Genomic DNA, 57,671 nt, shown 5'->3' with positions numbered 1-57,671 from the left:
GTGCCGTTTGTATAAGCGCGAACTGTGGGACGGATTGAGGTTCCCGGAAGGCATGTATGCGCAGGATACTGCGATTGCCGGTAAACTATATGTTCGCATGAACAAGGTCGCAGATATCGATGTTAGCCTCTATAACTGGCTGCAGCGCTCGGAATCAGTAACGCATCAGAAGCGCGATTTCTCTTTCCACCACGATCACGTTACCGCAGCCCTTGATAACTTCCAGCTTTGTCTCGACCAGAATGTGCTACCAATGCGCAGCTACTATACACTGGTCAGCGAGTTGCAGGCGGAACGCACGTCTCCCGACTTTGGCTCACCAGAAAACAAGCAACAGCACAGGGATGACCAGAAAAACACGCATAAAACACTTGCCAATCTGAGTCCTATAGCACGTGCTCACTGTGCCCTTATTAGGCATCTCCGCCTATCAGAAAAAGTAATCTATGACGCCAAAATCAAGAATATGCGGTAGTGCGGTTAAGAATAGCTGAATATTCCACATTCATCCACGCGAGCAGTATTACGACCTCTCGCCTAAACTACAAAGTATCGCGACTTTCGCGCGGCACCCTTATGCTGGATCAAACCATCACCTTGCATACGCTTCAATATACGTGAAGCCGTTGCGTAGCTAACCCCGAGATGCGCCGCTACTTCCGCTACCGAACTTGGACCATGTTCACGAATATACGTCAATACATTCTCGACATTATCTGATTTCTGCGCGCCAGGCACGCTATCCACATCGCTTACACAGCTACCATGATTTGCTATTTCGTACCACTCTTTTTTCAGGATAATTGCATTCAAAGCATGCAAATCTTCTATCGCAAAAGCAACGCGTTCTCGGTTAAGCGAAGTTTTTATCTCGATATCATGAGCCTGCAACCGACCATACTGATGCAATGCTGCTAAAACAATTAGATCTTCCACAGGCAACCGAGAACCGCGTTCATTGGTGATTAGGTCAATGTTTCGCACAAATGACTCATCGACTTCCGCTTTACGGAAAAACAATACGACTTCTTCCGCCGTGGATTGCGAATAATCCGGCAACGGCCGACCAGATGAAACAGTTCTTGCAAAAATACGGTCAATACCACGACCCGTACGTTCAACATACCCACAGCGCTTGAGCACATCAGCTAATTGACGATTTCTTGGCGTGGGAGAAACTGTAAGAAGGTTATCAAAAGTCACACCTCGCATGAATCCGCCCGGATTTGCAATTGTCAGACCAGTCTCATCAAGCTGGAAACGCACTGGTCCTAAAACCGTATAGTCTCGATGACAAAATGCATTGACCATGGCCTCACGAAAAGCACTTTTATCGACATCAAAAAAGTTGGCGTGTCTGGATCCCAGCATGATTTCCGTCTGCACGTTCCAAGGAATCATCAAATCTTCAATCCGCTTGAACATGCTCACCAACGGCAGTCTTAGCATCTCATCAACGACCGGGGAGCCATTCCGCATAACCTGAAATGTTGCCGTTGCCGTAGGCATTGTTCGTTTGAGCGCTTCCTGCGTACCAATCATCAGGATTCCGGCTACAGTCGGCGTGCTCAAGCCATTAACGACATCATGCACAGTTAACCCCATGGCACCATCAAATTCCGCATCACTAAGCGAAAGCAATTGATCATCAGCATGAGTCTGTGCGATGCCTTCACGAAGAAGGTCGCGAGCGTTGGAATCAAGATCATTCAATGATGCATCCGGTGCAGGCTGACTGCTGTAGTCGTACTGACCAACACTGGAAAGCCGAGAAACAAATTCATACGGATACATGGTAATTATTTCAGGCTCGCCATCAGCCTTCAAAACGCGACGAATTACTCGACCACTTTTTGAGCAAACCAATTGACTAGACTCGTCCACTGTTATAGAGACCACTGCATGATTATCCGCATTAATAATCATTGGCCTCACCTGAAGTGGAGGAACAGTATTGTTAAATACATAGGCTGCTAACTGATTAATATTGCGATGACGATTGCTCACACCTGTTACACTGCCGTCATCTTCTACTCCCAAATACAGTGTTCCACCTTGAGTGTTAGCGAAAGCCACCACATTATTAATAATTACTGAATCATCGACAGGCCCCGATTGCTCACTCTTAAACTCCACCCGGATGGATTCTTTATGAGGTATAGGCATTACGCGCCTTTCTTTCACGTCAATCTTTTCAAGAATCTTATCACATGAAAAGATTTATTCTTGCAATGATAAGATATATGAATAGATGTGCAGCATACCTGCCAAGCCACCTCTGTCTCACTCTTTATGCACCACATTCAGATGACTTTTAGGTGAACTCGTCCTGAACGTGCGATTACAATGTCTCCGGTACATTGCAGTAGTAGGGCAGGTGAAGTCAATGACTGGACCGCATCACAAGGACGAAGACGCAAATCGCAGCATGCCTATGCTCGCCTTTGTCGATTTCCGGCATCGTAGTCACACCGCCAAAAACGAAGATCAAAAGGCGTCCGGCGATGCAGCCAACAACGACACCACTAAGCAAAACGCATTTGTATCGTGTGCGCAAAACGTCAGGCAAACCATCTCTCGCGTCATAACCTGGTGGACAACACATACTGCAGCAATCCTTGCTTCCAAGCAGATGCAGCTTCTACTCTCAACACTTGCATCAATTCATGCTCTGTGGAAAAAACGCCCGAAACTCCCATACACGCTCTATGCCGTGGTGATGGTGCTCGTGGATGCAGCAGCAGTGTTATTCATTCAGTGGAGCATGTATTGGGAACCCACATATGACGACCCAAACGCTGTAGATGCCACTACGAAACTTATGAACAGTGTTCCCGGTCAGCTCACAAAATTTGTGGCCCAGATGTGGATGGAACAAAAATATATCTGGCTGCTCAATTTCTTAGCGCTAGGCATGATCTACCTCGCACTGACTTTTATATTGAACCGTTTCTGGGTGACAACTGCCATATTTTCCATCGTCATGTCATCATTCGCTGTGGCGAATAGCATTAAGGTGAAACTCCGTAATGAACCGATTATCCCGTCCGACTTGAGCTTCCTCTCCAGCGGCAATGGCGGTGAAATTACATCGTTTATCCCCGCAGGTAGTCAAGCTTTAGTCAAAGGCACGGTCACCATGCTTATTTGGCTGACTATCATCTGCCTAATACTCCAATTCACCGACGGCCGCCGGTGCGTCATCCCATTCCATTGGTGGCGTCCGTTCCGCAATGTAAAGACTATTATTGGCAATTGCACGCGCATCATTGCCGTCGTACTTAGCGTCACTCTGTTCTGGTCGTTTACTTGGAATTTGGGCACTAACGGTTCATGGTCCTACAACTGGGCGAAGAGCCTGGGAGATAATCCTATACCATGGAGCACGATAGCTGATGCAACTGGCAACGGACCGACTATCAACTTCTTGCGTCTTGCTCATGCGAAGACTATGGAGAAACCGGAAGGCTATAGCGAGGAAACGATGGCTGACCTCGCTACACGCTATACCAAAAAAGCTCAGGCCACCAACCAGTCTCGTAGCAACGAACTCACTGACAGCACGGTAATCATGATTCTTTCAGAATCATTCTCTGATCCGACGCGCGTACCTGGCATCGCGCTTCTTGAAGATCCGATGCCGAACATCCGAACCATCAAGGATTCCACCACTTCTGGTCTTATGCTGTCCTCTGCCATCGGGGGGGACCGCCAATATCGAGCACCAAGCACTGACAGGTTTGAATCTCGCCCTGTTCGATGACTCCATGCAGTCGCCGTATCAGGAACTGGTACCGCACCAGAAGAACCCCTATACGTTCAACCAAATCTGGAATGCAAAGTACGGCCAAAATGGGTCTGTGGCATTCCATCCATATTACAAAAATATGTACCTCCGGGATGCCAACTACAAGAAGTTTGGTTTCAATCATTTCTATGCATTAGACAGCAACCCAGCGATCACGTACCAAGACCATATTGATGATTCACAATATGTAAGCGACGCAGCATCCTATCAAAATGTTCTCGACGCACTCAATAACAGCAATCATGCACAATTCATCCAACTGGTTACTATGCAGAATCACACGCCATATGGCGACTTCTACATGAATAACCAGTTCAGGGACGCGGACATCTCAGAACTTTCTGATGACGAGAAATGGGGCATCGACAACTATGCGAAAGGCGTCAATCTCACTGATCAAGCAACTGCTGATTTTCTTAACCAATTGAACACCATTGACAAGCCCGTCACAGTAATCTTCTACGGAGACCATCTACCTGGCGTGTATTCAACTGCAGCGGGCGATGAGAATAACGCTATTCCGCTGCATGAAACCGACTATTTCATTTGGTCGAATCAGGCATCTGCTTCTGCCGGAATGAAGCTAGACACTAATAACACTAGTTTCGTTTCTTCCAATTACTTTATGGCTTTGGCCACGGAGCATATGAATGCCAAGATTTCTCCTTACCTAGAAATGCTCGCAGAACTGCATTCGGCGATTCCTGCATTCAGCCGACTGGTTGGATCCAATTCCTCATGGAGCGACAATACCAGTACTATCTATCTGGACGCCTCCGGTAACCGTATCAAGCGCAAGGACCTTTCAGAGGACGCCCGTACACTATTGAGGGATTACCGTTTAGTGCAGTATGACATGACCAAAGGCAAAGGCTATCTGAGAGACAGTTTTTTTAGAGTCCCATAATTGACTTTGTTTTCAAAGTATTGTCTCAGCGCGTGGTTTACCGTTCGATAGCCTACAGTATTGCTCGTCACTCGTAATGACAAGCGTCTGGCCACGCGGATTCTCTAGTACCGGCGTCGGACGACACTGCTGACGCGATACGACGCGGGAAATGCCCCCTGTCCGACGGCAAATCCCGCGATCAATCCTGTCCTCCCGCTTCATACGTCTACTTTGGGAGCGATGATACCCCTGTTAAGCAGGACATAATACGAATCTTCCCGACATTGCCGCTGTGATGTCACAGTTAGTCCTATAACAACACATCCATACATACAATCAAAAGACAACGTCTGTAGACCCATGCATAGAACACGTATCAACTATCCGCCAAGACTAAACGTCTCTTTTTGTTTTCATCGGAAGACGCCGAAAACAGAAGAACAATATATAGCAGAATACCCAAAAAAGTTATTGAAGCATTTTTGTAGGCAAAAAACTCCATATGAATTGCAGAATGATTTGATAAAGCCGCATACCATACCACTGGAGCAATAGAAATCAGTAAAATCGGGGAACCACTAATTAAACGTGTTACAACTTCATTTATCGAAGAAATACGCAAGAACTTGTATGCAAGAATAATAATTACCAAAACAACAAATAAAAGCATGAATCGTTTTGGCATATTTGCCAATAAGCAGCGATAGTTATTTTGAATGACCTCGATCTTGTTAAAAGACTCACCTTGAGCCTCATTAACACCACCTGTATCACTTCGGATCATAATACTGTGAATAGCATCCGAAATTACATTCTGATGAATCACAATGCTAGAAAAAACCCATTTCATAAACCATGTAGATGCATAACCAATGAGCCACATAAGTCCAGAATATATAACTATCCAAAAACGTTTTAGCAAACTCATATTCTTCTCATACACAGCATCATACATTACACAGAAAATTAAAGGAAAACACAAAGTCAACAGTGGGAATGTGAGAAAATCCGTATAATTAGTAAAAGCACCAATTACCGTAAAAGCAAGTACTCTGTTTGTGTGTGAATCAAAAACTTTTAAAGCACAAATACTGAGCAATGTAATATATGTTACCGGGCTAAAAACCAAAGACATCGGAACAACAAAAAAATTAATTGAAACTAAAGAAGTCGTAAAGCATAACGCCGCAATTAATCCAAATCTATCTTTGACTACGCTGAATGCTGCACATAACAAAAATGTCAGTACAACAAAAGAAATAATACGTATAGAACTATAATTAAATACAACCAACAATGGTTTCAGGAAAAGAGTATATCCGTGCCAATATCTCGGATATCCCTGATTCGCAAACGCAGCATATATCGGATTATGCACTGCACCGCTTTCAAGCGTGGACCATTGGCTACTATCCGCAAAATAAGCGGTAACAGAATTCCATCCACTTGTTCTTTGTGATTGTTGAATCATTATGGCATCAGTGAAGTTATCCAACTGACTTTGGGGAGTGAAAAAGACCCAAGGGTGGTCGCCTTCATTTTTTATCTGCGCCAAACCCGAGGCAATAGAGCCTTTTACTAATCGATCTGGAATACAATTAGTAAGAATATTTAACAGTGCAAAAAGCAACCATAATACTGGCAAAACAATTATAGGATAGCGTTTAATAACAGTTAGGCTACGCTTCATGTTCTTTTCCATAATTGGCATCTTCTATTAATTCTGAATAATACTATGCTTCGTGTTTCTGCTGCTCAGAACTTTCCAGCGATTGTGCTGCAATTTTCTTTTCGTCGTTGAGATCCACTGCAATCGCTGCACGCACACCTTTCCACTTCTCAATGACGAAAAGCGGGTTAAGCACCAACCAGTACATCTTTCGTTTCCACGTATATTGATGGTCACGCAGAATAAACAGGCTTCCTAAGGTCAGTGCTCGAATAACCTGCTTAATAACAAATGGGATAGAGATAGGATCCATAGTTTTGCCCACACGACGGACCCCCACAATTTCATCGAACATACGCTTCTTGTAGTCGCGAAGCTTAATCTCATTAGTGTGCCATACGTTTGCACGTGGAGCGTATGCCTTCATATAGCCGTGGCGAATGAGGTCTTCACCAAACTTCTGGTCCTCGGCGTAAGGAATATCCTGATAAGGCACATCACTAAGCAGCACAGATTTACGTGCGGCCGAATTGACATCAGAATAGAAGGTCACGAGATCAAATAACTGTTGAGAGTTAATGAAATCATCCTCGTAGAACAGTGTGGTGCCAAAGTCGGGGCCAAACTGTTTGAACGTACGTATTATTTCTTCCTTTAGCAGAGGAAGCGCAGTAGCACGTGGGTCTTGCTTGCCCATAACCCCAACAACCTGCGGGAACCGTTCCAGGGGCTGAACAATCTCGTACAGCCAGCGATCATGAGCAGGAGTTGCATCCTGTGTTAGATACACTACATACTCACCACGTGCCTTCTCCGCTGCCTGTTGGCGTACACGACCATGCGAAAATTCTGGCTTTGTGATGGTCTCATAGCGGAAATGTTTAAACTTTGGAGCCCACGCCTGAATGATTTCAGGAGTTCGGTCTTTTGAGCTGGTATCAATTACAAGAATTTCATATTCGAAGTCAACTTTCTGCTTATGCAGCGCCTCGAATAATTCTTCTAGATTGTCTTCACCGTAATATGTTGGAATAAAAACAGTGGCCTTGATATCAGTCATGATTCTGATTAGTTGCCTCTCTCAGGATAATACGCTCAAACTTGTCATAGGATGCATCCCAGGAAGAGCTTTCCGCCCGCTTGGAAATACGCTGACAACGAGCCTCGATGTCAGGATCATTAACAACCTTATCGAGACCGTGAGCAAGTTCAATTGGCGAATCAAGCGTGTATACGATATCCGGGTTTTCCCCAATAACCATGCGATTGTTATCACCGTCGTTCATTACTGGAACACAACCCGCAGCCAGTAACTCAAGTGGCAGCAGCGAAGCATTAGTAAGGGAAAGAACGAGGCAAGCTTCAGATTCATGATAAATCTGTGCAAGCTGCGCGGGATTGACAATACCGCGATTCTCATAGGGGAAAGGAATATCGTAATCAGAGACGTCCCAACCAAAGAACACAATATTGTAGTCGGGATGCATCTGATGGAATTTAGCTAACGCGAGCACGCCAATCTCGAAAGCTCTCCGTTCAGTAACAGGTCGTCCATAGAAACAGATCTGCTTCTTTTTTGGTTTGGTGGTTTTCGGTTTATAAATATCGAGGTCAGCACCAAAATCGAAATAGTCAGCTGGCATGCCGAACTCACCGACCTTCTTGGTCAGCCAACGGCCAGCAGTGACGCCGTAGAAACCAAAGCGATAGGTATTTTCAGCAAGAACTGACTTCGATCCCATGCCATAGAAAAGCGGCTCATAGTCCTGCACAAAATACATCTTGTGCGCATTGGTCTTCATGTTGAACACCGGGTATGCAGTCTCCCAACCGGTGGCGAACAGCACATCCAAGTCGATCTTGTCGATATCCTTCACCGGTACACACTTCACATCGATGTCGAAATGCTCTTTAAGCAGCTGATGGGAGTATGAAGCCGGCTGCTTGGCAATGCTCTCGTAGATGAAAAATGTGACGTTATGCCCGCGCTCTTGTAAGGACTTAGCGAAACGGGCGATAGTATGCTGGCCACCGCTACCAATGCTAATAGGGGAAAGAACCCATCCAATATTGAGCTTGTCCTTAGCGACCTTAGCTGGCAGCCGATATGGATGAGCCACAAAATCAGCAGCAACGACGTCCTCCGCAGAAGTCATTACGTCGATGGGACGCTTGGCAACGACGTTCCCAGATGCTGCACGCTGTTGCAGTTTGCGATTCACATAGTCCAATGACCTCAGCAGCGTGACTTTGATACCGCTCCTTCTGAGGTATTGAACGAATGCATTAACCTTGGACATTTACTTCGCTCTTCCTAGCAGACGACGTACATAACGAACTGGTGCGAGAATAACACCACCTATCCTCCATTGATGAGAAGCATACACAGACTTCTTGAACACCTGCGCATCATGGACTATTTGTTCCTTTTCCTCTAGGGAACGAATAGTATTCAGTAATAAATCAATCTCAGCACTAAAATACCTAAATTCATTAGGATATTGAGCATTATATTTCTGCCAAATGTGGTGACGGACAAGCAGTAATTTTAGCAAACTTGCTTCCTGAAGATCATTACGAGATGCAACATCCAAATGTTTACGATAAAAAAATAACGGTTCATCGACCAATCCTGCTCTCGCTCCAGCAAGACATAGTCCAAGAGGAAAATCCCAATCCTCATACCCATAACTGTCAAGATAAGAATCGTAACGAGCTCTATGCTGATTAATAAAAGAAAGAGAATACAAAGCACACGGTACAATATAATTCTCATGTTTAAGCTTTTCTATATCATACTCAGGATACATTGTATCAAAGGTAACTTTACCAAAATAATGAGCTTGGCAATATACAATTTGAAGATTACTTTCAGAAGCCTTAGATACCATTTTCTCAATAAAGTCAGCAGCTAAATAATCATCCGCATCAAGTTGCACAAGATAATCACCATCTACAAAATCAAGGATTTTATTTCTAGTAGCAACAATACCCATGTTCTTTTGCTCGATGATTTCAATAGAATCACCATAAGTATCGTGAATAAGTTCTACAGAATTATCAGTAGACCCATCATCAATTACAAAAAGTTTAATATTAGAATATGTCTGTTGCAGTACACTGTCAATTGCATCACAAACAAATTGAGAGTAGTTATGATTTATAACAACGACTGAAACCAATGGACATTCATGTAGAGTTAGTTTATTGCCATTAGGGTGAGCCAACGATTCATACGAGCACATAGATTGTATGTTATCAGAAGCCCATGCAAAGAAGCAAAAGTGTTTCACATAGTATTTCTCTGCTGTCATTTACAGTATCCAAACGAAAACGCAATGGCACCTGACTCCAAACACAAGAATATCATCGAACGAACTACAAAGAACAAGCAAGTAAATAAAGATTAACTCTCTTTACTTAAAATAATCAAATGGAAATGCAGAAATAAGTTTCATTTGAATATCTTTCAAATTTGAAATAACTTGATAATTATTAATCACTTCTCTCTGAACGATGTTAATATCAGTAACTTCATCAATATTATAAATTAGCGGCTTTCGATCAAAAATAGAATTATAATCATCAAATTTAAAATCGCCTCCCGTAAGCCTATTGCTAATAATTAACCGAGCATTTGGAATACGGAAACTGTCAGCAACGATTAAGCCATGAAGCGATGAAGATAAAACACAACTAGCACGCGAAATTTCTCTAACAACCACATCGGGTTCATTTAAAGGACTAACAATTCTAACATTAGGAATAGTGGATATTTTCTGAAAAATAGGTAAATTAATTTCAGAATGATGTGGAATAACAACTATATAATTAGATCGAATCAAATATTTATGGTAAACAAGACTCGTAAGCAATCCAGGATCGCCTAATGGAATATTAGAATCTATATTAAGAATCTTTTTTGTCAATAAGCCTCGAAGAGCATAGAAGCGCAGATTATGGAAATAAACACTGTTAGGAGGTTGAATGAAACCACTACCCCAAACATTAATAGGCATATCAATATTCTGAATGTTCTCAATATCATTAATGATATTGAGAACAGAACCAATAGTCACTAAATTACATTCTTCAATGTCAGCATAATGATATTTTAAACCAAAAAGTTTTTTTACAATTTCAGGACCCAGCTTATCACCAAAATTTTGTACTCCATCCAGACCAAACGGGTTCCACCAATAAATCAAAGGATTATCATAAGATGCACTACGAATATGGTAAGACAAGCGCTTAAACAAATTACTAACAACCATGCTAATAATTATACACAATTAAAACAAGAAACTAACCAATTTAGCTATTTTCTCATTAGATTAACAATATAACTTCCAGTATCATTGGGCACAACATAGAGTCTAAGACTATTAGAGAGTTCAATTGATCGCTAATAAAGATTCGATATAATCCAAATTTCAAACCGCAGTCAACAGATAAATGTAAAATTAAATTCTTTCATTGTTTTATACTACTGGAAATACATTAAAGTAATTTTCGAAAAACAAATCTTCATAACTTCTGTATAATCAGATTATGATATCATAAAACTTTGATAAGATATGCACATGCACAAAATAATTAAGACTAGTAAATCAGGAACAAAGTTACTATCAGTGATAACTCCTGTATATAATGCAAGCAGTTTCATCGCTGATACTATACATAACATTGAGCCACAACTAACTAACGATGTCGAATGGATAATTATTAATGATGGATCAACAGATCAAACATTAAGAGTATTAAAAGAAGAAATAGGCAATAATCTAAACATAAAGATAATCACCACCAAAAACAAAGGAGCTGGACACGCTCGGAATGTTGGGTTAAATGAAGCAGAAGGAGAATGGATCTCATTTTTAGATGCCGATGATTTATATACATCAGATGCAATCATCAATATAATAAATTATATAATACAAAACTCTAATAATTGCGATATTATTTATACACCTAAAATATATTCTTCATTTGACCTCAAAAAACAAAAAATACTTTGGCCCGAAGAGTCAATATCTAATGATATGCCAATGTTAGAGTTTGTGACTTCTTTATATAGAAGAGATTTTTTAAATAAAAATAATATTCGTTTTTTTGAATTTAAGCAGCAAGACATCGAATCAGCATTTAGATATCTAGCTTTTAGTCAGGTATCGAATTTAACGATAACGAAGCAATTAATTTTCTATTGCCACCGAAATAATCCAACAAGTAATACTCATACATGGAATCATGCAGTTTTATTTTATACAAAAGCTAAAGTTTATTATTTAATATACAAAAGATTCAAAAAAGAAAACAAGGAATCATTGAAATATATCAAACAAATATACTGCGATTGCATTAGAGAAATTGTGAATAATAGATTGTATTTTAGTTTATCCCTATCTGAATGTTTGGTATTAATTAAGGATAATATTATTATTGCAAATAAACTTGACAACAATCTTAAAACAGAAATACTAGTAAATACAAAAAAGCTAATTAGACATATATTAAAAAATAAATAAAATTGATCGTATTTCTGCTGCATAAAACTGAAGCAGAAATACGATCAATTATTCCTCAATTATCTTATAGTCTTCAATTGGCTTCCAATATGAATCATTAGCATATGTAGAAGAATTTACTATATCAAATTTTGATACTACTGCATCAGCAGCATATTGAACTGTTCTATCACGTTTTTTTAGGCTACAAACAGCTTCAAAACTACCATTAGGAAATATATTCTGGAGCGTCAAATTGAAACTAATTCTTTTCCCCTTCATCAGATTTATCTTTTCTTGCATTTTTTCATCTGAAGTGAATCGATAAACCCATTCTCCTGTATCTTTTTGAATGAAGAATGTTATAACTGCATCATCGATATCAATTTCTGGCATAATTTCGATACTAAAAATCAATTTACGCAATCGTTCGTCGTTATTATATTTACAAGCAAATGCTACATTATCATATTTAACAACTTGATCTGTCTTTTGATTCTTTTCAGAGACTTCATTATTTAGCTCACGGTATCTGCGTGCAACTTCTGTGGTACTGCCCAATACAGTTATATTGCCATCTTCTAGCATCAGAGCTTTGTTGCAGAACATTTGGACAGAATCCATTGAATGGGTTACCAAAACTACAGTCTTTTTTTCTCGTTTTAGCTTTGCAAAATATGCATAGCACTTACGCTGGAATGCTTCATCACCAACAGCAAGAATCTCGTCCAGAAGAAGAATATCTGACTGCGCTCGAATAGCCATGGAGAAAGCAAGACGCACTAACATGCCGCTGGAGTAGTTCTTAATCTTCTGCTCCATGAATTCTCCAAGTTCAGCAAAATCAACGATATCATCATACATATCATCGATTTCTTTAGTTGAAAAGCCCATCAAAGCACCGTTGAGATATACGTTGTCATGTCCTGATAATTCCGGACTGAATCCCACTCCTAACTCAATAAATGGAACCAAAACCCCATTTACTTTTATATTACCAGAATTAGGATAATAAATCTGTGCTATGAGTTTTAATAATGTACTTTTTCCACTACCATTACGGCCTACAATTCCAAAAAAATCACCTTTTTCTATCTTGAATGATATATCATTCAATACAGTCTGCTCTGTATAGCCTTTATCACCTTTTATCTTATTAAAAATCGCGGCTTTAAGACTTGAAGCTTTGTCTTTCGGAAGTTTAAAAGTTTTTGTTACATTATCTACAATAATTGCTGCATTATCATCTTGACTATTCATCACATTACCTCTGCGAATTCCCGCGAATTCTTCCTAAAATAGAGAATCCCAACCATTAAGACAATTAATACTATCCCAAAAGGTACAATTGCAACCAATGGATTGTTAACTAATGTCCATAAGGTCTCTGTTTTATCTGTGACCAAATTGTAACGAATATCCTGTATTACTTGTGCCATAGGACTAAGCATCATCAACTTAGCCATCAATGGATGCGTTGCACTGACCATAGTAATCGGATAAATGATAGGAGTACCATAGAAAAATAATTGAAGACCAACTTCCCATAGATAGCCTACATCTCTGTATTTCACATATAATGTTCCGAGTAACAAAGCTATTCCAAGAGCTAGGACATACATTTCAATTATATTGAGTGGCAACAGTAAAACTGTCCATCTGAATTTCACTCCGGTCAATAATGCAAATACCAAAACCACTAACAGGTTAAAGAAAAGGTTAATAAGCGCTGAAATCGTTCCTGAAAGAACAATAATGTACTTCGGAAAATTTATTTTGCGAATGAGATCGCCACGCCCTACAATCGCTTGCAACCCCTGTGTCGTTGCTTCAGCAAAAAAGGTCCAAAACGAAATACCTGCTAACAGGTATACCGCGTAATTAGGTATGTCGCCACCCATTGCCAAGAATTTAGCAAACACGATATACATGACAGCAAACAACATAAGTGGCTTTAAAATTGACCATAGGTAGCCCAACGCCGACTGTTGATAACGTAATTTGAAATCAGTAACCGTCAGCTCGTGCAGAAGCACACGGTTCCTTTTACTGAACAGCTTCAATATTCCTCCTCGTGCAACAGGCCTGAAAGTATTTACATATTAGGATTACTTTACTAACTGCCCTGCCAAACTAGTAATTCGATATTTTCAATGCTTATTGAGTTATCTACTTATCAGTTTCCACTAAGTAGTAAATCAATCTCGACTTTTTACAATGACTTTTCCGTCTGCTACGTCTTTGAGGTGTTGGCCGTATGGGCTCTTGCCGTAACGTTCGGCGGATTCGAGGAGCTCCTCCTTGCTGATCCACCCGTTCTCGTAGGCGATCTCCTCGGCCACCGCGATCGGCAGTCCCTGCGCACGCTGCACCGTACGCACGAACTCACCCGCCTCGTACAGGGAATCCATCGTGCCCGTATCCAGCCACGCATAGCCACGGCCAAGGGTACGTACGTTGAGGGAACCATCCTCCAAATACATCCTGTTCAAGTCGGTGATCTCCAACTCCCCACGCGCCGAGGGCTTGACCCGCTTGGCGAACTCCACCACACGCTCGTCATAGAAATACAGGCCCGTCACCGCGTAGTTCGACTTCGGATGCGCCGGCTTCTCCTCGATGGAGACGGCCTTCTTATCCGCATCGAACTCCACCACACCATAACGTTCCGGATCATCCACGTAATAGCCGAACACCGAAGCGCCCTCACCGTTCTCCGCCTTCGCCCTCGCCTTGCGCAGCGTGGCACCCAGACCGTTGCCGTAGAAGATGTTGTCACCCAACACAAGCGCGCACGGCTCGCCGTCGATGAACTCCTCACCCAACAGGAACGCCTGCGCCAGACCATCCGGGCTGGGCTGCACCACATAGGAGAACCTCACACCATACTGGCTGCCGTCACCCAGGAGCTTCTCGAAGTTCGGCAGGTCCTTCGGCGTGGAGATGATCAGGATGTCACGGATGCCGGCCATCATCAACACGCTCAACGGATAGTAGATCATCGGCTTGTCATACACCGGCAGCAACTGCTTCGACGTCACCGTCGTCAACGGATACAAGCGAGTACCCGAACCACCAGCCAGAATAATGCCCTTCATGAGACCTACTTTCTCCGTATTCATGCAAGCGTATCCAGCTTAGCCAATATATGCATGAAACAGAAAACCGCGCAGAGTCTTCTGCGCGGTTTTCACACGGGAACCATCCCCTACTTTTCAAGTTCCTTGCTGACGTACCCCTTGAGCGTTTCCTCCCAGTCGGCGGGCGTGTAACCGGCCTCGCCGATCTTGGTCAGGTCCAAGGCGCTGTTCGTGGGACGCGGGGACACCGGGCTGGTCGCGTTCGCGAAATACTCGGCGGTGCTGATCGGCCTGACCTTCCCACCATTGCCGTTCGTCAGGTCGAACACCTCACGGGCGATGTCAGCCCAGGACTTCACCGCACCCGAACCCGTCAGGTTGTACGTGCCATACGGGGCATGGGCGTCCAGGAGATGGAAGATCGCCTCGGCCATGTCCCTGGTGAAGGTGAGACGACCGTACTGGTCGTCCACCACGGTCACCTGGTTCAGACCATCGTTCTCGTCAGCCACGCGGTTGGAGAGCATCATCATGGTCTTCACGAAATTATGCCCCTCACCGATCACCCAACTGGAACGGAGGATGTAGTGCTCAGGCGCGTTCCCGACGGCGATATCGCCAGCGGCCTTCGTCTGACCGTACACGCCCAGCGGGGCGAAGCTCTCCGTCTCCGTATGCTCCTCGCGGGTGCCGTCGAACACGTAATCGGAGCTCACGTGCACGAGCGTGATGTGATGCTCCGCAGCCACCCTGGCCAGCAAAGCCGGACCCTGGGCGTTCGCCTTCCAAGCAATCGGACGGCCCTCCGCGGTTTCAGCCCTGTCCACGGCCGTGTACGCGCCCGCGTTGATGATTGTGCCGTACAGGCTCCAGTCATACTTCTCGTACGCGTTCGGGTCGGAGAAGTCGAACTCGTCGATATCCGTATACTCGAAGCCCTGCAGGCCATGCGCCTCCGCATACGCGCGGATGGCATGGCCCAGCTGGCCGTTGCAGCCCGTCACCAGGGTGCGCTTCGGAGCCATCGGCTTGGCATCCCTGAGCATCGGGTGATGCAGGTCGGCCTCGCTACGCTCGGACTCCTCCAACGGGATCGGCCACCGGATGTCGAGCTCCGGGTCCGCCAGGTTCACGAACGTGTACGTCCTCTTCTGCTCCAGACTCCAATGAGCGTTCACCAAGTAGGTGTACACAGTGCCATCCTGCAATGCCTGGAAGCTGTTGCCCACACCACGCGGCACATAAATCGCCTTCGACGGATCCAGACGCGTCGTATACACCTGACCGAAGGAATCACCCGGGCGCAAATCCACCCACGCGCCGAAGATCTCACCCGCAGCGATGCTGATGTACTTGTCCCAAGGCTCGGCGTGGATGCCGCGCGTCACGCCCTTGGTCGCGTTGAACGAGATGTTGTTCTGCACCGGGCCGAAATCAGGCAGACCAAGCGCGGTCATCTTCGCACGCTGCCAGTTCTCCTTGAACCAACCACGGTTATCCCCATGCACCGGCAGATCGAACACCAGCAAACCAGGAATATTCGTCTCCGTGGCCTTCAGTTCCTTCTCAAACTCAAACGACATGGTATCGCTCACTGTCCCTGCTGCTTGTACTTGGCCTCGGTCGCGGCCTTGGCCGGCTCCCACCAGGCACGGTTATCCGTATACCAGGCGATGGTCTGCTCCAGACCCTTCTGGAAGTCCGTATGGGTCGGCCTCCAACCGAGCTCGGTCTGCAGCTTAGTGGAGTCGATCGCGTAACGGCGGTCATGGCCGGGACGATCCTTGACCCAGTCGAAGTCGTCCGGATCCCTGCCCATCACGGTCAGGATGTCGCGCAGTACGGTGATGTTGTTGCGTTCGCCGTTCGCGCCGATCAGATACGTCTCGCCGATACGGCCCTTGGTCAGGATGGTCCACACGCCCGTGGAGTGGTCGTCCGTGTGGATCCAGTCACGCACGTTCTCGCCGTTGCCGTACAGCTTCGGCTTCAGCCCCTCCAGGATGTTCGTGATCTGGCGGGGGATGAACTTCTCCACATGCTGGTAAGGACCATAATTATTGGAGCAGTTGCTGATCGTGGCGCGGATGCCGAACGTGCGGTGCCATGCGCGCACCAGCAGGTCGGAGCTGGCCTTGGTGGAGCTGTACGGGCTGGACGGATGGTACGGGGTCTCCTCCGTGAACTTCGCCGGATCATCCAACGCCAGGTCGCCGTACACCTCGTCCGTGGAGACGTGGTGATAGCGCACGTCGTACCTGCGGGCCGCCTCCAGGAGACGGAACGTGCCCTCGACGTTGGTCTTCAGGAACGGCTCCGGATTCGCGATCGAATTATCGTTATGGGACTCGGCCGCGTAGTGCACGATCGCGTCATGACCAGGCACCAGCCTGTCCAGGAGCTCCGCGTCGCAGATGTTGCCATGCACGAACTCCACACGATCACCAAGAATGCCCTTGATGTTCTCCAGATTACCCGCATACGTCAACGCATCCAGGACCGTCACATGCACGTCCGGATGGTTGTTATACACATAATGCACGAAATTCGAACCGATGAAACCACAACCACCGGTCACAATAATGTTATGAGGAGTAAACAATTCTTCAGCCATATGGCCCAGTATATTGTTAACAAACGATATACCCCACGGTATGGGAGAACATCTCTTGGGCTATCCCCACGTCTAGAGTGGTGCTCATGCCAGAAGAGAAGACCCCCTCCATCGCCGTACTGCTGCCTTGCTACAACGAGGAAGTCACTATCGGCAAAGTGGTACGTGATTTTAAGGCGGCGCTGCCAAACGCCACCATCTACGTATACGACAATAATTCCACGGACCGTACTGCCGAGATTGCCACGGCTGAAGGCGCTATTGTGCGCAAGGAGCCACGCCAAGGCAAGGGCAACGTGGTGCGAGCCATGTTTGAAGACATCGATGCCGACGTATACGTGATGGCCGACGGCGACGACACCTACCCGGCAGACGCAGCCCCGGCAATGGTTGAGAAAGTGCTCGAAGGCTATGACATGGTGATCGGTGACCGCCTCTCCTCCACATACTTCCAGGAGAACAAGCGTCCGTTCCATAACTTCGGCAACCGCCTGGTGCGCGGCTCTATCAACGGACTGTTCCGCGCGCACGTCACCGATATCATGACCGGATATCGCGCTTTCAACTTCACTTTTGTGAAGACGTATCCGGTGCTCTCCCGCGGTTTCGAAATCGAAACCGAGATGACCATTCATTCGCTCAACAACAACCTGCGCCTCTACGAGATGCCCATCCAGTACCGTGATCGACCGGAAGGCTCCGTATCCAAGCTGGACACTGTGGGCGACGGCATCAAGGTGATGAGCACCATCTTCCGCATGATCCGCGAATACAAGCCACTGCCATTCTTTGGCGGTCTCGGTCTCGTCATTGGCATCATCGGCCTGGTACTGTGCGGCGGCGTAACCATGGAATTCATGAAAACCGGCATGGTGGCCCACTTCCCCACCCTTATAGGTGCCGTTATGCTCGTCATCGCAGGCCTGTTGCTGATTGTCACCGGCATCATTCTCGATGTTATGGCCAAGAACGACCGCAAGACCTTCGTGGTGGACGCCAATAAATTTGCCTATCTGAAGCGTCACTGATATAACGTCACGAAAGATTGAGGGAGGTGGTTCAAATGAATGAACCCCCTCCCTCAATCTTTTTGAATACAGTATTACTGATGCTCTTCCGGCTCAATACGGAATGGAATCATCTGAGTAGGGAAATCAAAACGCCTGTAGCACTCAATCAAATCTGCTCGTACAAACGGCCACGCTGAGGAAAACGCCTCAAGCAGCTTCTCCTCCGGAATCTCCTTTTGGTCAAATTCTGCAGCATAGCGAAGATCAGAACTAAAAATTGGTGACGTCCTTTCTTTATTGTCATCACCTTGCTCCGCAGTCAGCTCTGTGTGCAGGACAATCTCGTACGGCCAAGGTTTCTTTTCAGCAGGAACCACGCCAAATGACAATGCTAAATTATTCTCTTGAGGTTGTTTTACTCCACCTCGCTCATCAATACCACGTTGGTTATGTTCGTCAATGAGCATAACTTTATTTATCTTAATCATGCAGCCACCGCACTCTCTTGAACGTGTATGTCTGCCGTCTCAGGCTTACCACCGACTAAAAGACCTATACGCTTCGGAACGCAACCAGAATCATCTTGCGGAATTTCAAACGTCATAGAGACCCTCATATTCCCAAAGGTCACATTGTTATCGCCCCAACTCTCCATAACTGGAATAGTTTCCGAGTGTTTCAACTCCCTATAATGCCGCTTGCCTTCAGGCTTAGCCTCAGCGGGCTCGACTACGTACTCCACTCGAGCACCAACCTCAAGCGCATAGTCAGTCAGCAACGAAACCAACTGCTTGCGACCATTCTCTATCTGTGACACATAAGACTGCGACACATTCATCTCGTCAGCGAGATCCGACTGCGTCATTCCTCGATGTTTCCGCATGGCAACAAGCTTATCCAGCAGCTCATCAGACGCCTTATACAAGTCATACGCCAGTTCTCGGTATTCATACGGCTTCTCGTTCATAGCACCACTCCTCTTCAAATATTACATATAGTAATATTTGATTGTCTGGACGAATCATTCCTTTACCAACGATGGATGCTGCCAATCATCTCGAGCATTATCAACATGCCTCTGAATTGCCAAATCAATCTGCTCATCTTGCACAGCAGAGATAATCCGGTCATCGCCACTACGCACGTCTTTTAAATGCATGCACAGCCCAAAAACAGCATCTGCGAACTCTACTGGCTCAGAATCATAGTGACGAATCTGTTCCTTGCGGGCGCCATTTAGCATTCTTTCCTCACGATGCCAGCGAAATTCAAACATTGGCAGTCCCTTCTTTTGTGCACGTGCTACAGGGACCACCTCTGTTCCAGGAGTCAATTCACCCGCTTGTAAGCGTTCAAGCTTTTCTTCAAGAAAAGCCTCCAAACGCATCTTGTATTTATCGAATCGCCGTGAGTCCAGCTGCCCCCACTCAAATTCTTTATTAGCTGCCCTACCAGCAAACCATGATGCAAGCACCTGTTCTACAGACTCACCCCGCTCACAAATAATAGGTTCGCCAAACCATTCGTAGCGCACCGGACTCTTCTGCGTACAGCGGCAATCAGACCCATCCATCCCAGCCCCCTCACTGGTTATATTGCAAGCATTATACTCATTTACTCACGCAACACCCACTGCTGGGCTTTCGTACAGTTAGATGCGTAGACCTGCACGTTGGCACCATTAGCTGTGGAACCAGCTGCTACATCAATAACCAGGGATTCATTCAGTGCTGAACGCAGTGTTAATGAGCCGTTGGAGTTCTTCACGAGAATCCACTTCTGCGCCCAGCTACCATTCGAAGCATACTGCTGCACATTCGTACCATTGGCAGTAGAACCAGCCGCAACATCGAGCACCTTACCTGAGCCAACATTGATCAGCGTCACATATCCCTTGGAATCATGAGACACCTTCCACTGCTGGGCCTTGGTACCGTTCGACGAATACAGCTGCACATTCGCACCATTGTCTCGTGAACCAGCCACAACATCCAATACCTTCGACGTGCTTGCATGCAGCGCAATCCGATATACACCCTCAGCAACATCGGCTTTATGCTCCGTAGCCAAATCATCAATGCGCTGACGCATCGACTTAGCCGAGATGGCTTGCCAACGTTGTGCCTTAGTGCCATTTGCCGAGTAAATCTGCACATTCGCACCATTAGCCGTGGAACCAGCAGCAACATCAAGTACACGATTCTGAGCAACTGCCGACTGCAATGTGATAGAGCCATCATCATTTTTCAGCGCAATCCATTTTTGCGCCCAACTGCCATTGGATGCATACTGCTGCACATTGGCACCTACCGCACTGGAACCACTGGCGATATCCAAAACCTTGCCAGAACTGGCATTGGTCAATATCACATAGCCTGTTGGATCATGAGAGACCGTCCATATTTGTGCGTCCGTACCATTCGACGAATACAGCTGCACATTCGCAGAGTTATTCTTCGATCCAGCCGCTACATCAAGAACCATAGAACTCTTCGCAAATGAAGCAATCTTGTACGTGCCATCAGGCAACACATCCTTATTCGCAACAGCCTGCTCATCAATTTGCTGGCGAACCGTTTTCGCCTCCGAAATCTTCCATAGTTGAGCTGATGACCCATTACGCGTATACAACTGAAGCTTCACACCAACTGCCGCATTCCCCGCAGGAATATCAAGCACTTTGGCAGACGCCATATTCGCAAACATGAACTTTCCATCACCGTAATCAACCACAGACCAATGCTGAGCAGCAGTCCCGTTAGCCGTATACTGCTGCACAACAGTGCCATCGCCAGTAGCGCCGCCCGCAGCCTCCAAGACCTTGCCTGAATTGCGGTTGACAATCTGGAACACATTGTTGCCAATTTGCTTGAATGTGTACAGCTGTGCATCGGTGTTATTCCAGCTGTACAACTGAACGCGAGCGCCATTTGCTGTAGAGCCTGACGCAATATCCAATACAACCGCATTATTTGCCACTGAAGCAATCTTTGTTGTAATACCAGTCGGAATAGTTGCGCTCACCGATGCCAATACAAATTTCTGCGCCGCAGTACCGTTGGGCGTATATAGTCTGGCTACTGTGCCATCAGCAGTCGAGCCACCAGCCAAATCCAATACATAATTGCCCAACGCGGATTGCAAATAATAGCCAACCCCGGAATCGCGGACGAACCAGTGCTGTGACGCACTATCATTTGCCGTCCATTGGCGAACTTGCGCGCCATCGGATGCAGAGCCATTCGCCACATCCAACACCTTGCCAGAAGCCTTATTGGTAATCACATAGCTGCCATCAGCCTGCTTTTCAAATGAGAACTGCTGATTTTCCTTCCCTGAGGCAACCCGGAGTTGCGTTATTGCACCATCATCCACATTGCCTTCAGCAATCTCCACGCTTGCAGAATTCTTGGCAACAGAATTCACATAATACGTACCATCTGCAAGATTCACCTTAGGCAGACTGGATACGCCTTTGAGATAGCTCTTCACGTAATCGCGAATCGTGCCCATCTTCGCCCATACCTGCTGGCCTGGGCAAGTGGTGTGATTCGCGCTTCCGGTACCCCAGTGCGACTGATCACCGTGACCAGTAATACGTGCCTGCGTACCCTTATATGCGAAAGTGCCATATGGGTCAGTAATGCCGACAGCATCAAATTCCCAAGCAATTGCAGCGGCAACAGACTTAATCTGCGCATCCGTAGGCGCAACATTGAGATGATAGCTGCCCAGCATGGAGACGCCGAAGGTATCGTAGTTAAAGCCTGAAGCCTGTGCGCCTACCACTTGGCTACCGGGAACAATCTGATTCGCTACGCCCTCGTCACGGCCTTCCCAAATGCCGCCGAATCGGTCCACGATGAGCTGGTAGCCAATGTCTCCCCAACCTCGGGTGACATTGTGATACACATAAATACCGTTGATCATAGATGGCACTTCAGCCTGGGAATAATCGTTGCGATCTACCGTATGGTGAACGATTGCACCCTTCCAATTTGCCACGCGCTCGGGCGGCCAATCCATACCAGGGTTGCCAGCCACCCACCATTCTTCACGAGTGTGGATAGTGCCAGTGGCCGTGACTGCAGCGGCGGTCTGCACTGAGGACTTAGTACCGCTGCGCTCTACTGTGGATTGTGCAGTATGCGGCAATGTAGTCGCGGTGTTACTCTGGTTCTGTTCTGCGTATGCACTGGTCTGGGAGTTGCCCGCTACGGAATACCCGGAATCGACAGTGATGAGTTTCGCCTCAGTGATTTGTTGACCGTTCTTCGGCGTGAGTTTTGCCTCCGCTTGAGTGGCGTTACCCACATAGTAGGAGGGGCTTACGCCCATCTCACCAGCGTCTTCGTCATACGAGGGCAGCTCAACCCAGTCGCTCCAAGTTCCGTCAGTCAGATAGCGCAATTGATAGGTAGGCGCATTGTCTGGATTGTCCATATCCTGCTGCTGCCAGGTCACGCCTACTGTAGCAAGCCCGGAAAGATCAGCAGATGCCGTGAGAGACCCATCCGAGGGCTCAGATTGATCTTCTGAGTCATTATCCAGCGAATACGGTTGAATACCATCGTCTCCGCTGGCGCTGGAATCAGCCGCAGACTCGAACTGTTGCTCGCCGGTTTGCGGCTTATGGGTTTTGGCAACTTGAGTAATCCCATCAGCAGAAGTATCCGTGACTGGAACAGCTACTGAATCAGTAAGCGCCGCAGCAGGCGCAACTGGCACAATTAATGCAAAGGCGGCAATCGCGCCGACCATCACTGTAATAAGGTTTCGACGCATCTTGCCGCCTCTCTACTCACTTTGTAGCATGCTCTTCAGCAGCCACAATCGCATAATCTTTATTTGCGATTCGGAACCCACTTCTGAGCCTGCGTACCGTTGGATGCATATATCTGCACGTTAGCACCATTCGCAGTGGAACCAGCCGCAACATCAATAACCAGGTTCTCCTTCATGGCGGAATGCAGCGTGATAGAACCATCCGCATTCTTCACGGCAATCCACTTCTGCGCCCAGCTACCATTCGACGCATACTGCTGCACATTCGCACCATTCACGGCTGAGCCAGCCGCAACATCCAGCACTTTACCGGAACCCACGTTGGTCAGTATCACATAATCATTCCCATCATGGGTCACTTTCCAACGTTGAGCATTCGTACCGTTGCCGGAATACAGCTGCACATTCGCACCATTCGCAGTAGAACCAGCAGCCACATCAAGTACTGCAGTCTTTCTCGCGTTGGATGCAAACACATACGTGCCGTTTTCAAGCACAGACTTGTTCTCGGCCGCAGAGGCATTCAATCGTTCTCGTGCAGTTGTGGCTTTACTGAAGTTCCATTTCTGCGCCGCAGAACTGTTGCTGGAATACAGCTGCACATTCGCACCATTCGCAGTAGAACCAGCAGCCACATCAACCACTCGATTCTCCACCGCAGCAGAGCGAAGCGTAATAGAACTATCCGCATTCTTCACGGCAATCCACTTCTGTGCCCAGCTACCATTCGACGCGTATTGCTGGATATTTGCGCCATTCGCAGTAGAACCAGACGCCACATCCAACACCTTGCCAGACGCAGCATTAGTCAGCGTCACATAGCCCTTGTCATCATGAGTAACTATCCATCGCTGAGCATCCGTATTGTTGCTGGAATACAGTTGCACATTCGCACCATTTGCAGTGGAACCAGCAGCCACATCCAACACCATGGACGACTTGGCAGAAGAAACTGCCTTATACGTGCCATTCGGCAAATCATTCTTATGCTCGCTAGCTAATGCATCCAGACGCTCACGCAACGTCAATTGCTTATCGAGATTCCATTGTTGAGCTGCAGTACCGTTGTAGGCATACGTCTGCAATTTAACGGAAGCCGCAGCGTTACCGCTTGGAATATCGATGACCTTTGCAGTGGCAGCGCTCAGGAAGGTCAACTCACCATCCTTGCTAATCACAGACCAATGTTGTGCCGCCGTACCATTCTGGGCGTATTGCTGAATGGCAACACCATTACCAGTACCTGCACCGGCTACTTCAAGCACCTTACCTGATCTACGATTTTGAATCTCATACACACCATTGCCAACTTCACTAAGGGCATACAGCTGAGCATCAGTATCGTTCCAGTTATATAGCTGCGCTTTGGCGTTATTCGCCGTAGATCCGCTTTCTATGTCCATTACATACGAGCTGTTCTTCGCTGACTGGACGCGCACAGACGTGTTTGTGGCCACGTTGGAATCGACCGACGCCAACGAGAACTTTTGTGCAACGCTGTTGTTTGGACCATACAACGCAACAGTGGTTCCATTTGCAGTATTGCCACTTGCAATGTCCAATACCCAGTTGCCCAACGCTGACTGCACATACCAACCGGAACCGGAATCACGGATAAACCACTTCTGCGCATCCGAACCATTAGCGTCATACTGCTGGACCACCGCATTCAGCTTCGCATCAGCGCCCGCGACATCCAGCACCTTGCCAGACGCCTGATTCTTAATCACGTAACTACCATCAGACTGACGCGAAAACACAAAACGCTGCGCCTGAGACTTGTTATACCCATACAGCTGAGTGGTAGCTCCCGTTGCAGTACTGCCACCAGCAATCTCAATACTCGACGAGTTTTTCTTCACCGAGTTGATGTAATACGCGCCATCCGGAATGGTGATCTTGTCAAGATAGCGCACATCGGTTTCCGCCTGATATTCCTTATATCCAAACGCATTCAAATCCACTCGCCCGCTGATGCCGGCAATCGAACCATCACTGGTGTATTGCCAGCCGCGATCATTGGTGGGCCAGCTGGTGAAGCCCATGGTGCTGCCGTATTGCGCCACCCAACGAGTTTTGGCGTGGATGCTGGACTTGTTGAGCGACGAATTCAGATACGAAGTGTACGAGTACACGCCAAGATTGGTGTATCCCGCAGCTTGAAGCTTGCTGTACCACGTGTTCACAATGCCGTCGTACACGTTCGGGTCGGTTGGCGGCGTGTGACCGGTCCACGTCCAGCGTTCGAGGTCATAGAACACCGGGTAGCTCAAATCGCCTGGATTTACGCCAGCCTGCTTGAGGAGCTTAACAATATCATTGCCTTCATTAGCTGCCGTCGCGGAATCATAGGCATACGAATAGCTGTACACGCCAAACGGAATGCCCAAACGCTTGCATTCGCTGATGTTGCGCAATGCCTGCTTGTCAAAACCATTGTCCCAGCCATAGCTGATGCGAATAATCGCACCTTCCACACCAGCATTCTTGGCCGCCTGCCAATCGATGGTCCCTTGGTAAGTGGAAACATCGATTACGCCCTTGGCCTGCTGCACAAACAGGTTGTTATTGGCGTCAAAGAACGCCTGTGTGCTGTTGTAGGTGCCCCAATGCGCGCCGTAATCATTGTTTTGCAGGGAAGCAAGCTTCACTGTACCTTGAGTGGTGGCTTTGGCGGGATTATTGGTAGCGTTCGCGTCTCCACCGTTGGCGGCAACCTTCTGCTTGACCTCGCCAGCCTCAACTGGAATAAACGATTCACCATCGGTTTTGGCCAACGGATCAGGCTGCTGACTCTCAGTGCCTACCAACGTTGGATCGGTGACGGTTTCACCGGTTTCAATATCCTTCAGTTCACCATCATCGGTAACGGCATGATTCTCGGACACCACTGTTGCATCATCCGGAATATCCTCGGAAACCTTATCCGGCAAGGCAGCATTAGGATTATCCGGCATGGCATCGGCAGCAGTGCTGTCGTCAATCGCCTGCGTTTTGAAGAAATTGACTGACGACGTCGAGCCTGTTGTTGAACCCGTCGTTGAACCCACAGCATCCAGGTTCACATCACTTACTGCATTCGCAGGCGCAATACCAATCGCACCAAGCATTGCAACGCTCACCGCAACAGTTACCAGACTCGCCCAGCTCTTACTCATACTCTTCTTCACCGCCATCAGATTCGCGTTTTTCTGATTGTTATTAAAGTCTCTGCATTATTCGTGCATACGGCGCAAATACTCACGCAAGAACGGTACAGCGAAGTCCACTTCACCGCGCTCGGTCTCACGAATCACAAACGCATCCAGCAAACGTTTACGGTATGTTGCCGCATAATTTGCAGTTTTACCCATGCGCTCAGCAATCTCTACAGTAGATGATGGTCCGTCCGAATAAGACATGGCTTCCAAGTAAGCTCTATCATTTCTGGAAAGGCCGTGCAGTTCGGGGATGCAGACCGCATTGTCAAGATCAATACGAGCCTCGTGGATTCCCTGTTCCACATCCTCGTCGGTTATGGTATCTGAATCTCGTACGTCAGCGGCATCCCAAATGTGATACCCGACCAACTGAATCATATATGGATATCCATGCGTAGCTTCAGTTGCAGTGGTCAGTTGTTCCTCAGTAATAGAAACGCCTGAAGCGCTAAACGTGTCCAAGAAAGCATTCTGCACTTCTTCTAGCGGAATATCCGAAAGTACATTGGTCTTCGCGCGTCGTAAAAATGTGATGACCTCATCATTGAACAAATCAGATACCATTTGCGGCAATCCGGCAAATACGATCGCAATATTTCGACGCTCACGAATTTGATGCTGGATAGCAGTAGCTATAGCAATCATGTCTTGGCGCTCTGCAGCCTGAGTCTCATCGATGGTAATTAACAAACCTGCACGCTTTTTATCGAGACGATCCAGACGAGTAGCCATGGCGCTACGCAGCGTTTCCGGCATACGCTTGGGAGAAAGTTCCGCTTCTCCAAGACTAATTCCTGCACCAGCGAACGACAACGAAGGCTTAACCGTCAAATGATCGAGAGCTCCCCTATTGGTATGTAGAGCATCAACCAATCGCTCGCATAGTCCTTCTGAAGCTGTCTCTTCGATAACGTCCCAATTCCGCTCACGCGCCTTATCACCAAAGACAGTGAGCATTACCGTCTTACCGGTTCCGCGAGCTCCTGTGACCAACATAATGCGTCCAGGAGCGCCCACACCGTTATCCAGCCCTTTTTCAAAGTCGCGAATAACCTTGCTTCGACCTATCAACAGGGGAGGCTCCCCACCGGCTGTGGGTTTGAACGGATTTACACGTGTTTTAGCCATCTTGTCCCCTCATGTCGTGCACCACTTCGCCCGAAATCAAAAATATCAAAAATATCAAAAAAATCAAAAAAATCAAAAAAGATGTTGATTGAGCATTGACTATGCTCAATCAACATCACTCACTGCTTGCGACGGCGGATGGCAATTACTGCAGCGGCAATGCAGCAACCAGCAGCGGTAATGGCGCTTACCACTATGCCTGGCACCAGACCCGGCGAAGTGAAGTGCATCTCGATATCATTCGTTCCGGCCTGAACGGGAATTACGGTAACGGCACCGCCGAAAGCCGGCTTTGCCTCGACCTTCTTGCCATTGATCGTGACTTGCCAACCTTCACTGTATGGGGTGCTGATCATCAGGGATTGGCTACCACTCTGCGCCGCAAACGTGCCGTGCACGTAACCGTCCTCAAACTTCTGAATCTTGAACTCATGCTGCGAAAGCTGCCGCGTGATTTCCTGAACCTGACTCATATCCAGCACGGTGAACAGACAGGTTGCAGCAGGCTGATCACCGGTTACCGCAGCTCCCATGGGGGAAGTCAGCGTCACGGTATGCGTACCATCAGCCTGGGTTGCACCAGTCGAGCCGCCCACCAACGGATGCAGGGCATGCTCAAATCGATTATTCTCAGTAATCGATTCGCCGCCATCAATACTCAAGCCAAAATCAACAGTCGCACTCGCCGACACATACACATAGCCGACTGATCCTTCAGGCACCTGAACTGTCCACGTGCGCGAACCATCGGCATTATCCACTGCCTTGGCCTCAACCTGCTTAAAAGGCGTAACTGCGTGCCCCACCAGCGCGGAAGCAAATGCGTTCTGGTTCTCGAATGGATTCACCGATTGCGGCATATCACTATCGGCAATATCAGCAGGCACACCATAGCCCAAAGGCAACGCATCAGCATTGCGATACACGGCAGCCGCACCCTCGCCGCTCGCGTCCAGCACACGCTTCATACCAAGGTATTGCTGCGGATATGTGCCGTCTGAGCTAGCAATATCATTCAACGACACATATTTCACGCCCAACAGAGCATCACTCAGCAAGCTCGGTGCAGCATAGCGAGTCAAATTCTCGTCAACCTGGCTATAGCCAAGCCGAGACAACAAATCCACCGCAGCAGCACTGTTGGCTGATGAATAAATCGACAGCTGACGGAAGTCCGAAGCCATGCCCTCGTTCAACGCCGCAGCGCCAGCGCGCGTGTAATTCTTCTCAAACCGGTACACGCCATTATCCAGTGCTCGCAACTGCTCAGCCTGCGCACGAGAGTTGGCGGCATACGTATTCGCATACGTTTGCTGATAATCGCGGTACGCCACACTCGCCGTATGATTGGCGGCAAAAAGAAACTCAGGAACGGCAATCACGATAATCACTGCCGCGATGATTCGAGTCAGCATTCGCTTACTTGCATCGCTGAAATGAGCAGTCAGCGGCACACGACCAACTAGGATTTCCTGCAATGCCGCAGCAGCGAGCAGTACCATAAAGAATGCAGCATAAATAGCTGGGCGAGAATAGAAGCCCTTCGGGTAGCGCAAACCACACCACAATATTTCCAGCGGCACGATCGTGGTAGACGCCAGAATAAACAGCAAAATAACGCTTGCTGTCTTCCTCACTGAACGATTAATCGAAGGCAGCAGGAAGAACACAACCGCCAACACTGTTACCACAGCGCCCATAAACAGCTGCGGTACCTGCTGTTCCTGCCAACCAGTAGCGGTGAATCCCAGCAGCACGCCCTTCACATCAGCATGCGTGCCCAAATCCCAGAGACGACCGATTACCGGCACCGCAATAGAAACCGCAACCATTGCCGCACAACCCAGCGCAAACAATCCCACGCATACACGCCATGCGAGAGTGTGCGCATACGGTTCGGGAGTAGCAAAAGAAGCAGGGGCAGCTTTGCGAACAGTACCGGTAACGACTTCATCCGAAGCCACTTCAGCTGAGTCACTGCTGATATCTGCAGCAGCATCCGAACCAGACTTCGCATGCTCAGCCGATTGGCGCACAGCATTATTGCGACGCCTACGCACCACCATCAGCGCCACGGCGGCCACGATAATCAGCACAATCAATACGCCGCCAACCAGTAAAACCGGCATCAATTTGGCGATCATGCCGCTCGCAAGTCCCTGCGCTTGAGCCACAATCCCACGAATACGAGATGACATGGCACCTTGACTGGAAGACTGCACTTTGATAGTCGGCAAGAACGTCCACGTGCTCAGCAGCAGCGCCAGCACACCGCACCCTGCCATACCCAGCACTTTGCGCCACAAGTCATTCTCGCTAAATCGTGTGCCAGTGCGGGCAGCGAGCGCCATCTGCTCCAAAACCGCGTAAAACACTAGGGAAAAGATGGTCATATAAGCCGTGTACCAGCAGATGATCACGGAAACCGTAAGAAGAGCCGCCAGCATGCGCCAATGCCTGCGATTGATGTACTCATATGTAGCCCAGCAAATCAACGGCAGCAGCACCAGATTATCCAGCCACATAGGGTTGCGAAGATTAGAAACTGTCCAGGATCCGAATACATAGCCAAGCGATAGCGCTGCGGCCGCAATCCCGTTGAGATGGAAGCGTCGGCGCAGCAGAAACACCATGCTCATCTCAGCAAGCCCCAGTTTTACCGCAACAACCAGCCAAATAAACAGCGTGATATGAGCAGTGTCGAAGAACACCACAAACAAGTTCAGAGGGCTTGCCAAATAGAAGCTATACAAGCCCCATGTGCCTACGCCCATGCCTTGGGCAAAGGAATATGTAAGACTGCCGCCTTGGCCGAGCAGTATTGATCGGAACCACACGAAGAAATCGACATACTGGTACCGCAAGTCGCCAGACAAGAAGGATTCATTGCCAAACGGATAGATGCCTCGCATGGTGCAGAGCGCAATCAGCAGAACAATAGGTAGCGCAAAACAAGCCGCGTACCCTGCAAGGGTAAAGCCGAATCGGGTATTACGGGTAGGCGCTGATGTGCTGCTTGAAGACATGTGGCTTATTATAATGTGGCTAGTTCCGCGAGCTGAGGAGTAACAATATGATCAATGCCGATGTTCGCACGGTCGATGTTCGCACGTTGACGGTTATGGTTCCCTGTTACAACGAGCAGGAATCATTGCCCACACTGTTCGACCGCATGGATTCGCTTATCGCAGCTGCTCCCGAACGCCTGCGCTATACGATTCTGTTCGTGGACGACGGTTCCAAAGACAACACACGCCAGCTCATCCGCGAATATGCCTCCCAGCACCCCGACTACGTGGAATACCTGTTCCTTTCACGCAACTTCGGCAAGGAAAAGGCCATGTACGCCGGCATCACTTACACGCAAACCGACGGGCTGGTCATCATCGACGCCGACCTACAGGATCCGCCTGAACTCATCCCCGAAATGGCCGAACTCTGGTTCCAAGGCTACGAAGACGTATATGCGCGCCGCCGCAGCCGCGAAGGCGAAAGCTGGCTTAAGAAGGCAACCAGCCGCTGGTATTACAGCCTCCTGCAGAAGATTTCCGGAGTAGCTATCCAACGCGATACCGGTGACTTCCGCCTCCTCGACCGCAAATGCATTGAAGCGCTCCAGCAACTCGACGAATCCGAGCGCAATTCCAAAGCCCTGTTCAGCTGGATTGGCTTCAAGAAAATCGAATTCCTCTACGACCGAGACAAACGCGTGGCCGGCACCACGAAATGGAACTACCCGAAACTGTTCCACCTAGCCATGGACGGCATCACCAGCTTCACCATCGCGCCACTGAAAATCGCCACATGGGCGGGCTCACTTGTTTCCGCCGCTGCGTTCCTTTACGCGCTGTTCCTCATCGTACGCACACTCGCCTCCGGCATCGACGTGCCCGGCTATGCTTCCACCATGGTGGTTATGCTTTTCCTCGGCGGCGTGCAGCTCCTCTGCCTCGGAATCATCGGTGAATACCTGGGGCGCATCTTCATGCAAACCAAACATCGCCCCAACTATCTCATCGAGGAAAGCAAACTAAGCAGCGGCAGCGGAATTGTGGCGACTAGTTCGACCCAAAATCAGCGCAGCCAAGAACGGAATAAGAATAATCGCGCCTAGCATCAGGCGAATTTGCACGGCAAGCGCAGCGAGCATAAGCGAGATAGCAATGCCCAGCGGAATCAGGAATAGCGGCAGCAGTTCGCGCATACCACGGCGGTAAGCGAACACAGCCAGCGCAATCAGAATCCAATCAATGACCGCTAGATTGAACACCACGCGCGGCACCCAAGCCAACGATGATTGCCCAGCCGTAGCCTTATCCATGTGCAGCACACCGCCCAAAATACTGTATTGGTCGTCAGTCACCTGCAACGGGTTAATCAGCGAACCTTCAAACAGCACATACGCTTTGACACATGTGCCAAAATTCGCGAAGCAAAGGCTGGCCCAATTGCCAAGGAACTCGCCTAAATCAGCGCTAGTCAAATCACCGATTTTGTTATCCATGACCACCAGCGGCTGCTTCTCATAGTTAGCCGCCCATTCATCTTGCGAGCGCACAGCTTGGAAATACGCATCCGCTTCGGCTGGTAACTGTTGCGGGACCCCGTGCAGATCCTCGTAATAGATATACGAGACTTGCATCAGCGGCACACCCAGCATCTCTGTGGTGGCAGCAGGCTCAGCTTTCAGCCCATAATCGCAATACGCGCCCCAAGCTGCTGTCAATGCGGCGAACGCGAGCAGCATAGCCAGCAATCGTTTCCATTCACTGCGATATCGAATCAGCAGGAACAGCACAATCATGCCGATGAACAGGAAATTGTTCTTGCGATACTCATTGGTTACGAACAAAGTGAGCGTAAGCCCGGTTATGAACCAAGGATTGCGCAGCAGTGCACCTTTGCTATCAATAATGGCGAATACTTCTACACACAGCAGCAAAGTAAACCCAGCGCACAGCACATCTTTTACGCAGGAAACAGCATACGCGGGAAACAGTGGATAGAACGACCAAGCTAACGAAGCAATCAGCAATGCTCGCTGGCTTACCCGCGGAGCAAGCACAGACAGTGCAGTAATAATGCAGGCTGCAAAAATAATGGATTGCGTGAGATTGCACAGCCACAGCTGATCGCCGCCAATAATGCCGAATACAAAAGTACTCAGCACCGAATGCTGCTTGCTGAATGTCCAGTCGGCAAACATTTGACGCTGCCAGTTAGCATCCACGGAGTCAATGCCGGGGAACACAACCGCATAGGTTGCTAGATATACAGCCAATGGCAGCATAATGAACCAATTGCGCCGCCACCATTGTTTGCTGGTTATGCGAGGTTGCGTCAGACCTGGATTCCCGCCACCGGTACTACCCGTATCAGTTGCAGCAGCATGAGGGGTCTCTTGCTGTTGCGTATTCACGGTGCTGGTTTCCATTGCAATCACCTCTTTTCAATCAACTCCAGCAATCGGCTTTTGCCACTAAACGCAGTGTTTAGCGAGCCGGGCACTGAAGCTGATATAACGCCCAATCGCTGGCGTAATCACCATATGAGCTGTAGTCCTGAACCTTGGTCATAGTGCCGTCTGACGCATATTGCGCAATGCGCTGGGCATCATGGAATGGGTCATATTGTGCGGCAAACGAGAATTGCAGGCTCGGAGCCTTCGGCCCCATCGACAGGAAGTATGTGGGCTGTTGCGGGTTAATGCCACACGCCGTGCTCAGCACATCGCTGCCATTGCCGGAACCAAAAGCTTGTTCAACCTGGCTGAAGATCACGCCTTTGCCAGTGTTCTGCGGGTTATACACAGGGAACAGCATGTTTGCGTTGAACAATGCCGTGGCATACATCGAACCATTCATCGGGTCGGAAATGATTACTGCATCAGTGCCGGTTTCCTTAACCATGCGAGTCAGAATCTCGAGCTTGGCATGCGTAAGCTGCTCAGTCGGATCGGTCTTATCCAACGAAGCCGCATTATTCACAGCGTCTCGCATCGCATCTTTCACCGGGTTCACGGTTTGCGCACCAATCATCACCACAACCATAAGTGCAGCGCAAATGGCGGCAAGTGCACGCGGAGCCACGCGAGCAATAGCGTTTGCAGAAGCATTTAACTGAGCTGACGTTTGCGGCTGCTCCTGCTGGACCGTATTGCGAATCCAAGCATCCAAGCGAGCAGCAGCATAAGCAATCACCGGAAGAATCACGAATGGCAGCATGGTGAGTGTACGTACCTCGTTTCGGTACCATACTGCGGTCACAATATTGGGAATCGCTCCAGTAAAAGTAGCGCTGCATTCGAATACAAACAGCACCAAAACGAACGAAAACACTACAGCCATGCCTTGCTTATTGGCATGCGCCACAATCATCACAATGGATGCTACCAACATAATCAGCATTGCCCAGCCGGCCACTGTAGGGATATTGAAGGAAGTCAATCCCTGATTAATATCTCCCGAAACCATGCCGTCAGTGAACGCATACGTAAGCGATGTTTTCAAATCCATACTCGGGCGATGCGTATGGAACCATGTTTCCGGATGGAAATACTTGGCAGACGGATAAATGTTCACCGCAAAGATAAAGAATGCGACCGCGCCCAGCACCAGCAATCCGAACATGGCGGCAACGAGCTTCCACGGCAAACGGAACACCGCATATGGCAGCATGATGACAATATACGTGAACACCAGTTTAGGTTGAGCTGCCATAACTACAAGGAATGCGACTGCGGTCAAGGCTAGCGAAATAAGCAGTTGGCGAATTGCCACATGCATTTCGGTATGTTCAGCGTTCTTTTGCTCGACGGACTGCGATGCGCCGGTTTTCAGCTCAATCAGCGTCGAGAACGAATCAAGGAAATACAGTGTTGCAAGCAACAGGAAAGGCAGCAGATTGCTAGCAAATGCATACGCAATCAAAGGGCCGGCATAGAGCATCTGGAATGGATTCGCGCCTGAGCTGACGGCAAGAATCGGAATCACAAAATACAATGCCGAGCGCATTACTACCGAAGCATTGCGGAAGAAATAGCTACAGAACAATGCCATACCCAGCGGCCAAAGAATACCGCCGCCAAAAATCCAGACACAGTTCACCGCAGCAACCACTGCAGCAGAACCAGTAAACACGGGGATGCCAAGCATGCCGCCCACAGTCGCCACCAATGCGGCAAGCATGTGGAACAGTGGCGGGTAGAAGCCACCGTTAGGCAGCAGCGAGGTAGCCACCGAGAGACCCTGGTTCATGAGTTCGCGAGTGAAGTAATAGTGAGCCGGCGCATCAATGCCCTGAATCGGCTTATCCCAAATCGCAGTCGGGAACCAGGCAATTACGATGCTGCAAGCCACGGCAGTGCCAACAATCGCAGCCAAAGCAGGAACGCGGCGGCGAATAATATTCAAACCGTTTGAGCGGGCAACGGTACTACTCATAGTCGTTCTCTCATATCCATCTCAAGCATGCAGCGCAGAGCTGCATATATGAAAACGCCTCAATCTTCCCTCTGCACTTTGCGTTTTGCACATTGCATATTGCACATGCATGCCTTGGCATAGTTGCAAGAAGGTTGATTGAGGCGTTGATCACGTTAGTACTTCACACCGCAGTAGGTGACTTCGATGTAGCGGCTGGCGAGGCCAATGTACTGGCCTGTGACCTGGCTACGGATGGCACCGGTTTCCGGATCGATAATGCCGCCGGTTTCCGCGTCAATAATAGTGCCGTCAGCCTGCTTATACGTGTTGGTGGCTGCATCATAAGTGGAGCCATCCGAAGTATCAGAAGAACCAGTGTTCGAGTCGGTCGAAGTAGAGGAATCCGTGCCAGAGCTCGAGGAATCCGAGCTGGAATTATCGGACGAATTCGAAGAATCGGAGCTGTTCGAGCTGGAGTCGCTCGAGCTGGAGGAATCCGAAGAAGAAGAGCCAGTATCAGCTTCATCAACGAGCGGCTGAGCGTTGCGCAGCTTCTCCCACACTGCATCAGCACCGCTGGCCAGCTGGCTACGGTTGGCATCTTGAGTCCAAGCGGTAACCGGAATCGTCTGCGAATACAGGCGGTTCATGTTGAAGTCCTTCATACTGGCGGCAAGACCAGCAAGCACCGTGGCATCAGCCAGGCCCTGGCTCATCTGCACCGATTCCAAACCAGCCTTAGCAAGCTGATACAGCTGTGCGGAATGGGTCAACATGTTCTTATCCAGCACGGTTTTAATAACGCGCTTAATGAGGTACTGCTGGCGGGTGGTACGCATGGTATCCGAACCATCAGTGCCAGCACCGTGACGCATACGCGCATACTGAGTGGCGGTCGTGCCATCAAGGTGCTGCATACCCTGACCGAGCTCAATGCCGGTATAACCATCGCGAGTGTAGGTTGGGATACAAATATCCACGCCACCAATGGCATCAATCATCTTGGAAAGACCGCTGAAGTCCACCACCATGAACTGCTGAATCTCCATGCCGCTGAGGTAATTGACTTCATTTACCGTGCAGCTAGCAGCGGAAGCAATATCGCCACCCTGAGAGTAAGCATTCGGGAAGATGGAATTGAACATTACCGAAGACTGCGCGTACATCGTACCGTTTGAGGTTTCGCAGCCCGGAGTGGAAACCATCAAATCACGCGGAATAGAGACAAGATTGACGAACTTACGGTCAGCGGAAATCTGCAGAATCATTGTGGTATCTGCATTATGAAGATCAGCAACACCAGCATCATCGCCGCCCACTGCTGCATTACCTTCACCATCGCGCGTATCCTGACCAATCAGCAGAATATTAATCGGCGAATTAGCATACGGATCGACCGGCAGAATATCCACTTTCTTACCATTGGATTTCTGCACAATAATATCGACACCCTGCTGCTCAACCGTGCCGGCAATATCCGCCCAAGTCACGGCAGCAAACGTACCCACGAATGCGAGTACAGCAACCACACCCAGTGAAATGCCCTTGGCAACTTTGTGGCTCACTCGATACGCCACAGTATGGTGCGGCCCCTGCACCTTCTGCCAACCCAGATTCGGAGCCGGCCGATTGCTGTGCGCACTGCGTTTTGCCATATCCATGCCTTCCTGATTGCGGACTCCGGCCCCGCCATCTAAAGACGCGAACCCCTGTAGATATATGTATCAATACATACAGCGCCGCTTATACGTCGTTGCATAGTGTAACAGAACGGCTTGAGACCTCTAGCGGCACACCCATATTCCCGCGTATCCGCCACTTGATTCCCAGAATATTCTCAGACTTCATTGAGGGGTATAACAGTAATGCGCAAGATAACGGTCACGAAGCGCAATAATAGTGGAGCCGTATTGATTAGTTTCGAGAAGTTCGAATGAGATCCGGACTGCAATTCGCGAAGCTTAGGTGCTTACGCGGGCCGCAGTTCAGAAAAGTTTCGGCTTAGGAGAACGGGAGAGGTACACATGTTCGTCCTCAGCAACGCCTGGAGGGCTTTGATGCGTTCTAAAGGACGCACGGCTCTAACCGCGCTTATCACGCTGGTGGTCACTTTCGGCACAGTTGCCGGAATGGCCATCGTGCAAGAAAATACTGCAGCGCATACTACTGATTACGATGCGCAAAAGGCCACACTGGCTATCCGCCCGAGCACCGCTGCTTGGAAGAAGGCTTCCGCCACGGACTCGGCGATCACCAAGAAATATATGACTTGGGAGTCCTACACCGAATACGCCACCATTATTCAGCAGGCTGGCGTAACGCTGGACTTCACGGTGACCGAAACCGTGCCGGCGCGTGTTTCCGGCAGTTTGAAGGCGCTGAGCGGCGATTCGCTCGGCAGCACTTCTGACGATAAGACCGGCGGACAGCTGTTGTGGCGCGCCTTCTGGACCAAAGATGCCGCTGCTGCGAGCGATTTGGGCACGTTCAAGATTGTGAGCGGTAAGAACCTGAGCTACAACAACCAGTCTTCCAACCCGAACACCACGGGCGCACTGGTTTCTACTGCATTCGCCAAGGCCAACGGCCTGAAGGTCGGCGACAAGTTCAAGGTGGCCACCGCTTCCGACGCTTCCACCACGTATGAGCTCACCGTGCGCGGCATTTACGAGTACACGTCCGACGCTGATGCAGACAACCCGGTCGTGACCGCTCGCAACCGCGAAAACGCGATTTTCACGAACTACCAGACCTTCGCCAAGGCTGGCTTGGATCCGCAGACCGGCGACTCCTCCGTTTCCGGATGGAAGGTGCCTGATCTGAACGTGGTGTTCAACGCCACGGACGCCGCCTCCTACAAGAAGCTGGTCAAGACGTTCAAGAAGTCCAAGCTGCCCGCCACCGGATACACCATCTCTTCCCCCTCGCTTGAGGCGTACACCAAGTCTTTGGAACCGCTTGACGCAGTGGCTGGCAACGTGAAAACCGGCACTATTGTGCTGATTGCTGTGGGCGGCGTGCTGCTGCTCGCCTTGGTGCTGATTGGCGTCTGGGGCCCGAAGCGCGATGATGAAATCGGCATGGCGCTGGTTTCCGGTGTTTCCCGCGGTCGCTTGGGCTGGCAGTTCATGCTCGAAGTGTTCTTCGCTACGCTGCCGTTCTATGTGATCGGCTTTGTGGCTGGCGTGTTCGGCACGAAGCCGCTGGCTGCCGCCATTGCCTCTGGTCAGGAGGTTACTGTTGCCTCCGATTTGATTTGGAAGGTGGTCTGGTATGGCTTGGGCACCATTCTGGTACTCGCCATCCTTGCCGCTCTGCGACTGGCATTCTTCCGCGCCGACAAGCTGTTCGCCGCTGATGGCGACTGGGGGTCGGTAAGCGAAACCGAAACGATTGAATCCGATTCCAACGATGACGCGGAGGTCAAGGCATGAGCGAGAAGAACACCAAGGATCAGAATCTGGACCAGGACTTGGACCAGCAGGCTGAAGAGACTGAGGCAGATATCATCGAACCTACTCCAGCTGACTCAATCCAGTTCAGCGTCATGTTCGATGACGACAACACTGATGCTGACGACGATACCGACGCTGACGCAGCAGGCGCTGCAGACAATATCTACAGCAGCCTAGCTGCCGCCGAAGCATCCGTTGTAACCGGTGATGAGGCTGCAGTCAGCGACAATACTGCGGATTCTTCTGCGGAAGCAGCCAAGTCCGGCGAAGAATCAGCTGCAGATGATTCTGACGAGGATGCTAAGTCTGATCAGTCTGACGAAACCAGCGAAGCTGAAGCTGATGCTCTTGCTTCCGCCAATGCTTCAGCTGAAGTCACCGAACGCAACGCCAAGCGTGTGAATGAGACCCTCGGCTTGGCAAAAACCGAGCCTAAGAACGATTTGTCTGCACACGAAGATAAATCACACAAAGCCGAGCCTGCGATGACCCTTGCTTCACGTATCGATCGCGTGCTGGTCGGCGGCAGCTCAGATGACGTGCTGCTGAAAACGTACCCGACGTTCGCATTAAATAAGGTCACGCTGGCCGGCGCTAAGGGCAAGGTCAATGTGCTGGATAACGTGGAGTTCGCATGCTACGCCGGCCATTCGTACGCATTGCTCGTCAGTGATGATGCGGATTCCGGCCTGACGGCTGATGCGAAGCGTCGTGCACTGATGGGTGTGATGACTGGTCTCGTGCAGCCGACTTCCGGCGCGGTAATGAACAAGAGCGCGAATATTGCCGAGCTTGAGCCTGTGGAATTGCGAGGCCATCGTCTGGGTATTGTGCCGCAGTTGCATGCTTTGCAGCCGTATTTGGATGCTGAGCACAACGTGCTGTACGCCATGGAAGCCTCCAACCGCAACTTCTTGAAGCCGAAGCCGGTGATCGCCCGCGAACTACTGGCCAAGGTAGGCTTCTCTGAGGCCACAACTGGCGTTGCTGTGGGCAAGCTGCCGGAAGCACAGCAGCGTTTGGTCGCGATTGCGCGCGCTATCTGCACGGAAGCCGAAGTGCTGATTCTTGATGAGCCAACCCGTGGTCTGAATGATGATGACACGGTCACCGTGTTCGCCGCGCTGGCTAAGCTGGCGCACAGCGGCGATCCGAAGCATTGCGTGATTGTGTTGACTGCTTCTCGCGAGATTGCCGAGGCTGCTGACCGACTGTACGAAATCTAAGCTAAGGCTTTTTAAGTTATTCACCATCGCAAGCGGTGTAGAAACGCTGAAAAGCGTTCCTACGCCGCTTTCTGCGTTTCACTGGGTCTTTTCACAGGCCGAATCGCGATATTCTTAGTGTGGATATGACGTACGACGACTGGAACTGGGCATTATGAGCGGATATATTCCTACGCTGGAGCAGATTGACGAGCTGCATCACAAAATCGCACCGTCTGAAGAAGCCTACAACTTGGTGCACACGCACTGCGTGATTGTGGCGACCATCGGCTGCCAGATCGTACGCCGGCAAAATGCCCTGTTCACTCGCCGTTGCACGCTGCCGGAAGGTGGAGAATCCTTGGTCCCATCACCTGACGGAGTAACGGGCGGCCAAGTTCCGCCTCGTCTGTTGGACGAGCATTTGGTGCTGATTGGCGGTCTGTTGCATGATATCGGCACGTACAAGGTCTTCAAGCATGACGGTACGGATGGCGAACCGCTCAAATTTAGCGGTAAGAAGTATATTCTGCACGGCCTCAAAGGTTATGAGTACCTACTCAGCGAGGGCGTGGATGAGTCGATTGCGCAATTCGCTCGCAATCATACTGGTGTTGGTCTGAATCGTGAGGCTGTGCTTGCTCAGGATCTGCCGCTTCCACCGGATGATTATGTGCCGGTGAATCTGGAACAAGAAGTGGTGATGTACGCCGACAAGTTCCACAGCAAGTCGACTCCGCCGAAGTTCCTCACCGTTGACGCTTACAGCGCTAAGGCCGCACGATACGGCGAGGAAAATAAGCAACACTGGCTGGAGCTTGTGGATAAGTACGGCGTGCCGGATATCCCCGCATTAGCCGAAAAGTACCATATGCGGCTGGTGTGAGTGCTTCTGGACCGATAAGACTGGGGACGCATTCCTATGAATGCGTCCCACAACAAGCTTCTCCCTGCCGCATTCCCCGAATTGCGGTTCTCTGAGTGCTTTTCAGCACTGTTTTGCGACGCATTACCCGGAATACAGCGCAAAACCATCCTCTTCTCGCCACATTCCCCGAATTGCGTCGTGAAACGTATTGTGAAACATGCCTTTTGCAACACATTCCGGGTAATGCGACGCAATTGGTAGGGGTTTGCGACGCATTTACCGGAATGAGCCGCAAGGCGGCACAAATGCTCAGATGGAGCGCAGGCGGAAAGTGCCGTTGCGGTTGGAGGCTACGATCATCTGATCGTTTTCCAGCTCGGACCAGCCTTCCTGGTCATAACCGGAAGAAGACACGACCACGCCTGCCTGCTTGCCATCCTTGCCGGTGATTGCGCGGTAGCGCATCACACGGTAATCGGCAGCCTGAGCGCCACGGCCGTACTCATCGTAGATTTCCACGATACGCGGGCTGGTCTTCTCGCGTCCGGCCGCGCACAATGCCACCATCTGGTCTTCGGACTGGATGATGCAGTTGTAGCTGGACTTCGGGTATGCCTGGCGCAGTTCGCGCACAGCCTGAGCAACCGCCTCATCAAGCGGGAAACCAAAACCGATGTATTCCAGAATCACCGCAAAGAAAATCGCGGAATCGGAACGACCGCCAGTGGAAAGCAACACGCTGTGATCCACAGGGTAGGAGCGATTGGTCACAATGTTGCGACCGTTCGCATCGGAGATATCGCCGTTATGAATGAAGCTCAAACCGTTGGCATAGAACGGGTGCTGGTTCTCCATGATGAGCGGCAGATTGGAGCTGGCCAGGCGCAGGTGCCAGATGGCACCGCGAGCCGGCTCGGAAGCCAATGCGTCAAATGTGGTATCGAAGCGGGCGGCAATCGTGGACTTGTAAATCTTCACGCCGGTTTCAGGCGAGGGAGCGCCGCCGTCGCGCACGTATGGAGTTTCGGCGGGGTTGGCCAGTTGAGCCACGCCCCAACCATCATTGTGGATTTCTGAGAGGTCGCGGAAGTCCTCGACGTTCTTCACGCCGAGAATGTCGTTAAGGCTCAGGTCAGCACCTGCCGTCGCGTATCCCAGTAATCTGCACATAGTATGACAATCTACCGGCGAAGCTCAGCGACGTGCGGGCTTGGTTATAGGTGTTGCTTATAGAGCGTGATGAACAAGGAAAGTGAGACTGACATTCCGCAGCTCCCCTCAGTCTCACTACGTTCGACAGCTCCCCTCAGAGAGGGGAGCCAGAGGGGAAGCAATGGTTATTTGCGATTCTTTTTGGTCGTGTGATTGGTCATATGGGCTACTGCGGTGGCGTCGGCCTTAGTGAAGTCAGACTTGGTTCTGGACTTTGGCACAGGGCGCTTTTCCGGTGCCTCCATCGAAGATTCCACTTGCTTGACCAGTTCGCCAAGCCCGACTGTTGTGTCGAGTGGATCAGGGATGGCAGCCGGATCGGCCTTGTGGCGAGATGGCACCGGGGCCACACGCGGCGCATCCGTACGCTTCAAACGCGGAGGCCTACGCGTGGAAACGAACAACGGCTGCACTTCGACCAGCGGATTGTATGGTGCCAAGCCGAACCATTTCACTGGCGAGCCGGCCATGTGGCGAATCGCATACTTGGCTTGCAGCGACAGCGCGCCGCGGGCCGACACTTTGGATTCCGGCATAAGCGCCTTGTGAATCAACACGTAGCGAATCGTACCAATATCCGGATCCGCATCCACCTTGGGGTACAGCGACTGCTGTTTCGGCAGCTCACCAGTTTTCGACAAATCATGCATGATTTGGTGAATGTACGCCGGAATGGATTGGGAAACCTTGAACCCCAAGCGGAATCGCACACGGAACAGGTAGTTCGTGCCGAAGTTCTCCACCGAGTATTCGCGGGTGAACGGCTCGTCCGTGGTTTCCACGCTCACCGCCCACCATGCGCGGGCGCGCTTGGGATGGTCAGCGAAAATGGAGAAGAAGATATCGGTATCGAGTCGCTTGGTTTCCGAATCGGAAGTCAAGTAGACGATGTTATCCGCGAAATACGGGATGCGGAAATCACCGTGCAGCTTATCGAGCGCCGGCAGGAAATCATCCTTACGCATATGCCGACGCTGAGCACGTTCGAGCTTTGTGCCTTCGTTCCACGTGTACATCACGAAGAGAATAGCCAGCGTGAGCAGCATCGTGAACCAGCCGCCGTGCAGGAATTTCGCCATCGAAGCCACGAAGAACATGATTTGAATGGCTAGGAATACCACAGTGAACAGCACAGCACCGAACCGATGGCCATCGTGCCAGATGTAGACCGCGAGCAGCACGGTGGTGGTGATCATCGTGATGGTGAGCGCCAAACCGTAAGCCGCGGAAATATGCTCGGAATCCTTGAAAATAGCAAGTACCAGCAAAGTGGAAACGCAGAGCACACCATTGACCACAGGAATGTAGAGCTGGCCGCGCGTACGGGCCGGGTACCGCACCTGAAGATGCGGCATCCAGTTAAGGCGCGTTGCTTCGGAAACCATCGTGAACGCGCCAGTAATCAGGGCTTGGGACGCAATAACACCGGCGGTGACGGAAAGCACGACGGCAACATAGCGCACATTTGGCGTCATCATTTGGAAGAACGGGTTAAGCGTCTTCATCGTGTTGTATTCGGGGTTGCGGCTGTTAGCCAGCATCCATGCGCCTTGGCCGAAGTAGTTGCATACCAGCGCAACCTTGATGAACGGCCAAGTGAAGTAAATGTTGCCGCGGCCCACATGGCCCATGTCAGAGTAAAGGGCCTCAGCACCGGTGGTGGAGAGGAACACCGTGCCCATCAACGCAATACCGGCAGCATTGTGCGGGCTGAATAGGAATTGGATGCCATAGACCGGGTTGAGGGCTTCAAACACGGTCCAATCGTTGGACAGGTTGAACAAGCCCACAACGGCGAGGAAGCTGAACCAGACGAGCACAATCGAGCCGAAAACACGACCGATGGATTCGGTTCCGCGTGACTGTACGGAGAACAGCACCACGATAATGACCACCGTGATCATCAGGGTGAGGCTTGGATTGTCGTCAAAAAGCTGCTCAAGCGGAGGCAAGGTCTGCAGGCCCTCGACTGCGGAGCTGATGGAAACCGCTGGCGTGAGCACTGAATCAGCGAGGAAGGCTGCACCGCCGAGCATGGCGGGGATTGCCAGCCATGCGCCATAGCGGCGAATCAGGGAATACAGTGCGAAAATGCCGCCTTCGCCATTGTTATCGATTTTCATGGCGATGAGCACATATTTCACAGTGGTGATTAGTGTGATAGACCAGAACACCAGCGATAACATGCCGAGCACAGCGGCACGGTCCACATTGCCGAGGCCGCCTTGGCCGGAAAGGAAGGTTTGGGCGGTGTAGAGCGGTGAAGTACCGATATCGCCATACACCACGCCGAGAGCCACAATGGCCATACTCCACGTGATTTTGTTTGGGCCGGATTGCAGCCTCGCCCACCAGCGGCCGATGCGGCCTTTTGCTGCAGTGGAGGCGAGTTTCTCTGCCTCTTTGTCTTCGGCCTCGCGTTGTTTGGCGAGCGCCTCGCGTTCTTCGCGGGTCAGCGTGCGGCGAGACACCTTGGGAGCATTGGTGTAGGTGTCTGCCCTGAGCAGTGCGGCTTCTTCCTTCTTCAGCGCGATGGCAGTCTGCTCAGCTTGAGTTGCCGCTGCTCGCTTTGTATTTGTTGGTTTTTGTTTGGTTTGTTTCGCCTGTTTGTTGGCGGATTCGGCCTGAGTTTGTTTTCGGGCGCGCGAAGATTGTTTGCTCGACTCAACCATACGTTCAGTCCTCCACACGGGCCCCAACTGCATCCCGTGAACTATCCATCTCTCTTAATATCGAAATGACATGGTAGCGCCCCTACGGATTTTTCACAACTTACAAAAACAGGGCAGCCTGTCTATTTTTTACTCGCACAGTACTCAGCCAAGCGGTCAGTTACCACACATTTTTCGCGGCGCATTCCGGGGATTGCGTCGCCCCAGCCATCTCCTCGCGGCGCATTCCGGGGATTGTAACGAGTCCCCCACCGATTCTCGCCACATTCCGGGAAATGCGCCGTACAGGAGCCCGAAAAGGCGCACTTTGCGACGCAATACCTGGAATGCAGCGCACACGCACCGCACACACAGCACTTTCCGGAGAATGCGTCGCTCAGGGACCCGAAAAGGCGCACTTTGCGACGCAATACCCGGAATGCGACACATAGGAGCTGCACACGCGCTACATTCCCCGGAATACGTCGGGCGGCAAGCTTCAGATACCGTACACAGTTCGCGTCGTGGCTCGTGTGCCACGCGCGACTTCAGTCACCGGCAGATCAAGCGCATCAGCCATGGCTCGCAGCGTATACGGAATCATGTAGGGCGCATTCGTGCGGCCGCGGTATGGCATCGGCGTCAAATATGGCGCATCAGTTTCCACCATCGCGTGATCGAGACCCACAATCCGCAACGATTCGCGGATGCCCTCATTGCCCTTATAGCTCACTGTGCCGGAGAAGCTCAGATACCAGCCCTGTTCGCGCGCGATTTCACCCATTTCGCGGTCTCCGGAATACGAGTGGAACACGGTCCGCTCCGGAGCGCCATCCGCGAGCAACGTTTCGATGACTTCGCGATGCGAGTCACGGTCATGAATCTGCATCGGCAAATTCAGCTCTTTTGCCAATGCGATATGTGCACGGAATGCCTCGCGTTGTAGCTCTTTAGCCCCTTCACCGGTGCGGAATAAATCCATGCCGGTTTCGCCAATGGCCACTACTTGTTCCGGGTATTGCGTTGCCAGACGATGCACTTCGGCGAGCGCATCCTCGAAACTCACATCGTGGTACGGCTTGTATTTGAGCGGCAGTCCATCCGGCCCGGGGACCCCGCGATGGCCGTGGAGCACTGCTTCATTGGGGTGTATTGCGAGCGCCGCGTGCACATTACCCGGATGATCAAGGGCCATTTGCACGGCAGTCATCAGGTGCGGCAGCTCGCAACCGCAGTCGATAATACCCCCAACGCCGACAGCTTGCGCTTGTACGAGCAGTTGGTCCACATCGTAGACCGGCACAGGATCCTGCCCTTTGGTTTGCGCTTCGTGATCCATGGCGCGCGCGAATGGCACGACGGATGCCACATGGGTGTGATTATCGATGACTTGGGCGTCTTCCGGCAATGCTTCAGGTGCCGGCGCCCAGCTACGGTCGCGATGATGCTTGCTCATGATGCTCCAGTGTATGCCTACCGCCAGCATTGTTGGTAGGGCAAGCCGGTTAAGCGTTCGACTATGTGCCGGGTTTCTGCGTCTGCGTCCGCCTTGGCTCCACCATTGCGCAGTCGGGTAATTTCGCTCAGCACCATGGAATCCGTGCGCTTATTGATGACTAAGTGCGCTGAAATAATCCAACAAATAATCATCGCAAATGCAAACCAGCCGAGCAGTACTGCACCCAAGCCCACTTTGGCAGCTACGCTTTGCTGAGACAGAGTTGCATCAAATCCGACTGTACCCAAAACAAGCCCGACGCAAATGGTGCCGATACCCGACCCGAGTTGGCGGAACGATGCTTGAATACCAGCAAAGGTGGCTGAACGGTAGCGGCGGGTGACTATCTGATCGATATCGGCAATATAGGGGAATACCGCCCATGGCAGGTATCCGCATAATGATTTGAAGGCAAAGAACCAGAGTGCGCCGGCGATGGCGAACACGGTCCACGCGGCCGGCTGCATGGTATCGGCCAGCATCCAAGCGGCGAACATCCATGCCACTCCAATCAGGCAGCCAACGAAGTTGATGGCATACAGGCGTTTCGGCCCAATACGTGTCATAGCCCAGCCGAATACCGGCATCAGCGGCATGGAGATGGCCGTACAGCCGAGCAGCAGAGAGGCGAACGCGGCCGTGCGGTTCCAGTCGTAGACCACGAAGAACACGAACGTCTGACCGAACACGTCCATCGAAACCTGCACGAGCAGGTAAATGGCCAAATGTTTGCGGAATTCCTTGACCCGTAACGTGGTGGCATATTCGCGCATCACTTTGCCGGCTCGCCTCAGCCAGCCGCCCCAGCCAATGCGCCCTTCATGCTTTTCACCGCGTGCGTACGCACCAAAGCCGGCTTCTTCCGGGCTCATCTCCCAGGTACTGCGCCAGCACGCGAACACGGCAAGTGCGAACAGCACAGTGGTGGCAATCGTGAAAATCATGTAGCCGGTCGGTGTGCGTTCGCCAAAAATAGCAAGTACTGCGCCACCGGCCAGCGGAATCAGTGTGGCCGCACTCGTGGAGATGAACATACGCACGGTGGATAGTTTGGTGCGACTGTTGAAGTCGGGCGTCATTTCGCCGGGCAGTGGGTTATACGCGGTTTGAAACAGTTGTGCGAGCACCACCCAGAACACATAGGCGGCGGCATAAGCGGCGAGCGGAAGTCCCGGAATCCATAGAAAAATGCCGAGCAGCAACAGCGGTCCGATAATCATCAGCAGAAAGCGGCGACGGCCGAATCGTAAGCCAATGTGATAACGGTACAGGTTATCGTCGAATACACCGAATAGCAGCGCAGCAGCCGCGCTAATCAGCGCGCTCAAGCCGATTACCGACTGCGCTGTGGCGATAGACATGCCGCAGAACGTAGTCCAAAACAAGGAAAGATAGGCAGCAATAATGGTGAGCTGACCGCCGCCATAGAAGTCGCCAATACCAAAACCAATGGCATTGCGCAGCGTTATTTTGCGCACACCCGGGTTGCCGAGGGCTTCGCTCAGTGCATTACTACTACCATCGCTCATTCCGCGCGCCTCTCCCCAACAGATCTGCGCACAATAATAGACGTGTCTACCAAGGTTACGTTGGCGAGCTGCTCATCTTCATTGCGCACGCCCAGTTCCTTGAGCCGATCCATCAGTTGAGCGTCTGCAGGATTACGCAACGAGCCTGGCTCACGGCCGAGCAGCAATCGCACGGCCTCCTGGCCAATCTGAGCGCGCGGAATACGAATCGAAGTTATCGGCGGCGTAACCACCGGGGCAATAAGCGTGTTATCGAAACCGATTACCGAAACATCTTCCGGTACGCGCACGCCGTCCGCGGTCAAGCGCAGCACAATACCGGCCGCAATCAAATCGTTATAGGTGATGACGGCGGTGGGTTTGGAATTTTCGAGCGCGAGCGCCGCCTGATACCCGCCTTCGACGCTCGGACTCACCGGGCCAATGTGATTCATGCGGAAACCCATGCGCTGGCCAACGTCATGCAGGCAGGACCAGCGGGATTGATTTGCCCACGACGTATTGCCCGAAATGTAGGTGATTGCAGCGTGATGGTAGCGGCGCAGCATGCTCAGCGCACGCACTACGCCAATGCGCGGGTCAGGCACCACGCTTGGCACGCCATCCACCGGGCGGTTCAAAACCACGAGCGGTACGCGCTTGGCATAGTCGCGGATGAAATCGATGCCGGGCGAATCGGTGGCAAGAATTACACCGTCGACTTTGCCGACGAGATGCGTAAGCAGCTGCTGCGTGCGCTGCTGGGATTGGCCGGCTTCGATCAGGCCTACTGCGCTGCCGGATTCCATGGCAGTGATTTGCGCGCCTTTAAGAATCTGTGAGGAGATGCCGTCCGTGGTGTCTTTGACTACGAGAGCGATCACTCCTCCGCTGGTTGTTGACGTCGGCATCGATGCGCCGGCAGGACTGCCGCTGTTGGTGGTTTGGTTTGGGATAGTTTGGAAAGTATTCGATTGATGCGCGCGGTTGGATTGGAATTGTTGCGCTGATGATGTGTGATTGGACGCGCGATCAAATGTGTGGCCGAATTGATTCGGCTGCGATTGCTGCACTGCAGCAGAGGTGCGCGCATGCTTGGGATTTGGGCGATAGCCAAGTTTTTCCGCGACCTCCCGCACGTGCTCCACGGTTTGGAAGTTCACGCGATCGGGATTGCTGAAAACGCGGGAGACGGTGGAGATGGCGACGCCTGCTGCGTCGGCAACATCGGCCAGGCGCACGCGGTCGGTTGCTTTGACTTTATGCTGTTCCTGCACCATCTCAACCCTCCTTGATGTATTTAACTATATATAGGAATAGCTCCCCTCTTCAGAGGGGAGCCAGAGAAATCATGCGGAGAGCGGCTCGCCTTGGAATACGGTATCGGCTTAACGCCGACGCTGTTTCTGTGCGGCTTCGCCGCGCTACTCTCCCTCCGTCAGCTTCGCTGACACCTCCCTCAACAGAGGGAGGCAGCACGTATCATGCTCAGGCTTCGACAGCCTCAACCAGCAATTACTGACTGGCCTGCGGCCAGGCTCAGTATCACCTCACGACTGCCGTCGTTCGGCCTCGGCTACAGACAATCCACCGGATTGTCTGCTTCACGCCTCGGCCTTGGCGTGACGCTCGGCGAGCTCGGCCTTGATCTGCTTGAACTTCTCCTCGGTGACCGGGTAGAAGAACATGATCGCGGCGGAGATCACGAAGCCAATCAGCGGCACAAGACCAGCGGCAAGACGCAGATTCTCAGCAACAGTCGGATCCTGAGCAACGTTCATGCCGGACTTGTAACCGGTGAAGGCAAGGATGGCCGGGCCGAGCCAAGAGGTCAGGGCGCCGAACATCTGGCGGAAGAAGCTCAGGCCAGCCATGGCAGCACCATCAGTGCGCTTGCCGGTCTTCCACTCGTAATACTCAACGGTGTCGCCTTCCATGCCCCAGACGTAGTTGCCGCAGAACTGAGCACCGATAGCGTTCAGAGCCAGGCCCACGAGGGACAGCCACACGTTGGTGACGAAGATGAACATCACACCGCCGAGGATGCCGAGTGCGCAGCCGAGGTACCAGCCACCCTTCTTGCCAAGGTGACGAGCGATAACCGGGCCGAACGGGGAAGCAATCACACCAATAGAGGCGTTGATCAGGGTGACGAGCGTGGTGATGAGGGCCAGCGTACCGGCGTCAGCACCGTTGGCGAGCACTTCCTTGGCGATGATAGGTCCAATGGAGCCAACGCAGGTGGCGATCAGGTAGAAGCCGGTTGCGAAGCACAGGATAAGCAGGGCCGGGTTCTGGAAGATGGCCTTCAGCGTATCGATGAAGGAGACCTTCGGCTGGGTCGGCACATCAATCTGCTCGATGGTGGTCTTGTACAGGAAGACATAAATCAGAGCGCCGACCAAGCAGAAGATGCACACGATTGGAAGCATGAGCTTAGCGAGTGCAGCCTGATCCTTGACGTTGTTGATAGCCGGAGCCAGGGTGAAGGTGACAATCAGGCCGAACAGAGCGCCGCCAACCATACGGGAGGAGGACAGGCGCTGGCGCTCGTTCTGATCCTGGGTCATAGCACCAAGCAGTGCGCCGTAGGGCACGCCGCCGAGGGCACCGAACAGCTGGTAGAGCAGGTAGGTGACGATGGCCCATGCCACCTTGACGCCCATCTCAGCGTTGGCCGGAATGGTGTACATCAAGCAGATGGCAACCATCATCGGCACGCCAAAGATGACCACCAGACGGCGGAACTTGCCGTTCTTGTTCGGCTTGACGCGGTCGGCATAATTGCCGGCGAGCAGGTAGACAACAGCCTGGAAGAAACGGGCGAACAGGAAGATGTTAGCCGTGGTCACTGGGTCGATGCCCATGTAGATGTAGTAGGTGGCCAGGAACATGGACATCATTCGCCAGCCGATGTTGTTGGCAAGATCGCCGGAACCATAGCCAACGATGTTCAGCCAAGTCAGCTTTTGCGGCGTCTTCTTCGCCGGTTGCGCTGTTGCAGTGCTCATTATTGAGAACTCCTTAGTTCTTTCTTATTGTTCCGCTCAGCGCGTTTTGGGCGCACTGAACTACGCCGCAGCCGAAACTGCGGCAAAATCTTTGATTTTTAGGCTGCGCTACTTAATCAGGCAGGGCAGGGATGGGCTGGACTCGGCGGACATGCCGATGGCGTTCACGGCAATCACGGAGGCGGTGTAGTTGCCAGCGGACAGTCCGGAGACGCTCTTGGCTTCCTCGCCGGCCTCGGCCTTGACCACCTTGACGGTGTTCTCGGTGAGGTTGCGCAGGGTCAGCACGTAGGAGGTGACTGGCGTGCCGCCGTCAGCCGGAGCCTTCCAAGTCACGTTCATCGTGTCGGCCGTGGAGGTGACGCCAGGCTTGTTCGGCTTGGCAGGCACGGCTGCCACAATGACCGGTTCGCTCGGCTCGCTGGCCGGGGAAACCTTGTCTTCGCCGTTGGTAGCTTCGATGGTCACCTGGTAGGTGCCGCGAGCCACGTCGGCGAAGGTGTAGGCCGTGGTGCCGGTTGGGGTCCAGGCCACGCGCTTGGGCAGTGCAGCACCGGCGTTAGCGTCATCAACTGGAGTCAGGTGGATGTTGGTGCCGCCCTTGCCGAAGCCGGAGCGGGTATCAACGTCATCCCAAGAGACCGCAACAGCACCGGATTCCACCAGTAGTTCGGCGACTGGAGCCTTGGGCTGCGGCAGCAGCTCGTCAACCTCGTTGGCAGAATCGCGACCGACCTTGAAGGTGGCGGACGTGGCGCTTTCACCTTCGCCAATCTCGTTGCGGCCTTGCACGGTGACGGTCCATTCGCCGGCCGGTACGTCGCTGATCAGCGCGTAGGTATCGGTTCCGGTGACTTCGGCAGGAATGATTTCGCCGTTCGCGTTGGTCAGGGTGAGCTTGGTGCCGAGAATCGGCGAACGACCATCGGAAGCGAACTTCCAGCTGATCTGCACGTCGTGGGATTGCACGGAAGCAGTGACATCGGTGGGCTCGGATGGGATGGCTGGCATGTGCGCATCCTCGTAGACGGCCATTTCCACGAGCTGCAACGCGTACTCGTTGTGCTCGTTTGGGTTGGCGCGCAGCTTGGAGGCTTCCAGCTTGACGAAGCGCACGTTGTCTACCGGAGCGAAATCGTATGCGCGCGGCTTGCCGTTGGCGGGCAATGCAGCATCGTGCTTATCGACGACCTTGGTCCATGCGTTGCCGTCAGCGGAAACGGAGATGGTGAAGTCAACCGGGAAGCCTTGGCCCTGGTTCGGGTCGAACGCGCGGTGGCCTGCAGCGAACTCCTGCACACCGCCAACGCCTTCACCTTCACCGTGGAAGGCTTCGGCGACGGTACCGCCAGGGTTTTCGCCACGAGGGGCGAGCACGACTTGAGCCACAGTGGTGGGGCGCGCGAGCTTCAGAGAAACCCATTCGGAGTGATTCTCGGCACTCGGCTCGCTGGACCAGCCGAAGTGGTTGTAATCGGCGTTGAATTCGCCGTCAACCAGTGAGGCCGCAGTCCAACCATTGCGCTCAGAGGAGGAGCTGACGCGCACGGTCGCACCCAGAGCCTTGTTGGCTGCCTGGCACTTGCATGGCATCTGTCCGGCAGTGAACTTCACGGTCACGGTCACGGTGTCGCCATTTTCGCCGGTGTATTCAATCTGGCCCGTGTAGTCCTTGCCGGATTCGAGGCCGGCCACATTTACCGTGTAGAACAGTTCCTGCTCGTGGCGCAAGTTGCCGGCCAGTCGCTCGAAGCTAATGGAACCGTTGGCGTCATCGACCACGCGAGCAGTCCACTTTTCGCTCAGAGCACCGCCTTCCTGCTTCAGGTGCAGGCAGTGCTTGACATTGCGGGACGCCCAATCCACAGTGCCGAGGTCGATAACCTCGTGGCTTGCACCAATCTTGGCGGGAGCCGGGCGACCAATCCAGCCGAGGAAATTATCCTCAGTGAACTTAAGCTGACCGTTCTTGACCACGCTCAGGGTTTCGATGAGCTTGGATTCGTAGGTTTCCACTTCGCCAGGCACATGAATGGTGATGGGCAGCTCGGTGAATTCGCCATGATCAACGGTGATGGTCTTGGAGCCGGATTCGACTTCGCGAACCGTGCCGTCCTGCGTATTGTGCGCAGAAACCGTCCAACGGACCTCAAGTTCGGTACCGTCGATTTCCTCGTCGTTGTAAACGAGCAGCGTGCGCTGGGATGCCGTGCCGAGCTGGTAGATGTGGTGCGGCAGGCCGAGTCGCGGTTCCTTGTCGAAGTCCTTATCGAACGCGGCCACATCGGCGTAGGAGTTGGCGAAGTAGCGGTAGCCATCGCCTTCAATCCAGCGGGCGTCGCCTTCGGCGGTCGGGTCGAACTGCGGGCGCAGCAGAGCCTTCGGGTTGAGGCCGTGCTTGGTGTGCTCCTGGTCGAGTTCGATGACCTTTTCGATGTTGTCGTAGATGAACATCGATAGGCAGAACGGCTTCCAGTTGGCCATGCGCGTGGTGCGCACGCCACGGGTCACGCGGCCCACTTCGCGGCCGAAATCGGCCCGGGAGATGGTGTCCGGGTTGCCGTTGAGGCGACCATGGTAGATGTCCTTGATGGTGCCGTCTTCGGCGTACTGCGGAATACCTGCAGTGGAGACGGAGAACTCTTCGCCAGCGCCGAGCGGCAGGTCGCCGTCGATCTGGTAGAGGTCGTAAATGTCAGGTGCGGAGGTCATGCCGGAGGGGTAGCCGCCGAAGTAGTGGCGGGAATCCTCGTTGGTAATCGGCTTATTGAAGCCATCGTTCATCACCAAGCGGGTGGGGTCCTCGCGGTTGGCGGCGGCTTCCAGCGGCGGAACCAGGATTTCAGCGTCGTTCGGATTCCAAGCCTCGTTGGTGGTGGACCACAGCACGATGGACGGATGGTTGCGGTATTCGCGCACCCAGCGTTCAACCCATTCGGTGTAGTAGCCGATGGCCTCGTCGGAGTAGTTCAGGTAGTACGGCGGGTCGAGGGACACGTTCGACGTGGAGCCCGGGTTCCAGAACGCGGTTTCCTCTTCGAGCAGCATACCGGTTTCATCCGCGTGATCCATCAGCACGTGAGACGGCACCGAGCGAATGTGGTTACGGATGATGTTGCAGTTGGCGTGGCGGTAAGCGTCGAGCCAAGCCTTGGCCATCTCATCCATGGCGTGATTGTCATCGAGGATTACGCCATAGGAATCGCCGATCTCGTTGATCAGATCGCGGTCGCCCTGGTTGAGCAGGCACAGGGAGTCGCCACGCAGACGAATCTTGACGCCGTTGATGATGTACTTGTCGCCTTCGCGCCAGAATTGGCGGAAACCGAAGCGATCGGAGAATTCGTGCACCGGAGCGGCAGTGTCTGCAGCGTTGGCGTCTGCGATTGCCGCATCAACGGTGTACAAGAATGGGTCAGTGCGAGACCAGTAGTGCGCGGTCGGCCAGCCCTTGGCCAGCTTGACTACCGTGCTCTTGCCGGCTGCAACGTGCACGTCGGCCGGGTCAAAAGTAAGGGCCGCGGTGGAGGTATCGCCCTTAAACGGATGCACAGCAGCGGTGAGCTTCAAATTAGCGTCAGCACCAGTGTGATTGACAATGGTTACGTTGACGGCAAGCTCATCATCGGACGGATCGGCGTTCTTCTTCAGGTCAGGCATGATCTGAAGATCGTCGATCCTGAGCTTCGGCTTGGTGACAATGGCCACATCTTCGCCAATGCCAACGCGGCCGACGATGTTTTCCACGCCAAACGGGAAGAGCAGGCGGTCCGGGCCACCCTCGGTGGCCAGCGCATCTTCCGGAAGAGCCTTGACGGACCAGACTTCAATGCGGATTTCGTTGGCGCCGGGCTTGATGACGTTGTTGATGTCGAGATCGTACGGCAACAGGGTCATCAAGTAGCCCTTGGTGCTCAGCGGACCAACGGACTGGCCGTTGACGAACACCTTGCCGAGTGTGGCGAGCGCGCCCACATGAAGGAACACGTCTTCGTCCGCGATGTTTTCCGGCAGTTCCACAGTTTTGACATACACGCCGTGATGCAGGCCCTTCTCCCAGTCGGCCGGGTAGCCGGTGGTGGCGGGCAATGAGTCCCACCAAGTCGGCACGACGATATCAAAGCGCTCCTGCCCGCCGTTCGGGTAGAAGTCCCACACACCATTGAGGTTGAGCCTCATTGCAGTCCCTTTCGATTCTTCATCGATTCTTTTCGACTTTCGCTCAGGCGGCAGTCTTGGAACCGAAACCTTCTTCGGTTTCATCAGGCCGCTGCCCGAATCACGTGACTTACGATAGGGATTTCACTACGTTTGCCGTTTTTTGCCATCGTTGTTTTGCTGCAGTTTGCCACTTTTTGCCATTCGTTGCCATTTACTATGCGCACTTTTGCCGCACAGTGTTGCCGCTCTTTGCCAATTCCAGCAAATCTGCCTAATTACACAACCTCACGAGCCGCACAACGCTAAACTCTCCCTCGGAAGTTGGTTCAGTAAGCATCACGACCAAATCCCGCGCCAGTATTGTCCAGTTCAACATCGGAGTGTCTGCACATGACTCGCTTATTCCGCTTCGCACCATGCAAGTCGAGGATGCATACGGCTGCCGCCGCAACCGTCGTTCTCAGTCTGCTTGCCGCCGTATCCGGATGTGGCAGTACTTCCAGCACTGGGGACAGCCAGAACGGTTCAGGCATCACCGAAATCACCCTGTGGACCTGGCAGTCAACGATTAGTGATTTCGTTACCGCATTCGAAAAAGAGCACCCGAACATCAAAGTCAAGGTGACCAACGCCGGCGCAAACGAAGACGAATACATGCAGCTGACCAACGCCATCAACGCGGGCCGCGGCATACCGGATGTGGTGTACCTCGATTACAACGCCGTGCACCAGTTCGCCATCTCCGATCAGCTGCGTTCGATGAACGATTACGGGTTCAGTTCGATTCGCAACGACTTCACCAAAGCCGCGCAGAACAATGTTTCTGTGGGCGGCGAGCCGTATGGCTTGCCAATTTCCTCAGGCCCGATGGTGATGTTCTACAACCAGGATGTGTTCGCCAAGGCTGGTGTGACTTCTGTTCCCGCCACGTGGGATGAGTACCGTGAGGCTGCCGAAAAAATCGCGGCGCTCGACGGCAACGCGCATATCGCCAACGATACAGGCGACGGCGGCTTCATCACATCCATGCTGTGGCAGGCCGGCGCCAAGCCATTTAACGTGGATGGCACCAGTGTGAGCGTGAACTTCAACGGCAAAAACGTAAAGAAATTCACCAACATGTGGCAGGGATTGCTGGACGATAAGCTCATCGACACCTCCACCACGGGCTGGTCCGACGAATGGTGGCGCAAGCTGGATGACGGTTCAATCGCCACTATGCTTACGGGCGCATGGATGGTGTCTTCCATGCAAAAGAACCTTTCACAAACCAAGGGATCATGGCGAATCGCGCCAATGCCGCAATATACAGCCGGCGAACACGTCAACGGCGAGAATGGCGGCGGCGCATTGGCTCTGCCCAAGGGCACCGATGACGCCAAAGCGCAAGCAGCCTACGAATTTGCACAGTGGTTTGCGCATGATGGTGGCGTCAAAGTCAACCTTGCACAAGGAGGATTACCTCCGCTGAATTCCGTGCTTTCGGACAGCGATTGGCTCGATGAAAAGGATTCGTTCTTTGGCGGACAGGCCACACATCAGGTGATTGCCGAAGCCTCCCGAAACGTGACGACAAACTTCGAATATCTGCCGTACATGGCCTACGCAAACTCGATCGCCGTCGATTCGATTGGTCAGGCATACCACGGGAAAGTCACGTTGCAGAATGCCTTAGTGCAGTGGGGTGATTCGCTGAAAACCTACGGCCAGCAGGAAGGCTTCACAGTCAAGTAGGCTGCCACATATCGCAAGCGATGACTAAAGGCTGTCTGGAATAAATCCAGGCAGCCTTTAGTCATCGTTTGCGAATTCCCATCAGAGAATAATCACATGAACCGATTCTTGATATAGCGGGCCACAGCATCAATCGCCGCACCACCAACACCCACTACAACCATCACAATCGCAGCCTTACCAAGCGTTCCGCCTGTCGAGAGTAAAGCATTCTGCAAATTCGACCAATCAGCGGCAAGCACCGCCCCTGCAACCACAACTTGATCCACCATGATCATTCGTTCCTTTCTATGCAACATCAGCGAATGCAATGCCCCAGTCGCACTACATACAGATGCAACCGAGCTTATTGCCATACAGATTTGCCATTATTTGCCGTTCCTCCATAGCAGGTTTTTGCCAATCTTTGCCGCGATGCGCATAGCACTGTGCCTTGGTCTTGGTTTGGAGGACTACCGAGACTGCGTTCCGGCCAGGCCAAGTTATCCACATTTGAGTTATCCACAGAAGCTAGAACCACATAGGCCCGTTTGAGTAGCGCACACAGACACAACCCGTTAGCGTGGCACCATGAACAGCTTTACCGACAATAATTCGATTGCCGTATTCGGCGGCAATAGCGAGGCGCCGCACGGCGCGACACCGTCATCAGCGGCATACGAAGCAATATCGGAACCTCCACCGGGCATATTCGAAGACGAGCCTCCAGATGATTCACAGCGAGGTCTCATCACATCGTCCAAGCAAGCGGCGCCATCGGCTTCCATGACCGAAAACCTCGCCCAACGCAAGCGAGACATTACCAAGCGCTGCACAGAAGCTGCACAGCGTGCCGGCAAACCACTGCTGTTTGGCATGACTACATCACTGCTACTGCAAGCAGTGCCGCTCCCTGCCGAATGCAACCTTGACCTTACGGCACTCCACACTGTGGCTAGTTCACATCGAAAGAGATTACGCGGAGCCCCACAGGTAATACCGCACGTTTGGAAGCCCCTGAATCTGGCGCATAATATACGCGTCAACAAGCACGTGTACGCGCTCGACCTTGTACATACATGGGCACAGCTTGCCATGCATTGCTCGCTGGATTCGCTCATTGTGCTAGGCGATGCAATCGTTACTGCCACAGCACGAAAACAGAGTCTGGCACAAGACCGTAGTCCTGAAGAGATTCTGCAAGATATGGCATGTCAAATCGCTGAGCTGCCGAAGTTCAACGCAAAATCTGTTTGTCTTACTGCACTCACATTC

38 protein-coding genes and 1 pseudogene (2 of these 39 running past the window's edge) are annotated in these 57,671 nt (G+C 51.4%); 10 read left to right on the top strand and 29 right to left on the bottom strand.

Annotation, left to right across the window (positions count from 1 at the left end; all coding sequences use genetic code 11):
- A protein-coding gene (locus tag AC1AY0_RS08025) for a glycosyltransferase family 2 protein (protein WP_476524584.1) crosses the window boundary here: on the top strand, positions 1–475 show its final stretch. The gene continues 572 nt to the left of window position 1, outside the view; only the last 475 of its 1,047 coding nucleotides appear in the window; its start codon lies off the left edge, out of view; it ends in the stop codon at positions 473–475.
- A 62-nt stretch (positions 476–537) separates the two neighbouring features.
- Here the strand turns inward: AC1AY0_RS08025 and AC1AY0_RS08020 are convergent, their stop codons facing one another.
- The gene (locus AC1AY0_RS08020; protein ID WP_476524583.1) at positions 538–2,166 is read right to left on the bottom strand and encodes an RNA-binding domain-containing protein; all 1,629 of its coding nucleotides are present in this window, start codon (positions 2,164–2,166) and stop codon (positions 538–540) included.
- 262 nt (positions 2,167–2,428) lie between these two features.
- Here AC1AY0_RS08020 and AC1AY0_RS08015 point away from each other — a divergent pair.
- Positions 2,429–4,715 (top strand): annotated as a pseudogene (locus tag AC1AY0_RS08015) (LTA synthase family protein).
- Positions 4,716–5,073: 358 nt separating this feature from the next.
- Here AC1AY0_RS08015 and AC1AY0_RS08010 read toward each other — a convergent pair.
- From AC1AY0_RS08010 to AC1AY0_RS07990, 5 genes are all read right to left on the bottom strand, one after another.
- On the bottom strand, positions 5,074–6,399 hold the full coding sequence (locus AC1AY0_RS08010; protein ID WP_476524852.1) for a hypothetical protein: 1,326 nt from the start codon (positions 6,397–6,399) through the stop codon (positions 5,074–5,076).
- 31 nt (positions 6,400–6,430) lie between these two features.
- Positions 6,431–7,426: a glycosyltransferase family 2 protein gene (locus AC1AY0_RS08005; protein ID WP_476524851.1), complete on the bottom strand. Its 996-nt coding sequence runs from the start codon at positions 7,424–7,426 to the stop codon at positions 6,431–6,433.
- Positions 7,419–8,666 carry a rhamnosyltransferase WsaF family glycosyltransferase gene (locus AC1AY0_RS08000; RefSeq protein WP_476524850.1) on the bottom strand — a complete coding sequence of 416 codons (1,248 nt, stop codon included), beginning with the start codon at positions 8,664–8,666 and terminating at the stop codon, positions 7,419–7,421. Before AC1AY0_RS08000 ends, AC1AY0_RS08005 begins: the two co-directional genes overlap by 8 nt.
- Positions 8,667–9,680, bottom strand: coding sequence for a glycosyltransferase family 2 protein (locus AC1AY0_RS07995; RefSeq protein ID WP_476524849.1), 1,014 nt, complete (start codon positions 9,678–9,680; stop codon positions 8,667–8,669).
- Between the two features lie 102 nt (positions 9,681–9,782).
- Positions 9,783–10,640, bottom strand: a complete 858-nt coding sequence (locus tag AC1AY0_RS07990; RefSeq protein WP_476524848.1) for a polysaccharide pyruvyl transferase family protein — start codon at positions 10,638–10,640, stop codon at positions 9,783–9,785.
- 309 nt (positions 10,641–10,949) lie between these two features.
- Here AC1AY0_RS07990 and AC1AY0_RS07985 point away from each other — a divergent pair, with 309 nt between their 5' ends.
- Positions 10,950–11,894 (top strand): glycosyltransferase family 2 protein, encoded by a 945-nt coding sequence (locus tag AC1AY0_RS07985; protein ID WP_476524847.1) that lies wholly within the window; start codon positions 10,950–10,952, stop codon positions 11,892–11,894.
- 48 nt (positions 11,895–11,942) lie between these two features.
- Here AC1AY0_RS07985 and AC1AY0_RS07980 read toward each other — a convergent pair whose 3' ends face one another.
- From AC1AY0_RS07980 to rfbB, 5 genes are all read right to left on the bottom strand, one after another.
- Positions 11,943–13,133 carry an ABC transporter ATP-binding protein gene (locus tag AC1AY0_RS07980; protein WP_476524846.1) on the bottom strand — a complete coding sequence of 397 codons (1,191 nt, stop codon included), beginning with the start codon at positions 13,131–13,133 and terminating at the stop codon, positions 11,943–11,945.
- The gene (locus AC1AY0_RS07975) at positions 13,133–13,909 is read right to left on the bottom strand and encodes an ABC transporter permease (RefSeq protein WP_476524845.1); all 777 of its coding nucleotides are present in this window, start codon (positions 13,907–13,909) and stop codon (positions 13,133–13,135) included. The genes AC1AY0_RS07980 and AC1AY0_RS07975 overlap by 1 nt, the downstream gene beginning before the upstream one ends.
- A 162-nt stretch (positions 13,910–14,071) precedes the next feature.
- Entirely contained in the window at positions 14,072–14,971 is a 900-nt protein-coding gene (gene rfbA, locus AC1AY0_RS07970) for a glucose-1-phosphate thymidylyltransferase RfbA (RefSeq protein WP_476524844.1), read from the bottom strand.
- Between the two features lie 110 nt (positions 14,972–15,081).
- Complete coding sequence (locus AC1AY0_RS07965) at positions 15,082–16,536, bottom strand: sugar nucleotide-binding protein (protein WP_476524843.1); 1,455 nt, start codon at positions 16,534–16,536, stop codon at positions 15,082–15,084.
- Positions 16,537–16,544: 8 nt separating this feature from the next.
- Positions 16,545–17,567: a dTDP-glucose 4,6-dehydratase gene (rfbB, locus tag AC1AY0_RS07960; RefSeq protein ID WP_476524842.1), complete on the bottom strand. Its 1,023-nt coding sequence runs from the start codon at positions 17,565–17,567 to the stop codon at positions 16,545–16,547.
- Positions 17,568–17,653: 86 nt separating this feature from the next.
- On the opposite strand from rfbB, the gene AC1AY0_RS07955 reads away from it, so the two are divergent.
- The gene (locus tag AC1AY0_RS07955) at positions 17,654–18,595 is read left to right on the top strand and encodes a glycosyltransferase family 2 protein (protein ID WP_476524841.1); all 942 of its coding nucleotides are present in this window, start codon (positions 17,654–17,656) and stop codon (positions 18,593–18,595) included.
- Between the two features lie 74 nt (positions 18,596–18,669).
- Here AC1AY0_RS07955 and AC1AY0_RS07950 read toward each other — a convergent pair whose 3' ends face one another.
- From AC1AY0_RS07950 to AC1AY0_RS07920, 7 genes are all read right to left on the bottom strand, one after another.
- A complete protein-coding gene (locus tag AC1AY0_RS07950; RefSeq protein ID WP_476524840.1) occupies positions 18,670–19,065 on the bottom strand; it encodes an ABC transporter in 396 nt (131 codons plus the stop codon).
- Positions 19,062–19,544 (bottom strand): helix-turn-helix domain-containing protein, encoded by a 483-nt coding sequence (locus AC1AY0_RS07945; RefSeq protein WP_476524839.1) that lies wholly within the window; start codon positions 19,542–19,544, stop codon positions 19,062–19,064. The genes AC1AY0_RS07950 and AC1AY0_RS07945 overlap by 4 nt, the downstream gene beginning before the upstream one ends.
- A 54-nt stretch (positions 19,545–19,598) precedes the next feature.
- Positions 19,599–20,150 carry a hypothetical protein gene (locus AC1AY0_RS07940; RefSeq protein WP_476524838.1) on the bottom strand — a complete coding sequence of 184 codons (552 nt, stop codon included), beginning with the start codon at positions 20,148–20,150 and terminating at the stop codon, positions 19,599–19,601.
- A 41-nt stretch (positions 20,151–20,191) separates the two neighbouring features.
- Positions 20,192–23,362, bottom strand: a complete 3,171-nt coding sequence (locus AC1AY0_RS07935) for an RICIN domain-containing protein (RefSeq protein ID WP_476524837.1) — start codon at positions 23,360–23,362, stop codon at positions 20,192–20,194.
- Positions 23,363–23,421: 59 nt separating this feature from the next.
- Positions 23,422–26,520, bottom strand: coding sequence for an RICIN domain-containing protein (locus AC1AY0_RS07930; RefSeq protein ID WP_476526164.1), 3,099 nt, complete (start codon positions 26,518–26,520; stop codon positions 23,422–23,424).
- Positions 26,521–26,577: 57 nt separating this feature from the next.
- Positions 26,578–27,690: an ATP-binding protein gene (locus AC1AY0_RS07925; protein ID WP_476524835.1), complete on the bottom strand. Its 1,113-nt coding sequence runs from the start codon at positions 27,688–27,690 to the stop codon at positions 26,578–26,580.
- A 119-nt stretch (positions 27,691–27,809) separates the two neighbouring features.
- Positions 27,810–30,716 carry a YfhO family protein gene (locus AC1AY0_RS07920; protein ID WP_476524834.1) on the bottom strand — a complete coding sequence of 969 codons (2,907 nt, stop codon included), beginning with the start codon at positions 30,714–30,716 and terminating at the stop codon, positions 27,810–27,812.
- A gap of 47 nt (positions 30,717–30,763) precedes the next feature.
- Between AC1AY0_RS07920 and AC1AY0_RS07915 the strand changes: the two genes are divergently transcribed.
- Entirely contained in the window at positions 30,764–31,804 is a 1,041-nt protein-coding gene (locus AC1AY0_RS07915; protein WP_476524833.1) for a glycosyltransferase family 2 protein, read from the top strand.
- Here the strand turns inward: AC1AY0_RS07915 and AC1AY0_RS07910 are convergent.
- The 3 genes from AC1AY0_RS07910 to AC1AY0_RS07900 all read right to left on the bottom strand — a co-directional run bounded on the left by AC1AY0_RS07910 (position 31,721) and on the right by AC1AY0_RS07900 (position 36,769).
- The gene (locus tag AC1AY0_RS07910; protein ID WP_476526163.1) at positions 31,721–33,124 is read right to left on the bottom strand and encodes a hypothetical protein; all 1,404 of its coding nucleotides are present in this window, start codon (positions 33,122–33,124) and stop codon (positions 31,721–31,723) included. The genes AC1AY0_RS07915 and AC1AY0_RS07910 overlap by 84 nt on opposite strands.
- Before the next feature lie 58 nt (positions 33,125–33,182).
- Positions 33,183–35,132 carry a DUF6541 family protein gene (locus AC1AY0_RS07905; protein ID WP_476524831.1) on the bottom strand — a complete coding sequence of 650 codons (1,950 nt, stop codon included), beginning with the start codon at positions 35,130–35,132 and terminating at the stop codon, positions 33,183–33,185.
- A 155-nt stretch (positions 35,133–35,287) separates the two neighbouring features.
- Positions 35,288–36,769, bottom strand: a complete 1,482-nt coding sequence (locus AC1AY0_RS07900; RefSeq protein ID WP_476526162.1) for an LCP family protein — start codon at positions 36,767–36,769, stop codon at positions 35,288–35,290.
- A 369-nt stretch (positions 36,770–37,138) separates the two neighbouring features.
- On the opposite strand from AC1AY0_RS07900, the gene AC1AY0_RS07895 reads away from it, so the two are divergent.
- The 3 genes from AC1AY0_RS07895 (at position 37,139) to AC1AY0_RS07885 (ending at position 40,660) form a co-directional block, all read left to right on the top strand.
- Positions 37,139–38,548, top strand: a complete 1,410-nt coding sequence (locus AC1AY0_RS07895; protein WP_476524829.1) for an FtsX-like permease family protein — start codon at positions 37,139–37,141, stop codon at positions 38,546–38,548.
- Positions 38,545–39,795: an ATP-binding cassette domain-containing protein gene (locus AC1AY0_RS07890; protein WP_476526160.1), complete on the top strand. Its 1,251-nt coding sequence runs from the start codon at positions 38,545–38,547 to the stop codon at positions 39,793–39,795. The genes AC1AY0_RS07895 and AC1AY0_RS07890 overlap by 4 nt, the downstream gene beginning before the upstream one ends.
- 154 nt (positions 39,796–39,949) lie before the next feature.
- A complete protein-coding gene (locus tag AC1AY0_RS07885; RefSeq protein WP_476503755.1) occupies positions 39,950–40,660 on the top strand; it encodes an HD domain-containing protein in 711 nt (236 codons plus the stop codon).
- A gap of 291 nt (positions 40,661–40,951) precedes the next feature.
- On the opposite strand, the gene AC1AY0_RS07880 is transcribed toward AC1AY0_RS07885, so the two are convergent.
- From AC1AY0_RS07880 to AC1AY0_RS07850, 7 genes are all read right to left on the bottom strand, one after another.
- Complete coding sequence (locus AC1AY0_RS07880; RefSeq protein WP_476524827.1) at positions 40,952–41,812, bottom strand: class II glutamine amidotransferase; 861 nt, start codon at positions 41,810–41,812, stop codon at positions 40,952–40,954.
- Between the two features lie 167 nt (positions 41,813–41,979).
- Positions 41,980–44,526, bottom strand: coding sequence for a KUP/HAK/KT family potassium transporter (locus tag AC1AY0_RS07875; RefSeq protein ID WP_051917546.1), 2,547 nt, complete (start codon positions 44,524–44,526; stop codon positions 41,980–41,982).
- Positions 44,527–45,004: 478 nt separating this feature from the next.
- Complete coding sequence (locus AC1AY0_RS07870; protein WP_033891923.1) at positions 45,005–45,961, bottom strand: TatD family hydrolase; 957 nt, start codon at positions 45,959–45,961, stop codon at positions 45,005–45,007.
- Between the two features lie 17 nt (positions 45,962–45,978).
- The gene (locus AC1AY0_RS07865; RefSeq protein WP_051917545.1) at positions 45,979–47,532 is read right to left on the bottom strand and encodes an MFS transporter; all 1,554 of its coding nucleotides are present in this window, start codon (positions 47,530–47,532) and stop codon (positions 45,979–45,981) included.
- Complete coding sequence (locus AC1AY0_RS07860) at positions 47,529–48,791, bottom strand: LacI family DNA-binding transcriptional regulator (RefSeq protein WP_051917544.1); 1,263 nt, start codon at positions 48,789–48,791, stop codon at positions 47,529–47,531. The genes AC1AY0_RS07865 and AC1AY0_RS07860 overlap by 4 nt, the downstream gene beginning before the upstream one ends.
- A 324-nt stretch (positions 48,792–49,115) precedes the next feature.
- Positions 49,116–50,522 carry an MFS transporter gene (locus AC1AY0_RS07855; protein ID WP_033891922.1) on the bottom strand — a complete coding sequence of 469 codons (1,407 nt, stop codon included), beginning with the start codon at positions 50,520–50,522 and terminating at the stop codon, positions 49,116–49,118.
- A gap of 108 nt (positions 50,523–50,630) precedes the next feature.
- Positions 50,631–54,701 (bottom strand): fibronectin type III domain-containing protein, encoded by a 4,071-nt coding sequence (locus AC1AY0_RS07850; RefSeq protein ID WP_476524826.1) that lies wholly within the window; start codon positions 54,699–54,701, stop codon positions 50,631–50,633.
- 411 nt (positions 54,702–55,112) lie between these two features.
- Between AC1AY0_RS07850 and AC1AY0_RS07845 the strand changes: the two genes are divergently transcribed.
- Positions 55,113–56,417 carry an ABC transporter substrate-binding protein gene (locus AC1AY0_RS07845; protein ID WP_476524825.1) on the top strand — a complete coding sequence of 435 codons (1,305 nt, stop codon included), beginning with the start codon at positions 55,113–55,115 and terminating at the stop codon, positions 56,415–56,417.
- A gap of 92 nt (positions 56,418–56,509) precedes the next feature.
- Here the strand turns inward: AC1AY0_RS07845 and AC1AY0_RS07840 are convergent, their stop codons facing one another.
- Positions 56,510–56,689, bottom strand: coding sequence for a hypothetical protein (locus AC1AY0_RS07840; protein ID WP_476524824.1), 180 nt, complete (start codon positions 56,687–56,689; stop codon positions 56,510–56,512).
- A 298-nt stretch (positions 56,690–56,987) separates the two neighbouring features.
- Between AC1AY0_RS07840 and AC1AY0_RS07835 the strand changes: the two genes are divergently transcribed.
- A protein-coding gene (locus AC1AY0_RS07835; RefSeq protein WP_476524823.1) for a hypothetical protein crosses the window boundary here: on the top strand, positions 56,988–57,671 show its 5' portion. It continues 423 nt past the right edge of the window; the window shows 684 of its 1,107 coding nt (coding positions 1–684); it begins with the start codon at positions 56,988–56,990; the stop codon falls past the right edge of the window.

The sequence above is a fragment of the Bifidobacterium sp. LH_416 genome, from assembly GCF_056357055.1.
This window is presented reverse-complemented; position numbering and strand designations above follow the sequence as displayed.

What these genes read in the sequence shown, in the direction of transcription:
- AC1AY0_RS08020 (WP_476524583.1), bottom strand. Translation starts at nt 2,166, where the DNA reads ATGCCTATACCTCATAAAGAATCCATCCGGGTGGAGTTTAAGAGTGAG.
- AC1AY0_RS08010 (WP_476524852.1), bottom strand. Translation starts at nt 6,399, where the DNA reads ATGGAAAAGAACATGAAGCGTAGCCTAACTGTTATTAAACGCTATCCT.
- AC1AY0_RS08005 (WP_476524851.1), bottom strand. Translation starts at nt 7,426, where the DNA reads ATGACTGATATCAAGGCCACTGTTTTTATTCCAACATATTACGGTGAA.
- AC1AY0_RS08000 (WP_476524850.1), bottom strand. Translation starts at nt 8,666, where the DNA reads ATGTCCAAGGTTAATGCATTCGTTCAATACCTCAGAAGGAGCGGTATC.
- AC1AY0_RS07995 (WP_476524849.1), bottom strand. Translation starts at nt 9,680, where the DNA reads ATGACAGCAGAGAAATACTATGTGAAACACTTTTGCTTCTTTGCATGG.
- AC1AY0_RS07990 (WP_476524848.1), bottom strand. Translation starts at nt 10,640, where the DNA reads ATGGTTGTTAGTAATTTGTTTAAGCGCTTGTCTTACCATATTCGTAGT.
- AC1AY0_RS07985 (WP_476524847.1), top strand. Translation starts at nt 10,950, where the DNA reads ATGCACAAAATAATTAAGACTAGTAAATCAGGAACAAAGTTACTATCA.
- AC1AY0_RS07980 (WP_476524846.1), bottom strand. Translation starts at nt 13,133, where the DNA reads ATGAATAGTCAAGATGATAATGCAGCAATTATTGTAGATAATGTAACA.
- rfbA (WP_476524844.1), bottom strand. Translation starts at nt 14,971, where the DNA reads ATGAAGGGCATTATTCTGGCTGGTGGTTCGGGTACTCGCTTGTATCCG.
- AC1AY0_RS07965 (WP_476524843.1), bottom strand. Translation starts at nt 16,536, where the DNA reads ATGTCGTTTGAGTTTGAGAAGGAACTGAAGGCCACGGAGACGAATATT.
- rfbB (WP_476524842.1), bottom strand. Translation starts at nt 17,567, where the DNA reads ATGGCTGAAGAATTGTTTACTCCTCATAACATTATTGTGACCGGTGGT.
- AC1AY0_RS07955 (WP_476524841.1), top strand. Translation starts at nt 17,654, where the DNA reads ATGCCAGAAGAGAAGACCCCCTCCATCGCCGTACTGCTGCCTTGCTAC.
- AC1AY0_RS07950 (WP_476524840.1), bottom strand. Translation starts at nt 19,065, where the DNA reads ATGATTAAGATAAATAAAGTTATGCTCATTGACGAACATAACCAACGT.
- AC1AY0_RS07945 (WP_476524839.1), bottom strand. Translation starts at nt 19,544, where the DNA reads ATGAACGAGAAGCCGTATGAATACCGAGAACTGGCGTATGACTTGTAT.
- AC1AY0_RS07940 (WP_476524838.1), bottom strand. Translation starts at nt 20,150, where the DNA reads ATGGATGGGTCTGATTGCCGCTGTACGCAGAAGAGTCCGGTGCGCTAC.
- AC1AY0_RS07935 (WP_476524837.1), bottom strand. Translation starts at nt 23,362, where the DNA reads ATGCGTCGAAACCTTATTACAGTGATGGTCGGCGCGATTGCCGCCTTT.
- AC1AY0_RS07930 (WP_476526164.1), bottom strand. Translation starts at nt 26,520, where the DNA reads ATGAGTAAGAGCTGGGCGAGTCTGGTAACTGTTGCGGTGAGCGTTGCA.
- AC1AY0_RS07925 (WP_476524835.1), bottom strand. Translation starts at nt 27,690, where the DNA reads ATGGCTAAAACACGTGTAAATCCGTTCAAACCCACAGCCGGTGGGGAG.
- AC1AY0_RS07920 (WP_476524834.1), bottom strand. Translation starts at nt 30,716, where the DNA reads ATGTCTTCAAGCAGCACATCAGCGCCTACCCGTAATACCCGATTCGGC.
- AC1AY0_RS07915 (WP_476524833.1), top strand. Translation starts at nt 30,764, where the DNA reads ATGATCAATGCCGATGTTCGCACGGTCGATGTTCGCACGTTGACGGTT.
- AC1AY0_RS07910 (WP_476526163.1), bottom strand. Translation starts at nt 33,124, where the DNA reads ATGGAAACCAGCACCGTGAATACGCAACAGCAAGAGACCCCTCATGCT.
- AC1AY0_RS07905 (WP_476524831.1), bottom strand. Translation starts at nt 35,132, where the DNA reads ATGAGTAGTACCGTTGCCCGCTCAAACGGTTTGAATATTATTCGCCGC.
- AC1AY0_RS07900 (WP_476526162.1), bottom strand. Translation starts at nt 36,769, where the DNA reads ATGGCAAAACGCAGTGCGCACAGCAATCGGCCGGCTCCGAATCTGGGT.
- AC1AY0_RS07895 (WP_476524829.1), top strand. Translation starts at nt 37,139, where the DNA reads ATGTTCGTCCTCAGCAACGCCTGGAGGGCTTTGATGCGTTCTAAAGGA.
- AC1AY0_RS07890 (WP_476526160.1), top strand. Translation starts at nt 38,545, where the DNA reads ATGAGCGAGAAGAACACCAAGGATCAGAATCTGGACCAGGACTTGGAC.
- AC1AY0_RS07885 (WP_476503755.1), top strand. Translation starts at nt 39,950, where the DNA reads ATGAGCGGATATATTCCTACGCTGGAGCAGATTGACGAGCTGCATCAC.
- AC1AY0_RS07880 (WP_476524827.1), bottom strand. Translation starts at nt 41,812, where the DNA reads ATGTGCAGATTACTGGGATACGCGACGGCAGGTGCTGACCTGAGCCTT.
- AC1AY0_RS07875 (WP_051917546.1), bottom strand. Translation starts at nt 44,526, where the DNA reads ATGGTTGAGTCGAGCAAACAATCTTCGCGCGCCCGAAAACAAACTCAG.
- AC1AY0_RS07870 (WP_033891923.1), bottom strand. Translation starts at nt 45,961, where the DNA reads ATGAGCAAGCATCATCGCGACCGTAGCTGGGCGCCGGCACCTGAAGCA.
- AC1AY0_RS07865 (WP_051917545.1), bottom strand. Translation starts at nt 47,532, where the DNA reads ATGAGCGATGGTAGTAGTAATGCACTGAGCGAAGCCCTCGGCAACCCG.
- AC1AY0_RS07860 (WP_051917544.1), bottom strand. Translation starts at nt 48,791, where the DNA reads ATGGTGCAGGAACAGCATAAAGTCAAAGCAACCGACCGCGTGCGCCTG.
- AC1AY0_RS07855 (WP_033891922.1), bottom strand. Translation starts at nt 50,522, where the DNA reads ATGAGCACTGCAACAGCGCAACCGGCGAAGAAGACGCCGCAAAAGCTG.
- AC1AY0_RS07850 (WP_476524826.1), bottom strand. Translation starts at nt 54,701, where the DNA reads ATGAGGCTCAACCTCAATGGTGTGTGGGACTTCTACCCGAACGGCGGG.
- AC1AY0_RS07845 (WP_476524825.1), top strand. Translation starts at nt 55,113, where the DNA reads ATGCATACGGCTGCCGCCGCAACCGTCGTTCTCAGTCTGCTTGCCGCC.
- AC1AY0_RS07840 (WP_476524824.1), bottom strand. Translation starts at nt 56,689, where the DNA reads ATGGTGGATCAAGTTGTGGTTGCAGGGGCGGTGCTTGCCGCTGATTGG.